The organism is Paenibacillus sp. FJAT-27812 (assembly GCF_001273905.1).
Classification (GTDB): Bacteria; Bacillota; Bacilli; order Paenibacillales; family Paenibacillaceae; genus Pristimantibacillus.
In genome coordinates this window covers 2,070,298-2,127,655 of the sequence record NZ_LIGH01000001.1, presented here as the reverse complement: position 1 = coordinate 2,127,655, position 57,358 = coordinate 2,070,298, and the positions used below count along the sequence as shown (strand labels likewise).

Annotated in this window: 59 protein-coding genes and 1 tRNA gene (1 of these 60 cut by a window edge); 19 read left to right on the top strand and 41 right to left on the bottom strand. The window is 47.3% G+C overall.

Translation table 11 applies throughout. The features are described 5' to 3' along the window. Positions 1-597, top strand: the 3' portion of a protein-coding gene (locus ADU23_RS09170) for a beta family protein (RefSeq protein WP_053373456.1). The gene continues 480 nt to the left of window position 1, outside the view; the window shows 597 of its 1,077 coding nt (coding positions 481-1,077); its start codon lies beyond the left edge, outside the window; its stop codon occupies positions 595-597. On the opposite strand, the gene ADU23_RS09165 is transcribed toward ADU23_RS09170, so the two are convergent. The 4 genes from ADU23_RS09165 to ADU23_RS09155 all read right to left on the bottom strand — a co-directional run bounded on the left by ADU23_RS09165 (position 566) and on the right by ADU23_RS09155 (position 3,869). Continuing rightward, positions 566-1,141 carry a sce7726 family protein gene (locus ADU23_RS09165; RefSeq protein ID WP_053373455.1) on the bottom strand — a complete coding sequence of 192 codons (576 nt, stop codon included), beginning with the start codon at positions 1,139-1,141 and terminating at the stop codon, positions 566-568. The genes ADU23_RS09170 and ADU23_RS09165 overlap by 32 nt on opposite strands. Before the next feature lie 170 nt (positions 1,142-1,311). Continuing rightward, entirely contained in the window at positions 1,312-1,791 is a 480-nt protein-coding gene (gene rlmH / locus ADU23_RS09160) for a 23S rRNA (pseudouridine(1915)-N(3))-methyltransferase RlmH (protein WP_053373454.1), read from the bottom strand. A gap of 169 nt (positions 1,792-1,960) precedes the next feature. Beyond that, the gene (locus ADU23_RS31780; RefSeq protein ID WP_063845975.1) at positions 1,961-2,128 is read right to left on the bottom strand and encodes a CxxH/CxxC protein; all 168 of its coding nucleotides are present in this window, start codon (positions 2,126-2,128) and stop codon (positions 1,961-1,963) included. Positions 2,129-2,504: 376 nt separating this feature from the next. After that, positions 2,505-3,869 carry a S1C family serine protease gene (locus ADU23_RS09155; protein ID WP_053373453.1) on the bottom strand — a complete coding sequence of 455 codons (1,365 nt, stop codon included), beginning with the start codon at positions 3,867-3,869 and terminating at the stop codon, positions 2,505-2,507. Between the two features lie 162 nt (positions 3,870-4,031). On the opposite strand from ADU23_RS09155, the gene ADU23_RS09150 reads away from it, so the two are divergent. Then, positions 4,032-4,253 carry a hypothetical protein gene (locus ADU23_RS09150; protein ID WP_053373452.1) on the top strand — a complete coding sequence of 74 codons (222 nt, stop codon included), beginning with the start codon at positions 4,032-4,034 and terminating at the stop codon, positions 4,251-4,253. Here the strand turns inward: ADU23_RS09150 and ADU23_RS09145 are convergent. The 14 genes from ADU23_RS09145 to ADU23_RS09080 all read right to left on the bottom strand — a co-directional run bounded on the left by ADU23_RS09145 (position 4,222) and on the right by ADU23_RS09080 (position 20,691). Then, entirely contained in the window at positions 4,222-5,028 is an 807-nt protein-coding gene (locus ADU23_RS09145; RefSeq protein ID WP_053373451.1) for an MBL fold metallo-hydrolase, read from the bottom strand. The two genes, ADU23_RS09150 and ADU23_RS09145, sit on opposite strands and share 32 nt — an antisense overlap. A gap of 33 nt (positions 5,029-5,061) precedes the next feature. Continuing rightward, on the bottom strand, positions 5,062-5,817 hold the full coding sequence (yycI, locus tag ADU23_RS09140) for a two-component system regulatory protein YycI (RefSeq protein ID WP_053373450.1): 756 nt from the start codon (positions 5,815-5,817) through the stop codon (positions 5,062-5,064). Positions 5,818-5,842: 25 nt separating this feature from the next. Then, positions 5,843-7,297 carry a YycH family regulatory protein gene (locus ADU23_RS09135; protein ID WP_053373449.1) on the bottom strand — a complete coding sequence of 485 codons (1,455 nt, stop codon included), beginning with the start codon at positions 7,295-7,297 and terminating at the stop codon, positions 5,843-5,845. Beyond that, positions 7,297-9,144, bottom strand: a complete 1,848-nt coding sequence (gene walK, locus ADU23_RS09130; RefSeq protein WP_053373448.1) for a cell wall metabolism sensor histidine kinase WalK — start codon at positions 9,142-9,144, stop codon at positions 7,297-7,299. Before walK ends, ADU23_RS09135 begins: the two co-directional genes overlap by 1 nt. Before the next feature lie 2 nt (positions 9,145-9,146). After that, positions 9,147-9,893 carry a response regulator YycF gene (yycF, locus tag ADU23_RS09125; protein ID WP_053373447.1) on the bottom strand — a complete coding sequence of 249 codons (747 nt, stop codon included), beginning with the start codon at positions 9,891-9,893 and terminating at the stop codon, positions 9,147-9,149. 193 nt (positions 9,894-10,086) lie between these two features. Further along, complete coding sequence (locus ADU23_RS09120; RefSeq protein WP_053373446.1) at positions 10,087-11,661, bottom strand: M23 family metallopeptidase; 1,575 nt, start codon at positions 11,659-11,661, stop codon at positions 10,087-10,089. Positions 11,662-11,802: 141 nt separating this feature from the next. Beyond that, on the bottom strand, positions 11,803-12,492 hold the full coding sequence (locus ADU23_RS09115; RefSeq protein ID WP_053373445.1) for a hypothetical protein: 690 nt from the start codon (positions 12,490-12,492) through the stop codon (positions 11,803-11,805). A 176-nt stretch (positions 12,493-12,668) separates the two neighbouring features. Next, on the bottom strand, positions 12,669-13,955 hold the full coding sequence (locus ADU23_RS09110; RefSeq protein WP_053373444.1) for an adenylosuccinate synthase: 1,287 nt from the start codon (positions 13,953-13,955) through the stop codon (positions 12,669-12,671). A 190-nt stretch (positions 13,956-14,145) separates the two neighbouring features. Further along, positions 14,146-15,507: a replicative DNA helicase gene (gene dnaB, locus ADU23_RS09105; protein ID WP_053373443.1), complete on the bottom strand. Its 1,362-nt coding sequence runs from the start codon at positions 15,505-15,507 to the stop codon at positions 14,146-14,148. A gap of 55 nt (positions 15,508-15,562) precedes the next feature. Further along, positions 15,563-16,006, bottom strand: coding sequence for a 50S ribosomal protein L9 (rplI, locus tag ADU23_RS09100; protein WP_053373442.1), 444 nt, complete (start codon positions 16,004-16,006; stop codon positions 15,563-15,565). After that, positions 16,003-17,964, bottom strand: coding sequence for a DHH family phosphoesterase (locus ADU23_RS09095; protein WP_053373441.1), 1,962 nt, complete (start codon positions 17,962-17,964; stop codon positions 16,003-16,005). Before ADU23_RS09095 ends, rplI begins: the two co-directional genes overlap by 4 nt. Positions 17,965-17,982: 18 nt before the next feature. After that, positions 17,983-18,888: a DUF2232 domain-containing protein gene (locus tag ADU23_RS09090; RefSeq protein WP_063845974.1), complete on the bottom strand. Its 906-nt coding sequence runs from the start codon at positions 18,886-18,888 to the stop codon at positions 17,983-17,985. A gap of 239 nt (positions 18,889-19,127) precedes the next feature. Further along, positions 19,128-19,559: a CBS domain-containing protein gene (locus ADU23_RS09085; protein WP_053373439.1), complete on the bottom strand. Its 432-nt coding sequence runs from the start codon at positions 19,557-19,559 to the stop codon at positions 19,128-19,130. A gap of 79 nt (positions 19,560-19,638) precedes the next feature. After that, a complete protein-coding gene (locus ADU23_RS09080; RefSeq protein WP_053373438.1) occupies positions 19,639-20,691 on the bottom strand; it encodes an LCP family protein in 1,053 nt (350 codons plus the stop codon). Positions 20,692-20,895: 204 nt separating this feature from the next. On the opposite strand from ADU23_RS09080, the gene ADU23_RS09075 reads away from it, so the two are divergent. The 3 genes from ADU23_RS09075 (at position 20,896) to ADU23_RS09065 (ending at position 23,400) form a co-directional block, all read left to right on the top strand. After that, the gene (locus tag ADU23_RS09075) at positions 20,896-21,252 is read left to right on the top strand and encodes a DUF4870 domain-containing protein (protein ID WP_053377548.1); all 357 of its coding nucleotides are present in this window, start codon (positions 20,896-20,898) and stop codon (positions 21,250-21,252) included. Positions 21,253-21,519: 267 nt separating this feature from the next. Beyond that, entirely contained in the window at positions 21,520-22,839 is a 1,320-nt protein-coding gene (locus ADU23_RS09070) for a hemolysin family protein (RefSeq protein WP_053373437.1), read from the top strand. A 108-nt stretch (positions 22,840-22,947) separates the two neighbouring features. Then, positions 22,948-23,400 (top strand): CBO0543 family protein, encoded by a 453-nt coding sequence (locus ADU23_RS09065; protein ID WP_053373436.1) that lies wholly within the window; start codon positions 22,948-22,950, stop codon positions 23,398-23,400. Here the strand turns inward: ADU23_RS09065 and ADU23_RS09060 are convergent. Beyond that, entirely contained in the window at positions 23,395-24,552 is a 1,158-nt protein-coding gene (locus ADU23_RS09060) for an AI-2E family transporter (protein ID WP_053373435.1), read from the bottom strand. The two genes, ADU23_RS09065 and ADU23_RS09060, sit on opposite strands and share 6 nt — an antisense overlap. Positions 24,553-24,718: 166 nt before the next feature. On the opposite strand from ADU23_RS09060, the gene ADU23_RS09055 reads away from it, so the two are divergent. From ADU23_RS09055 to ADU23_RS09040, 4 genes are all read left to right on the top strand, one after another. Continuing rightward, positions 24,719-25,387: a PspA/IM30 family protein gene (locus tag ADU23_RS09055; RefSeq protein ID WP_053373434.1), complete on the top strand. Its 669-nt coding sequence runs from the start codon at positions 24,719-24,721 to the stop codon at positions 25,385-25,387. A 119-nt stretch (positions 25,388-25,506) separates the two neighbouring features. Then, positions 25,507-25,908, top strand: coding sequence for a DUF350 domain-containing protein (locus tag ADU23_RS09050; RefSeq protein WP_053373433.1), 402 nt, complete (start codon positions 25,507-25,509; stop codon positions 25,906-25,908). Positions 25,909-25,930: 22 nt separating this feature from the next. Beyond that, complete coding sequence (locus ADU23_RS09045) at positions 25,931-26,437, top strand: DUF4178 domain-containing protein (RefSeq protein ID WP_053373432.1); 507 nt, start codon at positions 25,931-25,933, stop codon at positions 26,435-26,437. Between the two features lie 10 nt (positions 26,438-26,447). Continuing rightward, positions 26,448-27,233, top strand: a complete 786-nt coding sequence (locus ADU23_RS09040) for a DUF4247 domain-containing protein (RefSeq protein ID WP_053373431.1) — start codon at positions 26,448-26,450, stop codon at positions 27,231-27,233. Positions 27,234-27,316: 83 nt separating this feature from the next. Here the strand turns inward: ADU23_RS09040 and ADU23_RS09035 are convergent, their stop codons facing one another. From ADU23_RS09035 to rpsF, 4 genes are all read right to left on the bottom strand, one after another. Beyond that, a complete protein-coding gene (locus ADU23_RS09035; RefSeq protein ID WP_053373430.1) occupies positions 27,317-28,486 on the bottom strand; it encodes a cation:proton antiporter in 1,170 nt (389 codons plus the stop codon). Between the two features lie 139 nt (positions 28,487-28,625). Then, positions 28,626-28,910 carry a 30S ribosomal protein S18 gene (rpsR, locus tag ADU23_RS09030; protein WP_053373429.1) on the bottom strand — a complete coding sequence of 95 codons (285 nt, stop codon included), beginning with the start codon at positions 28,908-28,910 and terminating at the stop codon, positions 28,626-28,628. Positions 28,911-29,021: 111 nt separating this feature from the next. Beyond that, positions 29,022-29,549 (bottom strand): single-stranded DNA-binding protein, encoded by a 528-nt coding sequence (gene ssb / locus ADU23_RS09025; RefSeq protein WP_053373428.1) that lies wholly within the window; start codon positions 29,547-29,549, stop codon positions 29,022-29,024. A gap of 36 nt (positions 29,550-29,585) precedes the next feature. Further along, positions 29,586-29,870, bottom strand: coding sequence for a 30S ribosomal protein S6 (rpsF, locus tag ADU23_RS09020; RefSeq protein WP_053373427.1), 285 nt, complete (start codon positions 29,868-29,870; stop codon positions 29,586-29,588). A 272-nt stretch (positions 29,871-30,142) separates the two neighbouring features. Here rpsF and ADU23_RS09015 point away from each other — a divergent pair, with 272 nt between their 5' ends. Beyond that, positions 30,143-30,325: a YjzC family protein gene (locus ADU23_RS09015; RefSeq protein WP_053373426.1), complete on the top strand. Its 183-nt coding sequence runs from the start codon at positions 30,143-30,145 to the stop codon at positions 30,323-30,325. A gap of 497 nt (positions 30,326-30,822) precedes the next feature. Here ADU23_RS09015 and ADU23_RS09010 read toward each other — a convergent pair whose 3' ends face one another. The 5 genes from ADU23_RS09010 to ADU23_RS08990 form a co-directional block, all read right to left on the bottom strand. After that, positions 30,823-31,272, bottom strand: coding sequence for a helix-hairpin-helix domain-containing protein (locus ADU23_RS09010; protein WP_053373425.1), 450 nt, complete (start codon positions 31,270-31,272; stop codon positions 30,823-30,825). A gap of 75 nt (positions 31,273-31,347) precedes the next feature. Further along, positions 31,348-31,438 (bottom strand) — tRNA-Ser (locus ADU23_RS09005). Between the two features lie 84 nt (positions 31,439-31,522). Further along, complete coding sequence (locus ADU23_RS09000; protein WP_053373424.1) at positions 31,523-31,741, bottom strand: DUF951 domain-containing protein; 219 nt, start codon at positions 31,739-31,741, stop codon at positions 31,523-31,525. Beyond that, the gene (locus ADU23_RS08995; RefSeq protein WP_063845972.1) at positions 31,731-32,606 is read right to left on the bottom strand and encodes a mechanosensitive ion channel family protein; all 876 of its coding nucleotides are present in this window, start codon (positions 32,604-32,606) and stop codon (positions 31,731-31,733) included. Before ADU23_RS08995 ends, ADU23_RS09000 begins: the two co-directional genes overlap by 11 nt. Positions 32,607-32,638: 32 nt before the next feature. After that, the gene (locus ADU23_RS08990) at positions 32,639-32,893 is read right to left on the bottom strand and encodes a DUF3343 domain-containing protein (RefSeq protein WP_053377547.1); all 255 of its coding nucleotides are present in this window, start codon (positions 32,891-32,893) and stop codon (positions 32,639-32,641) included. A 119-nt stretch (positions 32,894-33,012) separates the two neighbouring features. On the opposite strand from ADU23_RS08990, the gene yyaC reads away from it, so the two are divergent. Further along, positions 33,013-33,621 (top strand): spore protease YyaC, encoded by a 609-nt coding sequence (gene yyaC / locus ADU23_RS08985; RefSeq protein WP_053373422.1) that lies wholly within the window; start codon positions 33,013-33,015, stop codon positions 33,619-33,621. A gap of 16 nt (positions 33,622-33,637) precedes the next feature. Here the strand turns inward: yyaC and ADU23_RS08980 are convergent, their stop codons facing one another. From ADU23_RS08980 to rpmH, 12 genes are all read right to left on the bottom strand, one after another. Further along, positions 33,638-34,120, bottom strand: a complete 483-nt coding sequence (locus ADU23_RS08980; protein ID WP_053373421.1) for a DUF4446 family protein — start codon at positions 34,118-34,120, stop codon at positions 33,638-33,640. Between the two features lie 27 nt (positions 34,121-34,147). After that, positions 34,148-35,317 carry an aminotransferase class V-fold PLP-dependent enzyme gene (locus ADU23_RS08975; RefSeq protein WP_082311282.1) on the bottom strand — a complete coding sequence of 390 codons (1,170 nt, stop codon included), beginning with the start codon at positions 35,315-35,317 and terminating at the stop codon, positions 34,148-34,150. A gap of 107 nt (positions 35,318-35,424) precedes the next feature. Next, positions 35,425-36,276, bottom strand: coding sequence for a ParB/RepB/Spo0J family partition protein (locus tag ADU23_RS08970; RefSeq protein ID WP_053373420.1), 852 nt, complete (start codon positions 36,274-36,276; stop codon positions 35,425-35,427). Continuing rightward, positions 36,257-37,030 (bottom strand): ParA family protein, encoded by a 774-nt coding sequence (locus ADU23_RS08965; RefSeq protein ID WP_053373419.1) that lies wholly within the window; start codon positions 37,028-37,030, stop codon positions 36,257-36,259. The genes ADU23_RS08970 and ADU23_RS08965 overlap by 20 nt, the downstream gene beginning before the upstream one ends. A 149-nt stretch (positions 37,031-37,179) precedes the next feature. Beyond that, the gene (noc, locus tag ADU23_RS08960) at positions 37,180-37,998 is read right to left on the bottom strand and encodes a nucleoid occlusion protein (protein ID WP_053373418.1); all 819 of its coding nucleotides are present in this window, start codon (positions 37,996-37,998) and stop codon (positions 37,180-37,182) included. Positions 37,999-38,587: 589 nt separating this feature from the next. Then, entirely contained in the window at positions 38,588-39,310 is a 723-nt protein-coding gene (gene rsmG, locus ADU23_RS08955) for a 16S rRNA (guanine(527)-N(7))-methyltransferase RsmG (RefSeq protein WP_053373417.1), read from the bottom strand. A 1-nt stretch (position 39,311) separates the two neighbouring features. Continuing rightward, positions 39,312-41,201, bottom strand: a complete 1,890-nt coding sequence (gene mnmG, locus ADU23_RS08950; protein ID WP_053373416.1) for a tRNA uridine-5-carboxymethylaminomethyl(34) synthesis enzyme MnmG — start codon at positions 41,199-41,201, stop codon at positions 39,312-39,314. A gap of 144 nt (positions 41,202-41,345) precedes the next feature. Next, positions 41,346-42,725: a tRNA uridine-5-carboxymethylaminomethyl(34) synthesis GTPase MnmE gene (gene mnmE / locus ADU23_RS08945; protein WP_053373415.1), complete on the bottom strand. Its 1,380-nt coding sequence runs from the start codon at positions 42,723-42,725 to the stop codon at positions 41,346-41,348. A gap of 96 nt (positions 42,726-42,821) precedes the next feature. Next, the gene (jag, locus tag ADU23_RS08940) at positions 42,822-43,445 is read right to left on the bottom strand and encodes an RNA-binding cell elongation regulator Jag/EloR (RefSeq protein ID WP_053373414.1); all 624 of its coding nucleotides are present in this window, start codon (positions 43,443-43,445) and stop codon (positions 42,822-42,824) included. After that, positions 43,442-44,224, bottom strand: coding sequence for a YidC/Oxa1 family membrane protein insertase (locus tag ADU23_RS08935; RefSeq protein WP_053373413.1), 783 nt, complete (start codon positions 44,222-44,224; stop codon positions 43,442-43,444). The genes jag and ADU23_RS08935 overlap by 4 nt, the downstream gene beginning before the upstream one ends. A gap of 242 nt (positions 44,225-44,466) precedes the next feature. Then, positions 44,467-44,847, bottom strand: coding sequence for a ribonuclease P protein component (rnpA, locus tag ADU23_RS08930; RefSeq protein ID WP_053373412.1), 381 nt, complete (start codon positions 44,845-44,847; stop codon positions 44,467-44,469). Positions 44,848-44,974: 127 nt separating this feature from the next. Continuing rightward, a complete protein-coding gene (gene rpmH, locus ADU23_RS32035) occupies positions 44,975-45,109 on the bottom strand; it encodes a 50S ribosomal protein L34 (protein ID WP_054025773.1) in 135 nt (44 codons plus the stop codon). Positions 45,110-45,752: 643 nt separating this feature from the next. Between rpmH and dnaA the strand changes: the two genes are divergently transcribed. From dnaA to gyrB, 6 genes are all read left to right on the top strand, one after another. Further along, entirely contained in the window at positions 45,753-47,108 is a 1,356-nt protein-coding gene (dnaA, locus tag ADU23_RS08925; protein ID WP_053373411.1) for a chromosomal replication initiator protein DnaA, read from the top strand. A 229-nt stretch (positions 47,109-47,337) separates the two neighbouring features. Beyond that, positions 47,338-48,480: a DNA polymerase III subunit beta gene (gene dnaN, locus ADU23_RS08920; RefSeq protein ID WP_053373410.1), complete on the top strand. Its 1,143-nt coding sequence runs from the start codon at positions 47,338-47,340 to the stop codon at positions 48,478-48,480. A 37-nt stretch (positions 48,481-48,517) separates the two neighbouring features. Next, positions 48,518-48,733 (top strand): S4 domain-containing protein YaaA, encoded by a 216-nt coding sequence (gene yaaA, locus ADU23_RS08915; protein WP_053373409.1) that lies wholly within the window; start codon positions 48,518-48,520, stop codon positions 48,731-48,733. Between the two features lie 28 nt (positions 48,734-48,761). Then, on the top strand, positions 48,762-49,871 hold the full coding sequence (gene recF, locus ADU23_RS08910; protein ID WP_053373408.1) for a DNA replication/repair protein RecF: 1,110 nt from the start codon (positions 48,762-48,764) through the stop codon (positions 49,869-49,871). 30 nt (positions 49,872-49,901) lie between these two features. Continuing rightward, entirely contained in the window at positions 49,902-50,153 is a 252-nt protein-coding gene (gene remB, locus ADU23_RS08905) for an extracellular matrix regulator RemB (RefSeq protein ID WP_012772007.1), read from the top strand. 46 nt (positions 50,154-50,199) lie between these two features. Beyond that, complete coding sequence (gene gyrB, locus ADU23_RS08900; protein ID WP_053373407.1) at positions 50,200-52,110, top strand: DNA topoisomerase (ATP-hydrolyzing) subunit B; 1,911 nt, start codon at positions 50,200-50,202, stop codon at positions 52,108-52,110. A 29-nt stretch (positions 52,111-52,139) separates the two neighbouring features. On the opposite strand, the gene ADU23_RS08895 is transcribed toward gyrB, so the two are convergent. Then, positions 52,140-52,913 carry a YheC/YheD family protein gene (locus ADU23_RS08895; protein ID WP_082311041.1) on the bottom strand — a complete coding sequence of 258 codons (774 nt, stop codon included), beginning with the start codon at positions 52,911-52,913 and terminating at the stop codon, positions 52,140-52,142. Between the two features lie 287 nt (positions 52,914-53,200). Between ADU23_RS08895 and gyrA the strand changes: the two genes are divergently transcribed. Both gyrA and ADU23_RS08885 read left to right on the top strand, forming a co-directional pair. Next, entirely contained in the window at positions 53,201-55,684 is a 2,484-nt protein-coding gene (gyrA, locus tag ADU23_RS08890; RefSeq protein ID WP_053373406.1) for a DNA gyrase subunit A, read from the top strand. A 104-nt stretch (positions 55,685-55,788) separates the two neighbouring features. Beyond that, on the top strand, positions 55,789-56,862 hold the full coding sequence (locus ADU23_RS08885) for an HD-GYP domain-containing protein (protein ID WP_053373405.1): 1,074 nt from the start codon (positions 55,789-55,791) through the stop codon (positions 56,860-56,862). Positions 56,863-57,358: the final 496 nt, after the last annotated feature.

Below are 57,358 nucleotides of genomic sequence, written 5' to 3'. Positions count from 1 at the left end.
AACCCGGAGCAAATTGATCTCGTTGTGGACCACGGCTATGTTGACCCGGCACTTCTAACGAGAACCACACTGTTTCTTACCGGATTAATTGACAATCTCCCATATTTGCATGCATGGAGGAACGTCATTTTGTGCGGAACAGGATTCCCTAAGAACTTATCCGATGTCAGTGCAAACTCTGTCGATCAAATTGACCGTACAGAATGGATAATATGGAAGAGGATTATGCGAGCAGGCACCGTAAACCGCAATCCGATTTTCGGGGACTACAGTATTTCTAACCCTGAGCCATTTGAGGGTGACCCTCGCTTCATTAACATGAGTGCGAATATCCGATACACTGCAGAAGATAAGTTCATTATTTTCAAAGGCCAGATCACCAGAAGATACGGAAGTGCTCAGTATCATCAGCTTGCCAGACAAGTTGTAAGTCATCCAGAGTATTCGGGTCGCAATTTCTCAGCAGGTGATCTTTACATCGACGATGTAGCCCAAAATAATGATGGCCCCGGGAACGCCACAAGTTGGCGCAAAGCCGGGACCAATCACCATCTAACGTACGTCGCTAATGAACTCTCCACCGTGACCTTGCCTTAAGTCTTTTCCGCACCTCGTCTTGAAGGTCACTAAGCTCGAGTTGCTCCGCAAGCGCACTCCATAATACTTGTCGAGGCTTGCTAAGTAGACCCTTATGCAAGCCTCTTTCTTTTAATACAGAAAGTGCTTCTTCTCTCCAAAGCAACTGTGCCAGCGCAATGGGATCAATACTTGGATTTTGATGAGGCATTCGATATGGAAAAAAGTGAACTATTCCATCAGCATCCATTTCCGCCTTTGTTATTCCCCACCATTCAGGGATAATATCCTCAATTCCCTCAATAAAACGAGAAGCTGTCAGAATAGTGACTGTATCAAAAACTCTATTATATGCATCGGTTTGTCTTGGTAATCGTTCCAAAGTGTCGCTCTCACTTTTGATTTCATAGCCATTAATTGCTCCATTTACAACAGCGACATCGATTCTTGCATCGCCTTGGCATAAGCCAAGTTCATCAAGAATCAAAGTATCGGGCTCATTTTTGTGCTCTTTTCGAAGAACCGAATGAAGAGAGGCACGTATATCAATATCCCGAGTCTTCATCGTCCTTCAACTCCTCAAATAAATACATTTCTTACATTTCAAACAACTAAACGCACATCACTATCTTAGCACATGGTACTAATTCTTGAACAGCAGAATAATTGTTTACTCTTTCTCCAAGGAACCCAATTTTCGTGTTCAACTAGATAATTTCAACTATAAATTTCGCCCTATTTATGATACGGTTCCCCCCGATTTATCTTCACAGCCCGATAAATCTGCTCCACCAGCACCAGACGCATTAGCTGGTGCGGCAAAGTCATGCGCCCAAAGCTCAGCTTCTGCTGGGCGCGCTTAAGCACGGCGGGAGCAAGACCATTGCTCCCGCCAATAACAAAAGCCACGTGGCTCCGCCCATACGTGGCTAACTTATCGAGCTGGCCAGCGAGATCCTCGCTTGACCAGAGCTCGCCTTCCAGCGCGAGCGCGACAACATGCGCTTCAGGCTTCAGCTGCGCCAGAAGCCTCTCGCCCTCTCGCTCGCGCACAATCGCTTCCTCCGCCGGACTCATCGTCTCCGGCGCCTTCTCATCGGGCACTTCCGTGAGCGTAAGCTTCACGTAAGGCCCTAATCGCTTGGCATATTCCGCTATGCCAAGCACCAAATACTTTTCCTTCAGCTTGCCTACGGCAGCTATTTGTATATGCATGCCTTACACGTCCCTTTATAAACTCTTGCATCTCTTTAAATTTCCGTTATGTCCCTTTATTACTTATATATCTATAAAATTTCCGTTACGTCCCTTTATTACTTATATCTCTAAAATTTCCGTTACGTCCCTTTATCTTCTTGCATCTCTCTAAAATCCCCGGTAACTCCTAAACCACCAAAAAAGTAGCCGGCTCATCACAGAAATCGCATTTGCGCGGAGGATCCCAATCGGCGAATTGCGTCTCCTTCAAATCCACTACATCCGGTGCATCTTCATATTCATCTACAAATCGGTCTAATGCCGTCTCCATATGCTCTTTACACACACAATACATACTCTGCACGCTTCCTATCCTAGTTGATTGAATTCCCGATCGTCTTTCCAGCTCTTACTCTTAACAGTCTGTCCAAAATATCTATACACAGCATATCAGAAAACGCCTCTCCATGTGAAGACGACAAATTCTGCACGGCCCCGCGCTTTGCTCTTTGTACTAACTTTACACTAGTCCCAACGGACTTTGCTCTTCGCACTAATTCTACACACTTTGCCATTCTCCCTAAAATCCAACAAAAAAACCGCGGCGCCAAAATGGTTTCCCATTCGACACCGCGGCTACTCTTGCTCTTTGCTCTTTGCTCTTTGCCTTTTACTCTCTACTCATTGCTCATACTCTTTACTTTTCACTCTTCAAGACTCAATCTCTAACCCTACTCCTCATCCTGCTTCTCACCAAGCTTAAAATGAGTCTTCTTCAATTCCCCGTCCCGGTAATAGCTGATCTCGATCTCATCGCCAATCTTCTTCTGGCTGTACAAATATTTGCGCAGCTCCATCGTGCTTCCGATCGATTGGCGGTCCAGCTTGACGATCACATCATTGAACAATAAGCCCGCATCCTTAGCCGGACCAACCGCTTCCAGCACGATGACGCCATCATAGACATCATCCGGCAGCTTAAGCGGCGCACCGCCCTCTTCTAGCACATCGCCATCGCCTGCTGCTCCGTCTTTGTCCGCCTCCGGCAGCACGCCTTCCTCGCCAGCGCTCTCTTGCGAGTCCTGGAAGCCCTTCTGCTCCCAATACTGCTCCAGATCCATCGTATAGACACCAAGATAAGGGCGCGGCACATAGCCCATTTTAATCAGGCTCTCGACGATTGGCATAGCCAGGTTAATCGGAATGGCGAACCCGATGCCTTCAACGCCGAGATCAGCAATTTTCATACTGTTGATTCCGACCACACGCCCGTTCAAATCAATTAACGGCCCGCCGCTATTGCCTTGGTTGATGGAAGCATCGATTTGAATGACCTCTTGCTCCCAGTCGTACACGCCATCCTGGTTGAGCGATACCGGTACAATTTGTTTGGTTTTGCTTACGCTGCCCGTCGTGACGGACTCCCCTAGCCCTAGCGGATTGCCGATTGCAATAATATATTCAGCGGGACGAAGCGTCGACGAATCGCCGATTTCCGCGACCACATCAATGCCTTTGGCATCGATCTCAAGCACGGCAAGATCCGTAATTTGATCCTTCCCGACAATGCGGGCATCGCGAGCCTCGCCGTTCATCAGTATAACCTTCACCTCTTTTGCTTGATCAATGACATGAAAATTCGTAACGATGATTGCTTTGCCATCCTTCTTGCTTATAATGACGCCAGAGCCTACACCCGCTTCGCGCAGCGTGCCTTTATCCTCCGAGTCCTCAGGCAGCGCTTTGCCATTGCCGATGCCAAGCGCAAACTTTTGCAAATTAATGACGCTTACGACGGCCGGCCTTACTTTTGCGGATGCCTGAATCGGACGCTCTAGCGGATCGACGGCCTGAACCCCGCCTGCTGTCGCGACAGATCCTCCGCCGCCGCCAATACCGCCGCCACCGCCGAACACAACACCGAACAACAGCGTTGCGGCAATCGCGCTTGTAATTGAGGATACGAATGCAATGCGGACATTGGACCACTTGCGCCCGCCGCTTTTATATGGAAAAGCAAAGTTGCCTTTTCTGCTCTCGCGAGCAGCGCGCTTGGATACTTTGGTTGAATAAAAATCGTCGTCGAATAAGCTCATTGCGATCGCTCCTCTCGATGCCTCTCGGACATCAAGACTATTTTTTTCAATCTAGGAATGTTTTCGGAAGAACTGACTAAAATAATAATAGATTCGGACGACGCGTACACGAAATAATGAATTTATTTTGTAGAACCGTCCCGCCAAAGGAGAGTTGCTAATATGAAAGCCAAAACCCCCGCAGCTTGGGAGCATGTGCAGCTTGCTGCAAAACTAGCAGATCTAAAGGATGACCACTATCGTACCGTTCTTACGTTAAGCGCAATGCTTGAGATTTTCATAGATAAGGGCATTATTACGAGAGAAGAGCTTAGCTCCAAAGCAGACTCGCTCGACGCGCAGCTGGAATCGCTTATTTCCGCTTCACTTCATCCCATGGCGTAGGTCTGTCATGGTATGTAGCACGCAGCGGATGTTCTTCCTTCTTATAAAATATTCCGTTATCCTCTAATATAGTATTCACGGTCAGCATGGCTAAATCCATTAAGTTATGATCAAGGCTCAAATGAGCCAAATAGACACGTTTCGTTCGGTCCGTCATGAGCTCAAGCAGCGCTTCGCCTGCTGCCACATTCGATAAATGACCCACATCGCTCAAAATACGGCGTTTCGTATTCCAAGGGTATCGGCCCATTCGAAGCATTTCCGTATCGTGGTTGGCTTCCAGCACGAGTACATCCGAATCGATAATCTGACGCTTGACCTTCTCGCTCACATACCCAAGATCGGTCGCAAGGCTAAGCTTCTCGCCATCCTCTACGAAGCTGTACCCTACCGGCTCCGCCGCATCATGCGAGATCGGATAGGATTGCACCATCATCGACCCGCAGGCGATCTCTTCGCATGTTTCCATAATGACACGTTTCTCTGCGGCTATCGTGCCGACATGTCTTTCCATTGCAGCCCATGTTGCCTCGTTGGCATATATGGGCAAGTCATACTTTCTCGCGAAAGCGCCAAGCCCTTTTATATGATCGGAATGCTCATGCGTGACAAACAGCGCGTCCAATTGATGGCCCGACACTCCCCGCTCACGCATTAGCTCATCCAGCTTCTTCGCGCTCATTCCCGCATCGACAATGACCATTTTCTCGTTCCCCTGTACAATTGTCGCATTGCCGGTCGAGCCGCTTCCCAGTACCGTAAATCGAAGTCCCATAATCGCTCTTTCCTGTCCTTTCTCCCGCTCCCGTTAACGTAAACCGTTCGCTGCCGCTTCCCCTTGCTCTTCATCCGTTGCAACCTCGCCGCTGATCGCGTGCACATAAAACAAATGCCCATTTTCGAGCATGACCCGCCAAGATGGCGCCGATACCTGCTTCTCCGAATCGAAGATCTGGCCTTTATAGCCAAGCTGGATATCCGAAATGACAGCTCCGTCCGGCAAATAAGTTTCAATCAAGCTCGCCATGACCTTCGCGGCCGGCAGCACCTGCTTCGCCTCGCCCGATCCGAGCAGCTCCACCCGGTCCTGCAAGAAGGAGGTTATTTTTTGATTGCTAATATATAGCGTCAGCTTCACATCGAACATCGGACGTCCTTCGACTACCCGGTATAAGACAAATTTGTCCACGCTGCTGTTCAGCAGATCGAATGCGTATTGATCAAGCTCGGGAATTTTGCTCCCTAATGTCTTTACTAACTGAGTCTTTGAATAAATAATCGTGCTGTCTACCGGCTCGTCCAGTATGACAGGCTCCGCGTTTTTGCGGCTGTCGGAGTGAAGCAAGTACGTCAAATCCGCTAGCTCCGGCGTTTCCAGCGGCAGATTGGCTTCCAGCGAAATACGCTTCTGCTGCATCAGCAGCACCTTATCCTGCGGCAGCTCTGCCGTATTCACGTTAATGTTCAGCTGCTCCCGGATATCCAGCCATAGCTGGTAGCCTAACAATACATTGAGCAGCAAAAACGAAATAATAAGTACGTTTTTCGCCCGGCCCCAATCCACTCGCCTTCACCCCCAACCGTCTTTACTATCGCAAACCAGCGTCTTTGCCCGTGAGCAGCTGAGTGGCGCCCCCGGCAGCCAAGCTGGCAGCACCCGCGCCGCCTGCGGCTGTAGTCGCCGAGTCTTCCTTCGTGCCGCCATCCGCACCCTGCTCGGTGGCATCAACCGACTTTGGCGGCTCATAGCCGCTAGGATAAGCCTCTACCAGCGCTTCCTCTGTGCCATCCTTGAGGCGAACCGCCCATACCGGAATGAACCGCAGCCGTTTGTCATCCACCGGCGCCGCTTGAAGCGCCGGGAACAAAGCCGTTACCTCATCGCGTTTCCTGTAATTTCCGAGCTTATTTTGCAGCTCATCGCCGCCAGGCAGCCACCGGACATTACGTGATTCCGATTGTGGGGCGAGTGTAATAAGCGATCTTGCATATTCCGTCACGACCCCTTGCTGCAAGGTCAGCTTCATATATCCATAGCGGAACGGCGGCATCTCAATGACCGGATACTGCTCGACGTACTGTTTAAAGCGAATATATTTGCCTTCCTCGCCCGGCATTGCATTCACAAACCGGTGAACGCCATCCCAGCCGCCATGCTGATTCACAAAGTCTACCGAGGCGTACACGTTGTCGCTGAGCAGATTCTCCGTAATTTGCGGCGCGCTTGGATCGGTATAGCTAATCCACTTGCCATTTTGCTCCACCTGCAAGCCCCGCTTGCCGTCGGTATAGATCTGCGAGCCGCTTCGGTCCTCGATCGCTCTCGTTGTGCTTGGATCAAAGAACACTCGCTGCATCAGATCCGGCGAATACGTTTCATACGGGAATACCATTTCCTTCGACTGAATCGGTACTGCCGGAAGATAGAGACCGTCCTCCGTCATCGTATACTTTGGCTGGAATTGCCCAAAGCCTACATAATCCTGCACGTCGCGGACCGTTAGATCCGCACGAACCGACTCATATACCATTTGATCGTCCGCACTAAAGAAGAAGGTCCGAACTTCCTCAGAGCCTGTTGTCTTAAAAATCCAAATCCGATCAATCGTCTCATTCAAAAACAGCAGATCGCCCTCCAGCTTAAGCAGCTTTTGCAGCAGCTCAACCGGAATCCCGTTATCGAACCGCAGCTCGATGCCGATATCGTTTTTCCGGATCTCCTCCCAGTTCAGCACGTCCGAAGGGTTCCGCTGGAAGCCCTTAAATTCTCTACCCTGAATCCGCTGATTAAGAATCATGTCATAGAACTGCGTGCCCGGGTAAATGACCGTATGCTTATTGCCGCCCAGATGAATAACGAGCTCCTCTGGAAAAATAACGCTCTCCACGCTCGTCGGCGGTCCCATCGGCTCCGCATTCACATAATCCTGGTCGCTTCTTACCGTCGCGCCAAGGCCCGGCATGCTGTAAGCGAGCAGATAGCTTTGCAGAAGGCTAAGCGCTACTAGCACAATGAGCGTTGTCGTCTTTATCTTTTCCTTCATCAAAGCTCACCCCCTTCTTGCAGCAGCGGGAGGGTGAATGTAACCGCAGTTCCCTCATTCAGCTCGGAAGAGAGGGAAATCGTACCGCCATGCGCCTTCACAATTTCCCGGGCAATCGAAAGCCCGAGTCCTGTGCCGCCCATATTGCGCGAACGAGCTTTATCCACCCGATAGAAGCGGTCAAAAATACGCGTTAAATCCTTTTTCGGAATACCGATCCCGGTATCCTTCACGCTGATTGCCAGCAATGCCGAATCGGCCGGCCTCTTCGCCGTTAACTCAATCGTGCCACCGTCCAGCGTATATTTGATCGCATTGGAAAATAGATTATCCAGCACTTGATCGATTTGATCGCGGTCGAGCCAAGCGGATTCAAGCCCTTCGTCGACCCGAACCTTTGCTTTAATCGACTTCTGTCTAAGCTGGAACGAAAACCGGTCAGCCACTTCGTCGAGCATATCGTGCACGTTAGTCTGGCGGCGCCGAAGCGGTGCTTGATTTGAATCGAGGCGCGACAAGTGCAGCAGATCGGTTACGAGCCTAATCATCCGCTCGGTTTCATTGCGAATGACGCCAACAAAGCGCTCTGACAGCTCCCGCTCTTCAAGCGCGCCGTCATTAAGCGCCTCGGCATAGCTCTTGATCGTCGTAAGCGGCGTCCGCAGCTCATGCGAGACGTTCGCAACGAACTGGCGGCGCGACTGCTCCAGCTTCTCTTGCTCGGTTACGTCCTGAAGCACCGCAATCGTACCGGTCGTTCCTTTGTCTCGGCGATGGATAGGCGTAAACGTTGCCCGCAGCAAACCCTCATTGCCCTCGCTAATCTCCTGCTCATCGAAATTGCGCTCAATAAGCAGCGTCTGGCCCCGGCCTTGCTGCAGCTCTTCCAATCTTTGCTCCGACAGGTCGAACAGCTCCGACAATGCAAAGCCTTCACAGGATCGTACGTCCAGCAGCTCAAGCGCCCGCCGGTTCCATACGATTACCTTGCCATTCTCGTCTGCCGCTACCACGCCATCGCTCATGTTGGAGAGAATTGAAGCGAGCTTCTCGTTTTCTTCTTCATTAACGGATAAAGCTTCCTTGAGCCGAATCGTCATATCGTTAAAGGCTTTGCTCAAGCTGCCGATCTCGTCATCGCCAAGCACCGGCACCTGAAGATCAAACTTTCCTTGCGCAACCGCCTCCGCTTGCTTCGTCAGCCCTTGAATCGGACTTGTAATCGTGTGGGCAAGCAATACGCCGAGCACCCCTGTAAGGCCAAGCGCAATCAGCGTGCCCGAGAAAAAGATTTGGTTGACCCGGTTCACTGTCTTATACAGCTCGTTCATGGACGCTACGACATACACGACGCCCACGACCTTGTTGTCGTTAATCGTTACCGGCTGCGCAATCATCTTCATGCGCGTATTGTCTTCATCTATAATTTCTTGCTCGTTATCGGTAATATTTTGGAGCGCCCGGCTTACGGCAAGCGATTTGTTCTTCTTCCCGATGTACGACTGATTGCCTTGAACGGAGGTCGCTACCACCTTGGCGTTTGAGTCCAGCACCTGTACCTCGGCGCCGCTAATACTAAACAAATTTTGAACGACGAGGCTAAGATCCTCCGTCGTGCTCTCCGCGGAATCGCCTTCCGTGTCGGGCTTAGCCGCTAAGCTGGGAGCCGCGAATTTGGACAAAATATCTGCCTGCTCCTTCAAATTGCTTGTGAAGCTATCAATCAACGAATTTTTGACGGTGCTTATAAAATAAACGCCGATGAGCTGCATCGCCACCAAGATGAGCAGCAAATAAATAATGACCAGCTTAACCTGAATCGTACGGAAGAAGCTCTTTCCCTTCATCCTTAACTGAGGCCCCCAGACTTGGAGTTGCGCATCATGTAGCCAAGACCCCGCCGGGTCATAATGTACTCGGGTCGGCTAGGATCATCCTCGATTTTCTCGCGCAGCCTGCGGATCGTCACGTCGACCGTTCGCACGTCCCCGAAATATTCGAATCCCCATACCGCCTGCAGCAAATGCTCGCGCGTCATTACCTTGCCGCTGTTGCGTGCCATGTAATAGACAAGCTCATACTCGCGATGGGTCAGATCCAGCGGCTCGCCGTCTTTATAAACCACATACATATCCGTATCAATAAATAAGTTAAACAGCTTAAAGCCCTGCTGCTCTTGCTCGGCCGGAGCCTCCGATGCGCCGTTATTGTCTTCGCCGGAGCCTGCGGGCTTCTGCTGCCTGCGCAGATGTGCCTTCACCCGTGCCAGCAGTTCCCTTGTGCTGAACGGCTTCGTCACATAATCATCCGCGCCTAGCTCAAGACCCAGCACCTTATCAATTTCCGTATCTTTCGCCGTTAGCATAATAATCGGCATTTGCAGCTTGGTTCTCACCTCGCGGCATACGTCCATGCCGTCCTTCACAGGAAGCATCAAGTCTAGCAAAATCAGATCCGGCAGCTCCTCAAATGCAAGCCGTACCGCTTCTCCGCCGTCAAAGGCGCAGATGACCTGATGGCCTTCCTTTTCCAAGTTAAACTTTATAATATCTGCTATCGGCTGCTCGTCATCGACCACTAATATTTTTCCGTGCATCGCTACACCCGCCCGTCGCTTGTCCTTTTTTGATTACCTTCTATTTTAGCACACGTTATCCATTAGTTCACAATGAAACTTCCCTCATGTTAGCAAGGTTTTTCCTGTAGTGCTCTAAGCCGCAGAAATAAAAAAAGAGAATCGCTTCGCAGTATGCGAAAGTGATTCTCTTGGATTGAAATGGGGTATGAAATTATAAGTACTTTAACGGATTTTGCAAAACGCCGTCCTTATGCACTTCAAAATGTAAATGAACGCCAGTCGAGTTGCCCGTGCTGCCCATAATGCCGATCGTATCGCCTTTTTCGACAATGTCGCCTACGCTCGTTTTGTAAGAGCTTAAGTGGCCGTAAACGGTTTTGTAGCCGTTCTTGTGGTTCACGATAATCGCCTTGCCTAGACCCGGCTTCGTGCCGACGAATTCAACTACGCCTGTGTCCGCTACATGAATGTTCTTGTTTCCTGTAAGATCGATGCCGTTATGCATCCGTCCCCAGCGTTTTCCGAACTTGCTGGTCAGTCTGGAGCCCGAAACAGGCATCGCAAAATTTCCTGAGCCTTCGCCCAAAATAACCTTAGTGCCTCGCTCAACGATTTTTGGCTTGGCTTCTTTGATGACTTCCTTCGTAAGCAGCTCTTCGGTTACGACATAACCGTTTTGCTTCACGATGCGATAAGTCATGCGCTTAGAGCCTGCTGAACCAAGCGAAATCGTATTCGATTCGCCAACGCGCATGCTTGCATTTTTCTTGATTTCAACCGGCGGCTCGATCGTTTCGACCTCTACTAAAGTCTCAACCGTCTTCACCGTAAGCTCCGGCTGGAGCACCGTCAAATCGAGAACGTCGCCAATTGTAATTTTATCGTCCTTAATCCATGCATTGTTCTTATAAATAACCTCTGGTGAAATATCAAACTTCTGCGCGATACAGCCGACGCAATCGCCTTCTTGTACCGTATATTTTGTCGGTTGGATGCTGCCTTGAACGAGCATCTTATAAATGGCTTCCGCTTCCATGATCTGCTCCGGATCGGTATCGATCGACTCCGTCATAACGGCCTCGATAAATTCGACCTCCGTTACCTCACGGCCAGGCACCTTGGATGCAGCCTTCGTATCCTTCGCCGGCACAGCCGCTTCCTTCGCGTCGAACGAGAGCGACTTAACTTCCTTTGAGCTCTTCTTTGCTGCGGCAAGCTCAGGCGCAAACTTGCTTTGTACACGAAGCAAGACCGCATCTGCCGTTTGCTGGTCTTTCACAATTCCGATTACTTTGCCGTCAACCTTCACTTCAACGCCAACCGCGTGAGAAGTGAACATTCCCTCCAGCTTGTCCAACGTAACGTCCGTTTCAGGCGTTCCTTTGAAGGCGCTATCGGCCTCATATGTAATCGTACCCGTATCAAGCACCATATTAATATCAGGGTTAGCTTTCTGCACTTCTTCGGTTTCTAACAATACTAGCTGCTCTACTGCTTCTGGATCGCTTACGGTCCCAACAGCTGTTCCATTCATATATACGTTATAAAATTCGACTGTGTTTGCTTGGACATATTGGATTCCGCTAAATCCGGCTACTGTGAGGAGTACGAGAGCCCCGCCCGCTAGCTGAACCGGCTTCTTGCGCCAAAATGGCGTCTTTGCCTTGCCGCTTGCGGATTGTTGCTGAGTCTTGCCATTCAAGTGTTGCGATCGGTCATGCCGAAAGTACTGGATCGCTTGATTCCATACCTTCTGAATCCGACCTTGGTCCCTGAAAACGGTCATGATTGTCTCCTTTTCGCGCTTATGCAACTTTTTTTCCGGTTTCCGACATTAAAAAAAGACGAATTATCCTGTCGGATCACTCGCCTAATACTTTAACATATGCCCAACAATTGGAGCAACCTTTACCCTATCTTAAAAAAATTAATATTTTTTCAGAATGTCCATCATCTGGCCGTATTCCGTCTTGTCGAGATGCTGTGCCATTATTTGTTGAATCGCTGTCAATTCTTGCTCTGTCAGGCCATTTTCGATATATTGAGATATTGTTTGCCATGATTCCTGCGGCAGTTTAGTCATCAATAATCCGAAGAGCGCCTCTTTGTCCGTATCGCTCATTTGTTCCTTTACCTCGGTCAAATCATCTGTCGTCATCGCCGTCTCGGTATCATCGGTGCCTGCGGTTCCCTCCTGTACCTCACCGCCGTTCGTCGCAGCGCCCCCACCTGCCTGCGTGCCGCCTCCAATGCCAATATCTGTTAGCGGCGGCTCTGTCACTTGGCCAAACGCATCTACCGACTCTGGAGGGTCGCTCTGCTCATTCGTATCCGCTTGCGTGTCCGGCGACTCTTCTTTAGCATCCGGTGTCGCTTCCTTAACAGGCGGTGTCTCTTCTTTCCCTGCCGTATCGGCCGTTATGAGCGGATCTGCTCCCCAAAGCTTCCCCCATACGCCTGTCATCGCCATCGGCGGCACTTCAAGCGGCAAATTAAACTGTTTCAGCAGCGTATCTACATAACTCGTTACAATATAACCCGTCGTCCATATCGACAAAAAGCTTAATATCAGCCCCGCCGCAACTAGTTTTCCGAGCCATCCGATCTTTTTCAACATCCTTACACCAACCCTCTCAATCAGCAGCCGGACCTTCCTTTTCTATAGGCTGCTATTTCCCATAATCTGTTACATACTATTATGGTCAAGTTTAGAGAGAGACATTCCCCCTGCGGGCTATATGACAAACAAAAAAAAGGATGACCCGACGGGCCATCCTTAGTTAAGTTCCTATTCTATTCGTAGATCGGACGAACGGGATTCGTTTGCTCGCGGTTGCGTCCTACCGAGAAAATCGCAATCGGAATGCCAGTAAGCTCGGATACGCGGTTCAAGTAGTTGCGTGTATTTACCGGAAGATCGTCAAGCGTTTTTGCGCCGGAAATATCCTCTGACCAGCCTGGGTGCTCCTCGTAGACCGCTTCGCACTCGGATACCATTTTCAGGCTTGCCGGGTAAGTTTCGATAACCTCGCCGCGCAATTTGTAGCCCGTGCAAATTTTAACCGTTTCAAGACCGGTCAAAACGTCAAGCGAGTTCAGGGATAGGCCCGTAATACCGCTGACGCGGCGCGCATGGCGGACAACGACTGTATCGAACCAGCCAACACGGCGCGGACGGCCCGTTACCGTACCGTATTCATGGCCTTTGTCGCGAATAAGCTGTCCGATTTCGTTATCCTGCTCCGTTGGGAACGGGCCGTCGCCTACGCGAGTCGTATATGCTTTGGCTACGCCGATAACTTGCTGGATCTTCGATGGACCAACGCCTGAACCGATACAAACGCCGCCTGCCGATGGGTTGGAAGATGTTACGTACGGATAAGTTCCTTGGTCGATATCAAGCATAACGCCTTGAGCGCCTTCGAATAGTACCTTCTGGCCCGCATCGATTGCATCGTTCAGCACAACCGAAGTGTCCGTTACATATGAACGCAATACTTCTGCGAAACCAAGATAGTCGCTTACGATTTTATCTGCATTAAGCGGCTCTCCGCCGTATACTTGCTCGATCAGTTGGTTTTTCTCAACGATAATGCTGCGGACTCTTGATTCGAATTCCTCAGCATCCATCAAATCGGCGATACGGATACCGTTGCGCGCTGCTTTGTCCATGTAGCAAGGGCCGATCCCTTTGCGTGTCGTGCCGATTTTGTTATCGCCTTTGCGATCCTCTTCAAGACCGTCAAGCACGAGGTGATAAGGCATGATGACATGCGCGCGATCGCTAATTTTCAAATTGTCCGTTGAGAAGCCATTGTCATGAATATAGTTGATTTCTTCGATCAGCGCTTCCGGATTAATAACCATTCCGTTACCGATGACGCAAGTTTTATTATGATTAAAAATACCCGATGGAATCATCGTCAATTTATATTTTTTGTTATCAATAAGGATCGTGTGTCCGGCATTGTTTCCTCCTTGGTAACGAGCGACGACGTCGGCTCCCTCTGCCAAGTAATCAGTGATTTTGCCTTTACCTTCGTCTCCCCACTGTGTACCAACAACAACAACCGTAGACATAATTATACCCCCGTCCGGTGTTTATAAACACCGAAAATTACCGTCAAAATGCTGTAGCACGAAATTCCCTTCAACAAAAGGCTTCGTGTTACCAGTCAAAAGACAGCATTAATAGTGTAGCAGTCCATCTTCGAGAAGTCAAACTAAAAAACGAACAATTGCATAGCTACCCCTGCAATTGTTCGGATATTCATGATGCTTGCATCGGATCCTGATGCGCGCGATCAATACTTACGAATTTATTATATTTTTTCAGAAAGACCAGCTCTACCGTGCCTACCGGCCCATTCCGTTGTTTGGCGATTATAATCTCGATAATGTCTTTTTTCTCGGACTCTTTATCGTAGTAATCATCCCGGTATAGGAACGATACGATATCGGCATCTTGCTCGATCGATCCCGATTCCCGAAGGTCAGACATCATCGGACGTTTATCCTGCCGCTGCTCAACGCCCCGGCTAAGCTGCGAGAGCGCGATAACCGGAACTTCAAGCTCACGCGCAATTTGCTTCAATGTACGCGATATTTCAGATACCTCTTGCTGCCTGTTCTCGCCCGCTTTGCCGCGGCCGGAAATAAGCTGCAAGTAATCGATTAGAATCATGCCAAGCCCTTTTTCCTTTTTCAATCGGCGGCATTTGGCGCGAATCTCGGCAACCGTAATACCTGGGGTATCATCAATAAAGATTTGCGCCTCGGATAGCGAGCCTATCGCCATCGTCAACTTCTCCCAGTCGTCGCCCTCAAGGTGGCCCGTCCGCATCCGCTGCGCATCAACATTCGCTTCTGCGCAGATCATACGTTGTACAAGCTGAGCGGCTGACATCTCGAGACTGAAGATCGCAACGGTCTCACGGGCACGGACACCTACGTTTTGAGCAATATTAAGCGCAAATGCCGTTTTTCCTACGGAAGGACGCGCAGCAACGATAATAAGGTCACTCCGCTGGAAGCCTGCCGTCATCCGATCCAAATCGGTAAAGCCCGACGGAATCCCGGTCGTGCCTCCCTTATCGGCGTACAACTGCTCGACCTTCTCGAACACTTCCATCAACACGTCGCGGATGGAAATAAATCCGCTGCCTGAGCGGCGGTTCGAAATTTCAAGAATCTTTTTCTCCGCGTCGCCGAGCAGAACGCCAACATCCTCCGAATTCGCGTAACCATCGGATACGATGTTGGTTGCTGTTCGGATCAAGCGCCGCAGCATCGATTTTTCTTCGACGATCTGCGCGTAATAATCAACGTTAGCCGCCGTCGGCACGGAGTTGGCCAGCTTCGCCAAATAACTGACTCCGCCTATTTCTTCAAGCAAATGCTGATCCTGCAAATGCGCGGTCAATGTTACGAGGTCAACCGGCTGGTTGTTCTCGGCAATCTCGACCATCGCTTCATAAATTTGTCGGTGAGGACCGCTGTAGAAGTCTTCGCTGCGCACCCGCTCCATCGCTGTAATAAGCGCTTCCGCTTGCAGCAATATCGCTCCGATGACAGCCTGTTCAGCCTCTAAGTTTTGCGGTGGAACACGGTCAAACATCAGCTCTGTACTCATGGGTCCCTCCTGTAAGCATAAGCTTGGGTTTGCTATGCAAACCTCCGCCTACTTTCTATTCCTCGGAAGCCTGAACGCTCAGCTTCGCTTTTACTTCAGGGTGAAGCTTAACAACAACCTGCGTAACGCCAAGCGTGCGGATCGGATCTTCCAGCTCGATTTTCCGTTTATCGATTTTAATGCCTTGCGCGGCCAGCGCCTCGCCGATTTGCTTGCTTGTAATAGCGCCGAACAATCTTCCGCCTTCGCCAGCTTTGGTTTTGATGACAACCGTCATCTCTTCCATCTTCTTGGCAAGCGTCTCAGCATCTTCTTTTTCTTTCTCCTTGCGCTTTTGCTCCGAAGCATTCTGAACCTCAAGCGTCTTCAGGTTGCCGTCGGAAGCCAGCTTCGCCAGCCCTTGCGGCAATAGAAAATTGCGCACATACCCTTCGGATAGCTCCTTCACTTGCCCTTTTTTCCCTTGTCCCTTAACATCCTTCAAAAAGATCACTTTCATTCAAATAACCCCTCTTCCGTTTCAATTTCGTCCAAAACCCGCTTCAGACGTTCGGCTACTTCAGCCACTGTTCCTTCAAGCTGAGCGGCAGCATTCGTCAAATGTCCGCCTCCGCCCATTCTCTCCATCACTACCTGCACGTTCATATGGCCCAGCGAACGAGCGCTTATGCCAATCAGCCCGTCAGGCCGCTCCCCAATGACGAAGGAAGCGAGTATATCTGTCATATTCAGCAGCGTGTCCGCCGATTGCGCGATGAGCAGCTGCGAATATTTTCGACCGCTTTCCGTTACAGCAATCGCCACATGCTCATAGAGCACCTCGGCATGCTTAATAATTTCCGCCTTGCGCACATACTCTTCGAGATCTTCCTTCAGCATGCGCTGAATCATCATCGAATCCGCCCCGTTTCGGCGGAGGAACGAAGCAGCCTCAAACGTACGGGCTCCCGTACGCAGCGAAAAGCTTTTTGTGTCTACCGTAATGCCGGCAAGCAGCGCTGTCGATTCCCTTACGTCAAGCACGACGCGATCATGAATGTATTGAAGCAGCTCGGTTACGAGCTCACAAGTGGATGAAGCATACGGCTCCATATACACGAGTATTGCATTGGCGATAAATTCCTCGCTGCGGCGGTGATGATCCACTACCACGATACGTTCCGTCTGCGTAAGGAGTTTCGGCTCCTTCACCATCGACACCTTATGCGTGTCGACGACTACCGCAAGCGACTGCGGCGTAATTAGCGCGGAGGCCTGCTCCGGCGATACGAACCGCTTCGACAGCTTCTCATCTTCCTTGATTAGCTCCATCATTTTCTGAATCGCCGGATTGACGCCTTCAAGCACGATGTAAGCCTCTTTGCCAAAAAGCTGTGCTGCCTTCATCACGCCGATCGCAGCGCCAATCGCATCCATATCGGGCATCTTATGCCCCATAATGACAACGTTGTGGCTCTCGCGTATGAGATCCCGCAGCGCATGGGCAACTACCCGCGCACGCACGCGCGTCCGCTTCTCTACCGCATTGGACTTGCCGCCGTAGAAGGACTGGCGGCTTCCGACCTTAACAGCCGCTTGATCGCCGCCTCTGCCGAGCGCGATATCAAGGCTCATATGCGCCCATTGGCCAAGCTCAATAATGTGCTCGGCGCCCGCCGCGAAACCTATGCTGAGCGTAACCGGTATTTTGTGATCGCCGGTAATCTCTCTAACCTCGTCAAGCACAATGAATCTGGATTGCTCCAGCTGCTTTAGCGTCTTCTGGTCCGTCACAAGCAGAAAGCGGTCGGACGTCAGCCTTTTCAAATAAATATGAAATTTTTGCGCCCATTCCGTTATTTCTGTCGTGACCTTGGAGAGCATGGAGCTGCGCTGATGATCATCGAGGCCTTGCGTCACTTCCTCAAGGTTATCGATCATAACAACGCCAAGAACAAGCTTCTCATCATCGTATTTCCGGCCAAGCTGCCAGCGCTCCGTAATGTTCTGAACGTACAAGATCCGTTCCTTTGGCTTAAAGATCAGCTGGTACACCGAGGAGCCAATGGTCGCTTCGATGATGCCTTCCCGCTCCTTCACCTGCTGCAAAGACGGAAACAGCTCCGCAAGCGGCACGCCGATTACGGTTTCCCGCTCCAAGATTCCTGCAATATAAGGATTATGCCATTCTACAGTTCGATCTTCGTTATATAAAATAATGCCGAAAGGAAGCTCGTTCACGACATCGTTGCCCGCCTTCTTAACTCGATAGGACAATGTGCCCAGATACGATTTAAGATCTTTGCGGAAAGCCCGCTCCGCCATTACGGTATAAAATAAAACTCCGCCAGTAAGCAGCAGCCCGAGCAGCCCAAGGAGCCACTCGAACCAGGCAAGCGCCACCGACATGAGCACCATTAATACGAAAGCCCATATCTGATGCATCCCGTGCCAACGTGTTACCAAAAACTTAGGCATTTCCAATCCGCTCCTGTGCTATGGTTTCGTAAACGACTTACGGATTGGAAAAGCGGTATCCAGAACCCCAATTAAGCTTAGCGGCGGGATCAAAAGCACCGGAATCGCAATAAGGACCGGCACCGCTTTATTCCATCCTCGCTGGTTCGCAAGGAAAAAGAAAAATCCGACAGCCTGAAACGCAAAAACAAAACTAAGCAGAGGAACCAAGTTCATCAAAGCGACTGCAAAAAAAGAATCGCTCGTCCGCGACGCAAACAGCTCCATCACATAAGTGAGCAAGTACAAAACAACGAGCAACCTTGGCAGACGCCAATCCTTGGCACGTGTAAACCTTGGAACCTCAGGCCCTCCGCTCCACTTAACTGCCCTGCGGGCGATGAACTGCGTAACGACGGTCAGTCCAAATGCGATCATAATAAAGGTAACCGGAATCGAATTGATCATCGTGTGGATCACGATATCCGTCAGCCCAGAATCCCATCCCGCAGGCATGACATTTTGCGCCAATAGATCCTCTACCGATGACCGTACAAACGAGCTTAATTCTTTAAGGAGCGAAATATCGAGGAACACCTCGAATATAAGCAGCTCCAGCATCAATTGAGCGAGAACCACGACGCCGACCGTCCGTACTACCCTTGAGGCAGGCGCTTGCTTCATATACAAGTGGCCCATCACAATGGACGGAATGAGAAAGAACAATCCAATAATAAGTGTAGCCGGTCCACCGATAAAAAACGCCAACACCCATACGGGAATCAAATGCAGCGCAAACGACTTGGGCGGCAAGGTCGTATAAAGCACGACATACGGCACCATAAGCAGCAGCATAGTAATGACGTTAAAGACCGGTACGAGAAGAGACAATAATAATAAGAGTGCCGCACAGCTCCACAGCACTGGTTTCAAGCCGGTTTTCAAACCGTTCACCTCTTGCTTATATAATCTGGTTTCTTACGAAACTTTTACAACTCATTATAGCATAAAAGCTCAACATATCACGTACATTCCCACTTGCTCGCTCTTAGGATGGACACCCGCTGTGCTGCTCATACAAAAACAAAAAGACGGAACAGCAACCCCATTCCGCCTTAACTTCTTATTATAATGCCCTGCGCGCTTTGAAAATAGTACCTCAAGACCACTCGCTTTGCCGACGTTTAATTATTATCCTGCAGCACGTTATGCTGCTCCATAATGATTTTTTGGCAGTAATCGATAATTTCGCTCCTGCGGACAATGCCGATAAAACGATTCCGGTCATCGACGACAGGAACAAAATTTTGCAGCTTTGCGAGTGAGATCAGATCATCCATATTCGCGTCGATGCGCACCGTTTTATTATTCATCCGCAGCGGTACATCCATAAGCTTCACTTTATTCGACTGCTCTAGCGTCAGGTCGGCATGATCCTTGATGTACCAGAGCAAGTCGCCTTCCGTAACCGTGCCGGCATAGCCGCCGTCATCATTAATAATGGGCACCGCCGTGTAGCGGTGGTATTCCATTCTCTCGAGCGTCTGCCTAAGTGTTGTATCCTGCGTTAAACATACGACATCCTGCTTCGGCAATAAAAAAAACGCAATATTCATCTACATAACAACTCCGTCCCGTTTGCTCTTTCCTTTGCTTCTTATGCCATAGGCAGCAGACGGACCGGAGCAAGCCGCATTACTGCTGCTTTGACGTAGTCTCGCTGCTGGAAAGCGTCCCTGTGTCTTTCGGTTTGTTCTCATTGTACTTATCCGGCAAAATAAGGCTGGACGCAGGCGTGTCTGCGTTTAGCCAGTTTTTAATCATCGCCTGTACCTTCGCCAAATCATCATCATCGGCAAAATAATACCATGCTCCGCCATTCTTCAAGCGATGTCCGCTGCCTAGCAGCGAATGGCTGTAGATTTTCCGCTCTTTCGCCTGCAGCATGCCTTGGCCTAAGTCGATAAGCTGCTGCGGACGCATGTCCGTACTAAAATTGTCGCCCATAATATCCATGAGCTGCGGAATCTTGGACCATTGATTCAATTGCTTGGCTTTATCCATAAGAAGGCCTAAAAAAATCTGATGACGCTCCGTACGATTAATGTCCCCGCCAGCGTCCTCCCGGTATCGGACATAGTTAAGCGTATCTTTACCGTTATAGCTCTCTTGGCCAGCTTTGATAACAAATTTCTCATGATCGGGATCATCGTTGACCATATCCTCTTCGATAGGAAGAGCGATTCCGCCGAGCGTGTCAATGACATTGCGGAAGCCTTCAAAGTTAATAGAGGCGTAATAATTAATAGGCGCGTCTAAAAACTTTTCTACCGTATTCATGGCCATTCCTGCTCCGCCGAAAGCGAAAGCATGCGTAATTTTATCTTCTTTGCCCTTCCCGACGATCTCCACATACGTATCGCGCGGTATGGAGACCATTAACAGCTCGCCGTCGTTCGGACGAACAACCGTATATATCATCGTATCCGAGCGTCCGATTTCTTTGCCGCGTTGGTCAACGCCAAGCAGCAATACGGAGAACGGGTTCTGCTTCTTATCTATTGTACTAACCGGAATGGGTTCCCGTCCATCGATCGGTTTATAAGATTGTTCTAATTGTTTTTCGACATGACCTTGCAGGAACCAGTCAAATCCAAGCGAGGCCAATGCCCCACGGTTGAAAAAACCGGCAACGATAAGGATAACGACTGCGGCAGACGCCGTATATAACCATTTGCGTTTATTCATAAATAATGAATTCTCCTATCCTTTATATACTTTTATAAATTGCCTTCTCAGTTTAGACGATAAAATGTCGAAACAGGTTACAAAACTTTTACAACGAAATGTTACCAAATTTTGATATTATTTTATTAAACCAAAAAGGTCTATTGACTTTCGATGACGAATACAATCATTGCAAGTATATGTCAAATAGAAAGGGTGAATATTGTGAACTTACCTCCTTCCATTCAGCCGGACAAATCATCAACTGGTCTGGACCCTAAGGTAGCAGGCTTGCTTTGTTATCTGGGAGGCTTTGTTACCGGTATTATATTTCTTATCCTCGAGAAACAAAGCCGCTTCGTCAGACTGCATGCCGTGCAATCCATCGTCGTATCCGTAGCGCTCATCGTTCTCAACATTTTGTTAGGCTTCATTCCTATCCTCGGCGCCATTGTCGGTTTTCTGCTTACGATTGTCGGCTTCGTCTTGTGGATCGGACTCATGCTGCTTACCCTGCAAGGAAGACTTGGCAAGCTGCCCATTATTGGCGACTGGTCGGAGCAGCAGGCGAATAAATTTTAATCTTTTTCTGCTCAAAAATGGGACGGCCTGCCGCCGTTCTTTTTTGTTCAACGTACAAGTTCATATGAACTATTCATTAAACCGTACTTATGATCTCGTAAACGCGAGAGATTGGCTAATAATGAACTATTGCCCCCTTAAAATCGGTTTTATTGCCCTATTGCAGCCTTTTATCCGTCATTCAGCGGTTTGATGAATTGGCTGAAAGTTCGTACTATTAAGTGACTGCTAACAAAATTCGATTAAAAAGGATTGTGAACATTAATTATGGGTATAGGACTTAATCTATTTTTGGTTGCTTTACTGGTTGTGTTAACCGCTTTTTTCGTAGCTACAGAATTTGCTATCATCAGACTACGATCCAGCCGCGTTGACCAATTAGTCGTTGAAGGGAAGAAAAACGCGCTTGCCGTTCAACGAGTAATAAGTAACTTGGATGGTTACCTGTCCGCCTGTCAACTCGGCATTACCATTACAGCACTCGGTCTTGGTTGGCTAGGTGAGCCTACAGTAGAGAAGATCCTTCTCCCTCTATTTAATCAATGGGAATTAAACAATGAGCTTAGTCATATTTTATCGTTTCTTATCGCATTCGTCGTTGTTACCTTTATCCATGTCGTCATTGGTGAGCTTGCGCCAAAGAGCTTAGCGATTCAAAAAGCGGAGCAAGTCAGCTTTGCGGTAGTTAGGCCTATCATCTTCTTCTACAAAGTTATGTACCCTTTCATCTGGGTGTTGAACGGCTCTGCCAACGCTTTAGTTCGCATGTTTGGCTTAAAGCCCGCAACGGAGCATGAGGAAGCTCACTCCGAGGAAGAAATTCAGATCATTCTTAGCGACAGCTTAGAAAGCGGCAAAATCAATAATACGGAATACGGCTATGTAAACCGAATCTTTGCTTTTGATGAAATATTAGCCAAAGAAATTATGGTTCCGCGTACCGATATGTCCGTCCTATATAAGAACAATACGCTTCAAGAGAACATGGCGATCATCCGCAAGGAGCAATATACGCGTTTCCCGGTTGCCGGTGACAGCAAAGACAATATTATTGGGATGATCAATACGAAGCAGCTGTTTCTTCAATATCAAGTAAACAAAGAAATTGATTTTCAAACGCTTATTCAGCCCGTTATGTCTGTTTCTGAGGCGCTGCCCGTTAAGACGCTCCTGACCAGAATGCAGCAAGAACGCGTCCACTTTGCGATCGTTGTTGATGAGTATGGCGGTACATCCGGACTTGTCACCATTGAGGATATATTGGAGGAAATTGTCGGTGACATCAGAGACGAGTTTGATGCCGATGAGCGCAAGGATATTGAAATGCTGTCCGATACCTCATACCTGCTGGACGGCAAGGTTTCCCTCACCGAGCTTGGTGACCTAATCGGTACGGAGCTTGAGCATGAGGAAGTCGATACGGTGGGCGGATGGTTGTATAGTGAGATGGAGGATGCCAAGCCGGGCAAGCAATTCGGCTTCCACAACCTAACCTTCACGATTCGCGAAGTCAGCAAGCATCGCATCAATAAGGTTGAGTTAACGATCGCTCCAAATGATAAAATACTCAAGCCTGAGGTTGTATAACGAACAAAAAAGACGGTGTCTGATGACATCGTCTTTTTTGTTGCCAGGCGTATGGTGATATCGGTTAAGGGAACGCTATTTAAAAAAAGTTCAAGGGAGGAATTTCTGATGTGGGTGAATATCATCTTCGGATTCATCATTCCTTGGCTCGTTGCCTTATACCTCGTTCGAAAAAGCCCTAAGACCTCGCTGTTGATTTATCCCGTCGGTGCTCTTGTATCGATGGCTATTAACTCGCTTGGCTTTCAAATGCGATTTTGGGACTTCACGCCCCTCATTCCTAATGATGAATCCGTCTCCGCGCTGCCGCTCGATCTTGGGCTGTATCCGATCATTGCTTGTTTCATGATATGGACCATTATGCTGCATCGGAATAAGACAGCGCTTATTCTTTTCCTTTTCGTTCTGTTCACGACGCTGCTCGAATATGTGGGGCTGTTGATTGGCAAAGTAACGTATGGAAATGGATGGAATATAGGTTTTACATTCCTCTCTTACCTCCTAGCTCTAGGATTCGTTTATATTTACTTTAGAATCCTCGAGCGATTCCGTTTATTATAAGGTCTTCTCTAAGCCCTCTTCTTCCTTGTAGATCGACGAGCGGTTCTTGAACCATTCGAACAAATGAATAATCACTACCTTCAATACGGCGTATCCCGGCACCGCCAGCACGATCCCAGCCAGACCGAACAGGTTACCCGCCGTCAAAATAACAAAAATAATGGTGATCGGGTGGATCTGTAAGCTTTTGCCCATAATTTGCGGCGAGATAAATTTGCCTTCAATAAACTGGACAATCGTCCAGATGACGATCATTTTCAGCAGCATGACAGGTGAAGTAACAAGTGCGACAATCAAGGCCGGCGATATCGCGATTGCCGGTCCTAAATATGGAATGACGCTTGTGCAGGCTGCAACCAAAGCAAGGACAAGCGAGTATTCAAGCCCTATGACCAAATACCCCACGTACAACAATAGCCCGATGCAGAAGCTGACAATAATTTGTCCCCTAATATAGCTGCTGATCTGACCGTTCATCTCGGCCATAATCCGTTTCGTCTGCGGCTGCAGCTTATTAGGCAGGAACGATACGATCGCTTGCGGCAGCTGTTTTCCATCCTTTAACAGATAGAATAAAATAAACGGCAGCGTTAAAACCGCGAGAAGAACCTCCTTGAATGCCCCTACAAAAGAACCTAAGCTCGATAAGGTTTTGTTCAGAAGCGAAGTGGCTTGCTCTGTAATATTTCCTGTCAGCTTCGCAGGATTCAAATTAAACCATTCCTGGATTTGAAGAAAGCTGCTGCTGCCCATAAAATCCTCAAAGTTCTCCCGCAGCTGCTCCCCGTATTTCGGGAAGTTGTGTACGAAGCTTACGGCTTGGCCATTTAATATCGGAATAACCGTAACCAATAAGATCGTAATCAGCCCTATGCCCAGCAGGAAGAGCCCGATGATGGAGAATACCCGCTTGACACCCTTTCGCTCCAAATAATCGACGATCGGATTCAATAAATAATAGCCGATTCCCGCCAAGATGACTGGCAGCAGAATCGTTTTGATGAGAACCGTTAATGGCGTAAAAATGTAGGAGATTTTTGTGAAAACCATAATATTGAGCCCGACGAGCAGCAATACAAGCAGGAACAACACAAATTTATTGTTTAAAATAAACTTTTTGAACCGCTCGGTTCCTGTTCTGGCATTTTCCATGATGACGTACCCCTCTTTCTTCTCTTTCAGGTCATTATTTTCATTAATTGTAGCATTACGGCAAACGAAATTGCGAATGGCACCCATTCCGCAATTTGCTTGCAACTATTTTCATCGGCTTCGCGTATCATTACTTATGTGAATCAAAATCCTAGGAGGGATTCCATTGTCTATATTTAAACGACTGCGTGACCTTACGTTATCAAATGTTTACTCACTTATCGAGAAAGCCGAAGATCCGATTAAGCTCACAGATCAATATATACGCGACATGCAAGAAGATCTATCCGATGCAGAGAAAGCGGTAGCCGCGCAAATCGCCATCGAGAAGAAATTCAAACAGCTTTATGAAGAGCAAGCGCAGCTTGTGGAGAAGCGCGGCGAGCAAGCGCATCTTGCGGCACAATCCCAAAACATCGATCTCGCCAGGCGCGCTCTAGAAGAGAAGAAATCAGCTGAACAGAAGGCTGCTGAATACCAAGCTAATTTTAATCAAAACAAATTGCTTGCGGATAACCTTCGAGGCAAGCTGGATGAAATGCGCAAGCAGCTAACTGAGCTCAAGAACAAGCGCGAAACGCTTGTTGCCCGTTATAATGCCGCCAAAGCTCAGACGGAAATCAATAAAGCGATGTCAGGCTTCGGTACGGATTCTGCGGCTGCCGGCATGAAGCGTATGGAAGAGAAAATGCTGCAAATGGAAGCCCAAGCCGAAGCGGGCAACGAGATTAATGCCAAAGGCAAATCGCTTGATGATGAGTTCGAGAAGCTAGGCAAAGACAAAGCGGTTGAGGACGAACTGGCCGCTCTAATGAAGCAATACGAGAAGCAATAAGTTCTTCCAATTAACTAACAATTATTGTATAGTATGACCGCTGGTGTTACAAATCGGACTGCCGGTTTTAACGGAAGCGGTCATTTTTTTCTAAACTTGAAACTTTGGAGGAATTAACCATGTCTTGGATTGATCTCATTCGGATTCCGATTTGGACGGGTGCAGGCGCAATTTTATTAGTCATTATTATGTTTCTTGATTCTCGCTTTACGAAGTACAACGATTTGCAGGAAATAAAAAACGGCAATACCGCAGTCACGACCCGTTTCGTGCTGAAGCTGTTTGCGCAAGCGTATATTTTATCCCAGTCGATCAGCAAATCAAGCGAAATGTGGGAAGCGCTCGTCATCTCACTCGTCTCCTTTGTCCTCCTGCTCGTGCTGGAGTGGATTGTCGAGAAAGTCGTCATTGCGATAAGCGGCATGAAGCTGGAGCAAGGCATTCATGAGGGCAAGGTCGGATACGCATTGTTCGCAGGCTCGCTCCATGTGGCTGGTGCGTTAATCATCGGATCTATTTAACTTTTTAGAAGGAGAATACAAGATGAGCTTGTTCAAAAGAATCAAAAACCTGATTACGCCGGCAGAGCCTCCTATCATTGAGAAAAGCATCATGACATTATCGCCTGGCGATGTGTGCGAGGTCTCCTTAGTTACCTATAACATAACAGGCAGAACTCATAATCGAGCCCGCAATGCGATTGTTCTCACGCTTCAAGATGGGATATCGATTCGTTATTTGACCATTGAAGAACGGGAAAGAACCGTTTATGCGCTGTATGACTCGATTGATGGACGGCTGGATTCCATTGACGAGGTGCCTACCATTTTGGAGCTGGATGACCGTACTTATCATATGGAGGAGCAATTCTCAGGATTCATCATAGCAAGCGGCAAAACGCCTTACATGCAGGGAGGCGAACAGCATGTCTGGCAATACCAGTCGGACGATATGAAGCTTTTGCGAATCGAATGGCAAGACGGACGCTTCATGCTCTATGAAGGAGAAAGCGTTCTGCCTGCCGATGTACGCGTGCTGAGCGGCGGATAGGAGGAATACGATGAACAAATGGTGGCATCAGTCGATTAAGTACCTGCTTCTCTTTAGCTTTATCATTCCTCTTCTCACAGCTTGCGCCGTTTCGGACACGGTTAAGGAGCAATATCCGTTAGAATCGGTCAATGGCTCAGGCAATCAGACCTCATACGTGTATCGCGCCGAGAATCGTCCTGTTCCTGATGTCGCTGCGGATTTTATCGATCAGCGTAATCCGAAGCAGCAGAGCGACGTGAGCACGGAGCGGATGTTTCTCGTTTACTCCGATGAGATCATTCATTTGCAGCAAGCTCCGGACGCGCCGGAAGATACGCTTATCGAGATTGATTCAACGGAATATGTTCGGCAAAATTACAGCTCAAGCTTTCTCCAAGCTTATTTAATAGCTAGCGTACTCGATGATATTTTCGACAAGGGCAAATACGGCAGCGGCAAGTACCGCGGTTATTCCTCCAAAGATAAATACAAGCCGAGTACAACCTACAGAATGCCAACGGTAGAGGATAAGAAAGTTGCCCCGCCCGCAACGGTTAACCGTACAGGTTCCATCTTCAAACGCTCGAAGGATGCTGGCGCATCAACGACGGGAACGACAAGCAGCGGCTCCCAAAAGGGCTCAGGCACGGATGATAATAAGCAGAAAAACTCTATTACGACTAAGCCTCCTGCCAAGGGCAAGATCGTAAAGGATAAGAAACAAAAAAGCAGCTCAAACAAGGTTTACACGAAGCCGCGAACGTCGAAGCCCTCCCTAAAATTTGGCAAAAGTCGAATCACTCGGCGGCGTTAAGCCTTATTGCAAAAGAGAGCCGTATCCCATTGTGGATACGGCTCTCTTTTTTTGGTGATTGCTGAATCTTGAAATGAAACAGCTTATTTTGCGAGCACTTTTGGGCTCTCCACCTTCAGTTTTTGAGGAAAAACGAGCTTCAGCACAGGTGGCGTAACAAGCGTAGTTACGATAACGACCATAACGACTGACGTGAAGTATTGCGGCAAGAGCATTCCTGATTCCAAACCGGTTGCTGCAATAATAAGCGCTACCTCACCTCGTGATATCATCCCTGCCCCTATTGCAAGCGACGAGTGGTTATTGAACCCCGTCAGCCTAGCGCCTAACCCGCCGCCAATCAGCTTCGTCAATATAGCAACAAGCGATAACAGAATAATAAAGACAATCTGGCTGCCTACGCCTTCAAACGTAATGTTCAAGCCAATGCTTACGAAAAACACCGGCACAAATAGCGTATAGGCAATCGGCTCCACCTTCGACTCCACGTCATGCTTAAACGACGTTTGCGAAATCGCGATTCCCGCTGCAAAAGCGCCAATAATGCCGGCAACGCCCATGCTCTCGGCAAAATATGAAAAGGCAAAGCAGGCAATTAAGGCGGCGCTCATCGCTGCCTCCGTAATTTTGAAGCGAGCGAACCATTTCATGAAATGCGGTATCACCCATATGCTGACGGCGATTACGATCACAAAAAATAATGCCTTCTTCCCGATCAATAGCGGGATGGAGACGTTATCGGTTGTTCCAAGCAGGCTCATCATAACGGCCAGCAGTACAACAACGACTACATCATCTACCACTGCAGCGCCAAGTATCGTCGTGCCCTCTTTCGAGCTGAGCTGATTCATCTCCTTCAGCGTTTGAACCGAAATGCTTACGGAGGTCGCACACAGCAATAAGCCTAAGAACAGCGCCTCCGAGCTGGACAATCCAAGCGCGGCAGCTACCCCATATCCTCCGACAAACGGCAGAATGATTCCCCCTACCGCAACGGCAAAGGCTGCCTTCCAGTTTTCACGAAGCTGCTCCAAATCCGTTTCCAAGCCCGCGATAAACATAAGCAAAAGCACGCCGATTTCTGCAAAATGGCCAATAAAATCATCAGGCTGAACCCAGCCTAATACCGCGGGACCTATGATGATACCCGCCAGCAGCTTGCCTAATACAGCGGGCTGACCTAGCCGAACAGACAAATGTCCAGCCAGTTTTGTAGCTATAATGATGAGTGCTAAATATAAAATGAATTGCATTCGCATACACTCCTTTGTGTTCCCATTGGGTTAGCATGCAACAAAAAAAGGCCCGTATGCATACGGACCCCCGGTAAAATAACAAAAGGAGCCCTTGGTGACAGGCTCCTCCGTTTTTCATGCATATTCACTTATCGACCTATTCAGTCGTGTAAGGAAGCAATGCGATTTGACGTGAACGTTTAACTGCGATTGTAAGCAAGCGTTGGTATTTCGCGCTTGTTCCAGTCACACGACGTGGCAAGATTTTGCCGCGCTCGCTGATAAACTTTTTCAGCAAATCTACATCTTTATAGTCAATTTTAGTGATTTTGTTTACAGTGAAGAAACACACTTTCCGACGTTTGTTGCGTCCGCCTTTACGTCCGCTGAACTTACGTTCTGGACGCTCGTCGCCACCGTTATCTCTTTGCTTGAAAGCCATGATGGATATCCTCCTTATCGTTGAAAATTTTACAATTACACAACTGCTTTATATCGCAATAAAGGTTGTGCAACCGTTCCATTGATACGCGAAGTAGAAACTACTTCGTTATCAAAATGGCAAATCATCCTCTGATATATCAATCGGGCGTCCGTCATCCTGGAACGGATCACGGCTGTCGTTACGTGAGTTATTACCAGATGGCCGGTTACCACCGCTTTGGGAAGCGTTGCTGCCGCCGAAAGATCCGCCGCCGCTGCTTGTACCGCCGCTGTAGCTGCTGCCGCCTTCTTCTCGCGAGCCTCCGCCACCTTCACGATTGGATTCCAAGAACCGAACATTATCAGCGATAATTTCCGTTACGTAGACACGCTTGCCTTCGTTGTTCTCGTAATTCCGCACTTGAATGCGACCTTCAACCGCTGTTAAGCGGCCTTTGCGCAAGTAGTTGGCGCAAGTCTCTGCCAGTTGACGCCACGTTACAACCGGAATGAAATCCGCTTCACGCTCGCCTTGACCACCGCTCGTAAACGGACGATCTACCGCTAGCGTAAATTGTGTAACTGCAACGCCTGCAGGCGTATAGCGAAGCTCTGGGTCTCTCGTCAATCTACCAATTAGTATAACACGATTCAACATCGTTTCTGACCTCCCAATCGAACAATCCAGCGTGGATTAAGCGACGTCTCTGACGATCAACGAACGGATAACTTCATCCGTAATCTTCATGATGCGGTCAAGTTCATTCACAACTTCAGTCGTTGCGTTGAAATGTACCAGTACAAAGTAACCATCACGAAGCTTATTGATCTCATACGCAAGACGACGTTTTCCGCTCACATCTTGCTTTGTGACCTCTCCGCCGTTGGAGATAATGCCATGGAATTTGTCAACGATCGCTTGCAAGGCTTCTTGCTCAACGTCTGGACGAACGATGTACATTACTTCATATTTGCGCATATTGTTTCACCTCCTCTTGGACTAACGGCCCCATAAATGGAGCAAGGAACGAGCTTCTGCTCGCATCTCTATATTATATCAAATCTAATCGCCTATGACAAGCGCAAATAACAGAAGGACGAGCTTGGAACATACATACCTATGGGGAAATGAACTTGCAGCCGTTATCTGCTACTTATGCAAATCGACATCGCGGCAAATACTACGGCAGCGGACTTAATCTTAAGGCAAGCTAAGCATCCGCTCTAACTATACGCTGGAGGGTGATCATAATGGGTGAAGGTACAATGTTTTCGCCAGGGGATAAAGCTCCAAATGACGGCATGTACATCGAAAACGGAGTGAACTCGTTTCATATGGGCATTCAAAATCCGAAAAAAGTGCATCTAAACAAAGGCGAACGCTTCCCGGACACAACAAACCACGAGCGTAAATGGAAACGAATGGGCCATTAGTTTTTGCAGCGCATCGTGAATAGCCACGTTTAGTTTGGGACAATATAAGCTCGACGGTGTAAGAGAGGTGTGGTTCCGTTGAACCATTTTGGCAAGCGTAAACGACTGTACCCGTTATCAGGCGGATCAGCTTTCGTTGCGCCATAAATATAAGCCGCGATTAGGGTAAAACCTAAACGCTCTTATATTTAGACAAAGCCTTAAGAGGATTTCATCCACTCAGGGTAGAAGCGGAGGGTTGTGCCAAAGACACTTGTCTGTAACACACATGCGCATTCGAGCATCGATACGTTAAACCGTTCAAGCGGATACGTATTATTGTGCTCAAAAGGATTTAAAGAAGCGATTGCTGATTTTCTCCGATTGACGAATGAAAGCTCCAAGGTTTCACAGGCTTGCAGTGCGAATTGATCGACTCAACCATCAATCACCGTCAAGAAGAGGGCTCGCGAGAGTCCTCTTCTTTATATTTATCCACATGTTAATAACAATTTATGTTAAGCCTTGCTTGGCCGGTCAGCTGGATAACCAAACTGTTTTCTGTACGTTTTCCGCTCCGCCGTAAAGTCCCACCACTGCTTATCGCTTCCTGGATTGCCTGCATGATGCACAGCAAGCCGCATAACGTCTTCTACGCACGGATCCATCCAAACGCCATGCAGCTTCTCCAGACGCTCTACAAGCTGCGCTCCGCTCTCTCCAGCTGCCTTAATTTCATCCAATGAATAAAAACCGAGCTCCACTAGATTATGGGCAAGGCTTGGACCAATTGAAGGAACCGCCTGAAACTTAGCGAGCGCATGCAACAGATCCGCCCGTTCTTTTGGCACATTTAGCGTCGTACTTAACTCGCTTGCTGTGAAGCCCGCTATATCTATCAGCTTGATCTTTGCTTGGCGTAACCGCTTACGTTCATCATCTGTTAATGGCAGCTTTGGCGTACTCAAAGGGCCGACCTCCCTAGTTAAAGATGAATATAAAAAAAACGATCCGTCGACCGAATCGTTTGACTGTTCATATAATGGCGGAGAAGGTGGGATTCGAACCCACGCACGGTTTGACCCGCCTAGCTGATTTCGAGTCAGCCCCCTTGGGCCTCTTGGGTACCTCTCCGCATGTAAAAATTATTGTATCACACGGCTTGTCATCGCGCAAGTACTTGTCCAAAATTATTCCAGTATTTCTTTTCGGCTTCGGTTAAGATTCGGCTAAACCTTCATCCGATGCTTTAGAACGAAGCACCTTTTTCATGTTTTTCTCAAACTTCGCTCTTGGTATAAGAACACTATGCTTGCAGCCTACGCACTTAATGCGGATGTCCATCCCCATACGAATGATCTCCATCTCATTAGAGCCGCATGGATGCTGTTTCTTCATTTGAACGACATCGCCCAGCTCAAACTGCTTACGTTCCATCTTTTACGCCTCCCTTTTCATTGCGATGATAAGTAACCATTCGAGGATATGGAATTTCGATTCCGCTGGCATCCAATGCTTTTTTAATCTCCATATTAAGCTTACGCGCTACGACGGGATGCGTATTCGGCCGGCATTCTGCAATAACGCGAAGCGTTATTCCCGTAGGTGAAATCGCTTGAATGCCAAGCACCTCTGGCGCATTGATCAGATTGTCATCCTTCATCGTTATCATCGTATACCGAATGACTTCAAGAGCACGGTCGACCTCTTCCTCATATGCAACCGAAATATCAACTACGGCAACCGTATTATTAATCGAGAAATTCGTAACCTCGTTAATCATACCATTTGGGACAATATGAACTTCCCCCGTCCAGCTTTGGATTCGCGTCGTGCGAAGACCGATCACCTCAACCGTTCCTTTAAATTGTCCGGTTTGGATGACATCGCCGACTGCAAATTGATCCTCCAGCACAATGAAAAATCCTGTAATAATATCCTTCACCAAGCTTTGAGCGCCAAAACCGATGGCTAGCCCAAGCACTCCTGCGCCTGCGAGCAGCGGGCCCAGATTGATGCCGAACTCAGACAAGATTAGCATGACCGTAATGAAATAGACAACATAAGATACGACATTTTTCATAAGCTTGCCTACTGTTGTCATACGCCTTGTATGATTTGGCGGCCGCTTGCTCTCACGCTCAAGCACGACACGGTCAATCGTTTTATGTATCACCCATACAGCGAAACGCCCTACGACCAAAAACAACACAACCCGAAGCGCCGAACTGCCGAATGCCTGCCATACATCATTGTCTGTCAACCATTTAACAGCTGTGTTGTATCTTTCTGTGACGGACATCTCCATTCCTCCTCATCCGCGTCAATGCTCGTTTATATCTCTAGTTGTTCATACCCGGATTGTACTGGTTTGAATATGCCTCTAATTTCTACACTTTCCTGCTCGATGACTTCCTTCACCGCCGTTAAATCCTCTTCCGGAAAATGAATCGACAACGCGCAGCCTGCCGTTATTTCCTTTGGCGTTGGACAGATATCGATTTCTATATCAGCATATTCGAGCAGCATCTCTGCGCGAAGCGCCTGCTGAGTCGAATCAAATGCAATTAACACGAGCAAGACCTCCATTACGTTTGCACCGCAAACTTCCTTCGCAGGCTTAACCTTAAATATCAAAACTATCTGACGTATAAAATGGTTGTCCCATCCATATACTAGTAACATATCGGTATTATCGGAGGGATTCTATGAAGCTTCCATTTATGAAAGAGACGCCTTTAAAGGTACCTTACACTACTGCAAACGTCATTGGCATGCTGGTTAATCGCCTTACGAACTTGCTTGAGGAAATGGCGGAAAACCGTCCGATTGTCGTCGTCTGCGTAGGAACGGATCGCTCCACCGGTGACTCATTAGGCCCGTTAATTGGAACGTCGCTAGCAAAATACCGCAGCCAGCATTTCACCTTATTCGGCACCTTGGAAAACCCTGTTCATGCCATGAATCTGGATGATACGCTCCTAGAAATCAACCGCCGTTTCCATAAACCATTCGTTATCGGAATTGACGCTTGTCTCGGTCAAGTATCCAGCGTTGGCAGCATTCAAGTAGGAGTTGGTCCCGTTCGCCCTGGTGCTGGCGTCAATAAGGATCTCCCTCCGGTCGGAGATATTCATCTTACCGGCATCGTTAACGTCGGCGGGTTTATGGAGTATTTCGTTCTGCAAAACACTCGTCTTCACCTCGTTATGAAGATGTCCGAAATTATTGCAATCAGCTTATTTACAGCCATCGCAAACTATGCGCATCTCTCCACCGGCGTTCTTGAGCAAACGGCCGCCGCTGACAATATTTAAAACTGTCTTTGATGATTTATTTTGCTTCCAAAATCGCTTTGCGCTCTTCCGGTGTAAGCGGGTATGCGGATTCTCCTTTTTCAAGCGGCTTCGCATACACATACGTATTGTCCCTGCTGTGAATGCCAGTAAAAACAGCACCGTCTTTCTCTTCATTAACGATAGCGATCGAGAAGCTAAGATCACTGCCCTGCTCGGCAAAAGCGTTGTATCGAATGACGCCCACTTTACCTTTTTGATTGGGGAGAGACGTTTGTACAACAGCTAGCTGATCCTTCAATTGTTGGTTCGCCTGCTTCTGCTCAGCCAGCCCTTCCTTCAACTCAACGATGACATCTTCCATATTCGTCAAACCTGTATTCCCCATGACCGCTGTATATTGCTTTCTAAGCTTTTTCAGCCGCCCGCCAATGACCGCTATCCAAATAAATAAAATGATGACAAACAAAGCTAATACTACCGTAACAGCATTCATCGGATTTGATGTCCAGTCTTCCATCGTTGTTGTTCCGCCCCCAATTCATTGCTAAACCCCATATTGCTGTGCTATTTCCTTAATAGCATCCGTTAACGCATCTATCTCCGCTTCCGTAGTAAAAACACCTACACTTGCACGTATCGCGCCTGTTGCTGACGTTCCTGCACTTGCATGTGCGAGTGGCGTACAATGAAAGCCTGCTCGCACGGCAATTCGGTAATGCTGATCCAAAATGAACGAAAGCTCTGATGGATCAACCTTTTCCATATTAAAAGCTACAATTCCGGTGCGCTGCTCGCCTAGTTCTGGACCGAGCAGCTTGACTCCCTCCACTGGCAAAAGACCTTGAATAAGCCTCTGCGTCAGAGCCCATTCCTTAGTATGGATGTTCTCTACCGTCTCATTCAGCACATACTGAACGCCCGTTTTCAGGCCTGCTAAGCCAGGCGTGTTTTGCGTGCCTGCCTCGTATCGATCCGGCCTCACTTGAGGCTGCTCAAGCGCCTCAGATTGGCTTCCTGTCCCGCCATGCAGCAATGGCACCAATTCCAGCTCCGGATCGATGTACAGCCCTCCTGTGCCTTGAGGTCCTAGCAATCCTTTGTGTCCTGGGAACGCCAGCATATGAATACCCATCGCCTTCACGTCAACCGGAATTATACCCGCGCTTTGGGCTGCATCAACAAGAAGCTTAATGCCGTGTTTTCTTGTTAGCTCTGCAATATCAGCCACCGGCATAATCGTCCCTAATAAATTCGAGCTGTGATTCACAACGGCGAGCGTCGTATGCGGACGAATCGCTTTGGCAATGTCATCTATATTTAGATTTCCACGTTCATCGGATTCTACGTAGGTTACCTCAATGCCAATTGTTTGCTCCAAATAATATAGCGGCCTTCTGACCGAATTATGCTCAACTGAAGTCGCAATCACGTGATCGCCAGGTTTAAGAAAACCTTTAATCGCCATATTTAGTGCCATCGTCGTATTGGAAGCAAATGCAATATCATTTGGGTTTTTTATATTAAACAGCTTTGCTAGCTGCTTGCGCGTTTCAAACAATATTCGGCTTGCTCGTACAGCCATAGCGTGGCTGCCTCTCCCAGGGTTAGCAGCGTCATTCAGCATAGCATTTACGACAGCTTCCGTTACTGACGGTGGTTTAGGCCAAGAGGTTGCTGCGTGGTCCAAATATATAACCGATTGTTCATTGTTAATCACAATTTTCACGCCTTTCCAAGCTAACTAGTCACAACAATGGCATACCTTAGTTTAATCTTTCAAAAGCAAGATTACAACTTAGGTATGCCATTGTTTTGTACCGCTTATGCCATGTACTGAAGCAGCTCTAGCAATCTCTCTAAATCCTGTTTGCTATAATACTGAAGCTCTATTTTACCTTTATCTTTTTGCTGTTTAATTTTAACCGTTGTCTTAAAACGTTCCCGCAATGACTCCTCTAGATGGTCAATATATGGATCGCGTTTTTTCTGATTCGGCTTCGCTTTGTCTTCAGGCTGCTTCGTATCCAGCTTCTGAATCGCCTCTTCCAGCTCACGTACGCTCCACTCTAGGGAAACGGTAAGGTCCGCTAGTTCCTTCTGAACCTTATCATCCTTAATGCCAACCAATGCTCTAGCATGCCCCATGGAAATTGTTCCACGTGAAACATTGTCCTTGATTTCTGATGGCAAGGAAAGCAGGCGTACAAAGTTTGCGATATGGGAGCGAGACTTTCCGACCTTCATGGACAGCTCTTCCTGCGTAAGCTTAAACTTATCAATAAGAGCTTGATAAGCAATAGCTACCTCAATCGCATTCAAATCTTCCCGTTGAAGATTCTCGATTAAGGCAATTTCCATAACCTGTTGATCGGTAAATGATCTTACTACAGCAGGTATAGTTGGATTGCCACAAAACTGAGAAGCCCGGAAGCGTCTCTCCCCTGCAATAATCTCATAGCCCTTTAATACGGTACGAACGATAATAGGTTGTATAATGCCATGCTGTTTTATCGATTCCGCTAGTTCTTTAATGGAATCCTCATCAAATGTTTTCCTTGGCTGATACGGATTGGGTCTTAATTGAGATAATGAAATTTCAATCACTTTATCATCGTCATTCACAGAAAGCGATGGGATAAGCGCATCCAGCCCTCTACCTAGCCGCTTGCTCATACATAATCACTTCCTTTGCGAGTTCAAGATAAACTTCCGCACCTTTTGACCGAGGATCATATGTGATAATAGCTTGACCATGTGATGGCGCCTCACTTAAGCGAACATTGCGCGGAATAATCGTTTGGTAAACCTTTTGCTGAAAATATTTTTTGACCTCTTCAATAACTTGAATACCAAGATTCGTTCTTGCATCGAGCATCGTAAGAAGAACGCCTTCTATTTGAAGGGATGTATTCAAATGCTTTTGAACGAGTCGAACCGTGTTTAATAGCTGACTCAATCCTTCAAGCGCGTAATATTCACATTGAATAGGAATAAGGACTGAATCCGCAGCGGTAAGAGAGTTGATTGTCAAAATACCGAGTGACGGCGGACAGTCGATCAGAACATAATCGAAATCATCCTTAACCAAATGCAGTGACTTCTTCAATCGCAGCTCACGAGATATCGTGGGTACGAGCTCAATTTCAGCTCCGGCCAATTGGATTGTTGCAGGAATGATTTTTAAGCCAGGAACTCTCGTTTCGAACATCGCATCTTTAGGATGGACATCATTAATAAGGACATCATAAATACAATTCGTTACATCGCCCTTGTTGATACCGAGTCCACTCGTTGTATTCCCCTGTGGATCAATATCAACTAGCAGCACTTTTTTTCCAAGCGATGCTAAACAGGCTGCTAAATTGACAGACGTTGTCGTTTTTCCGACACCGCCCTTCTGGTTGGCTATAGCAATAATTTTCGACAAAACCGGCTCACCTCTATGTGTACAACTTTTATGTGCGATTATCTTGTTGCCCGAACAAAAATAAAACTTTAGCTAGAAATGGCATCGCCGCCCTCAGTGAGGACGGCACAAAATAAGTATAAGATTATTGCAATTATAGCATTCTATGACTATCGTTTGGGGATCTGAATGACAATTTCATAATGATCGTCATGATCCTTCTCGTTTGTCTTTATTTGCAAGCCAGACCCAGAAACCATTTCAATCGATTGTCTAATTGTATTAAGCGCCAATCGCACATCCTTCGTAAAGGAAATACGCTTTGCTTTTTTCAATTTCGTCGATTCCTTAAGGAAAGCGATTCTAACTTCCGTCTGCTTAACATTAAGATCTTTTGCCATGATCTCTTCCAAAACCTTAAGCTGCAATTCCTCATTATCCAGCGACAGCAACGCTCTAGCATGACGCTCGGTAATTTTACGTTCCATTAATGCCATCTTGATCGTATCATTCAGCATTAACAAACGCAATTTGTTTGCAATCGTGGACTGGCTTTTGCCGAGGCGTTGAGCTAAGCTCTCTTGCGTTAGCTGATGAAGCTCAATCAACTTCTGATAGGCAATAGCTTCTTCAATAGCCGACAGGTTTTCCCGTTGAAGATTTTCGATTAATGCAATAGATGCCGTCTGTGAATCATTAAATTCACGAACGATGCCGGGAATGGTATCATACCCAAGCTTAGTAACGGCACGCCAACGACGCTCCCCCGCAATAATTTCATATCTTCCGTTACGCATTCGAACAACGATAGGCTGAATAACACCATGCGTTTTTATCGTTTGGCATAACTCTTCTATTCGTTCGTCATCAAAAATCGTACGCGGCTGAAAAGGACTCGCATCGATTTCATGAATCGGTATTTGCCGAACTTCTTCTTGCGGTATGCGCTGCTCGGACAGGCCGAACAATCGAGAAAATTGTTCTTTCATATCGATAATTACCACCCGATCATGAGATAAACCTTGTTTTTAATCACTTCAAATGAAACCATTTTCTCCATCTTGCATTGGAAACAATGAGTTTCATATAAAATTCCAGCATATTCAAATAATGAATACTAAACATGCTATTATTCTATTAAAAAGCAATTACAAGGTTTTTGCAATAAATACGCTTCAGCAGTAAGATTGGTTCATTGCCAATTGGATTATTTTCGGTCACTAGAACCTATCTCAGGTAATAATCGTCAACTGCACGGCGAACATCCATAACAATATTCATTCGGTAATGATAGGAGAGGCATCATTTTAAATATAATCAGGTATAGCATATAACCCTTATACGATGCTTATATTCACCCGCATGACGAGGAATGAGCTGCCCTGTGACAGCCTCAATCGCTCTCATTTTACTAACGGATCATCCTGTCTCTTCATCTTACCTTATAATTCGACTATGATTGAACGATCTCCTGCTTGACACTTCTTATGAACAAATAATTGTTGTATAAATATGGCGATAAATAGTTTGTGATGTATGTGTTTAATCTATTGTTTCACGTGGAACAATTTAAGTATTTTAAATCAGCGGTTGTTTAAGTGGAGTGCCCGCTTTTCTTGGATATTTCCGAGGAGTGCCCTCCAGCTTCTCAATCAACACGATATGCCGCTCGGATTGCTCATTTGGAAGTGACAATTGATGCTGTGATTTAATTTTGGACTTTAGCTCTTTCAAACTAAAAGCTGCTTCCCTTACCTCATCGTCGGATTGAGATCCCTTCATCGCAGCGAACAAGCCACCCCTTCTTACGAAAGGCAAACAAAATTCGTTTAGCACATTTAATCGAGCAACTGCTCTTGCCGTTACCAAATCGTAGCTGTCACGATGCTCCGGCATTTGAGCAATATCTTCTGCTCGGCCATGCAAGCAAAGCACTTGATCCAAACCAAGCTGCTCTTTGAGATGAGTAAGAAACTGAATTCTTTTGTTTAAAGAGTCCACAATCATGACCTTTAAGTGAGGAAAACAGATTTTCAAAGGAATGCTCGGAAAACCCGCTCCTGATCCAATATCAGCTAGCTTGCGTACGCCGCTCATATCGGTATAGAAGGAAAGCGATACGGAGTCGTAAAAATGTTTTTCGTACACAGCGTCTCTTTCCGTTATGCCAGTCAGGTTCATCTTTTCGTTCCACTCGACAAGCAATCGATAATATAGCTCGAACTGGTCAAGCTGAACCGGCGAGAGCGGAATTCCGCTCTCCTCCATCCGTTTCGTAAACCATTTTAATGTTTCATCCATATTATGAACCTCTCGCTGCCGTTACACGGTTATAATGCTCCAAGTAAACAAGAAGAATCGAAATGTCAGCCGGCGTTACTCCCGCAATCCGGGAAGCCTGCCCAATGGAAAGCGGACGAATAACGCTCAGCTTTTGCTTCGCTTCCGAAGCAAGGCTGCGCACGTCGGCATAATCGATATCATCCGGAATCCGTTTTTTCTCCATTTTGTTCAAACGCTCAACCTGTACAAGCTGCTTCTCGATATAACCTGCATACTTGATTTGAATTTCGACCTGTTCTTTCATCTCCTCCGACATTTCCGGTACGGAAGGAACAACCGTTTCAAGCATCGCATACGTAACCTCAGGTCGGCGAAGCAGCGACAAAGCATCTGTTCCATGCTCCATAGGCGCAGTGCCCGCAGCTGTCAGCATGGCATTTACTTGATCAGGTTTCACTTTTGTTCCGCGCAAACGTTCGATGTCGATTTCAACCAATTCTTTTTTGCGCAAAAACTTATTGTAACGCTCTTCCGATATTAGACCGATCTCATAACCTGTTGGCGTCAAACGCAAATCCGCATTGTCATGACGAAGCAGCAAACGATATTCTGCTCTCGAAGTAAGCAAGCGATAAGGATCATTTGTGCCTTTCGTAACGAGATCATCGATCATAACGCCGATATACCCTTCAGAACGTCCGATGATAATCGGTTCTTTGCCTTGCACTTTACGAGCTGCATTAATGCCGGCCATAACACCTTGGCCCGCCGCTTCCTCATAACCGGAGGTTCCGTTAATTTGTCCCGCTGTGAATAAGCTATCGATCACTTTTGTCTCCAACGATGGCCACAGCTGTGTAGGCACCACAGCATCGTACTCAATCGCGTAACCGTTTCGCATCATCTCAACTTTTTCCAAACCTGGTATTGATCGTAAAATGCCAAGCTGCACGTCCTCAGGCATACTCGTCGACAGCCCCTGTACATAATACTCGGAAGTATTTTTGCCTTCAGGCTCAAGGAAAATCTGATGTTTAGGCTTATCTGCAAAACGAACGATTTTATCCTCAATAGATGGGCAGTAACGTGGACCTGTTCCCTCAATTGCACCTGAGAACATTGGAGCACGATGAAGGTTGTCGTTAATAATTTTGTGCGTTGCTTCAGATGTATACGTCAACCAGCAAGGAAGCTGTTCATTCGTAGAAGATTCTGTTTCATGGGAGAAAAATTTCGGCTTGTCATCGCCTGGCTGAATTTCTGTTTTGGAGAAATCAATTGTATCTTTATGGACGCGCGGAGGCGTACCCGTTTTGAATCGAACAAGCTCCAGGCCATTCTCCTTCAAGCTTGCGGATAAGCGGACCGATGGCTGTTGATTGTTAGGACCGCTCTCATACATCAGCTCGCCCATAATAATTTTACCGCGCAAATACGTGCCTGTTGTAACAACCGTTGTACGCGCACGATACTCCGCACCCGTTTTGGTTACGATGCCTAAACATTTGCCATCTTCAACAATAAGCTCCTCCGCCATTCCTTGGCGAAGCGTCAAATGAGGCGTTTCCTCAATTGTTTTCTTCATTAGATGCTGATAGTCAAATTTGTCGGCCTGCGCACGCAGCGCATGCACCGCCGGCCCTTTACCCGTGTTGAGCATTCTCATTTGGATAAAGGTTTTATCGATGTTACGTCCCATTTCTCCGCCAAGTGCATCGATTTCACGCACAACATGCCCTTTTGCAGGCCCGCCGATCGATGGATTACATGGCATAAAAGCAACCATGTCCAAATTTATTGTAAGCAGCAGCGTCTCACAGCCCATTCGTGCCGCAGCAAGTGCAGCCTCACAGCCCGCATGGCCTGCTCCAATGACGATAACGTCATATTCACCAGCTATATATCTCATTGTCTTTTACCCTCCTAAAGGTTTCTGAAAGAAACCTACTTCGTAAGCATAAGCTAAGCTCCCATGCAGCACGGTCACCGCTTCTAAATTCATAAAGCTGCTCTATAAGCATAATCCAGATTTGCCGAAATAGCCTACTTCCATCTATTTCCCTAAGCAAAACTGCGAGAATATTTGGTCAATCAACGAATCGCCGGCTTCATCGCCGAGTATTTCGCCAAGCGATTCCCACGCTGAACGCGCATCGATCTGAATGAGATCAATGGGGATTCCGGCATCCGATGCTTCGATAGCATCGACCAGCGATTGTTTTGCCCGCTTCAATAACGCAATATGTCGTACGTTGCTGACATATGTCAAATCGCCAGACTCAAGCTGTCCCTCAAAAAACATTTCGCTTATCGTCTTCTCTAGTCGATCGAGGCCATCTTCCTCAAGAACCGACATCCTTACGATTGAATCGGCAGGAATCGACTCCTCCACCACCTCAATTTCTAATTGATGCGGCAAGTCAGTCTTATTGATGATCGCAATGACAGGTCGATCCTTCATTTGCAGCAGCAGCTCACGATCTTCCGGCTGCAGCGGTTCATTATTATTGAGCACGAACAAAATGAGATCCGCTTCTTCCAGTGCGCTTCGCGAACGCTCTACACCTATACGCTCGACTACATCATTCGTTTCCCTAATGCCGGCGGTATCGAGCAGGCGCAGCGGTATACCGTTCAATGCGACAAATTGCTCAATAACATCACGGGTCGTTCCCGGAATATCCGTAACGATCGCTTTATTCTCTTGCGTCAGCACATTCATTAGAGAGGACTTTCCGACGTTTGGCCTTCCCACAATAGCTGTCACAATGCCTTCTCTTAATATTTTGCCTTCATTCGCTGTTTTTAACAGTCGATCTATTTCATCAATAGCAGAATCGCATTGGTCACGAATAAACGAGCTCGTCATTTCCTCTACGTCATGCTCGGGATAATCAATATTCACTTCGATATGGGCAAGCAGCTCAATAACCGTCTGCCTTAAAGCTTTAATCCGCTTAGACAGGACACCTTCCGACTGCTTCCTGGCAACGGAAAAAGCACGATCCGATTTGGATCGAATCAAATCAATAACAGCCTCTGCCTGCATCAAGTCGATCCGGCCATTCAGGAACGCACGCTTTGTAAATTCACCTGGCTCCGCCGTCCGGTAGCCGTTCAGCTGCAAAACGACGTCAAGCACCTTTTTGACGGCAATGACACCGCCATGTGCATTTATCTCAACAACATCCTCCGCGGTAAAAGAACGAGGTCCCCGCATAAGCGTAACCAGCACCTCTTCTACCTCTTCACCCGTTACAGGATCAATGATATGTCCGTAATGCAGCGTATGTGTTTCTGCATCATTTAAACTTATTTTCGAACGAAAAACAGATGCGATTCCGGCAATTGCTTCCGGTCCGCTTACTCTTATAATGGCGATGCCGCCTTCTCCGACCGCTGTCGAAATGGCTGCTATCGTATCGTGTACCATTGCTGTCAGCACCTCTCAAATGGAAAAACAGCAATGACCATTATGAGCCATTGCTGTGGATAGCGTATAGTTTCTTATACAATTTGGTTTTGCTTCTTACTGTCTGAGTGCAATGACGACTCGCCGGTTCGGCTCGTCGCCTTTACTGAACGTCTTCACCTTAGGGTGGTTTTGCAACTGCGAATGGATAACCTTCCGCTCATGCGGCGACATCGGCTCCAGAACAACTTCCTTCCTGGTGCGAATAACACGTCCTGCTAAACGATCGGATAAATCCGCTAACGTTTTGCGGCGGCGCTCCCGAAAATCCTCTGCATCAAGCACGATACGCAAATGACTGTCAGAGTAACGATTAGCCACAATATTAACCAAGTACTGTAATGCATCCAACGTTTGTCCGCGACGTCCAATCAGCATACCAAGGTCTCCGCTGCCAGATACGGCAAGGTGGGTACCTTCTCTTGTTTGCTTTCGATCGATGTTTACTTGCAGCCCCATCGTACCAGCTACTTCACGGAGAAATTGCTCCGCTTCCAGCATAGGATCGGGAATAAGCTCAAGCTCGACTTTCGCTTCCTTTGCGCCAAACAATCCAAAAAAACCTTTAGTGGGCTGTTCAAGCACAACTTGTTTAACGCGGTCTTCAGTTACTTGCAATTGTGATAAACCGTTACGTACAGCATCCTCTATCGTCTTTCCTGATGCAACGATTTTCTTCATTTCGCAGGGGCCTCCTTACCCTTGTCAGATGAACGAACGTACAGGAAGTAGTTTTGAACAATCGTGTAAACGTTACTGTAAACCCAGTAAAGAGGAAGAGCCGCTGGGAATGAAAGTGCCATTACAAAAATAAGCACTGGGAAAATCGCCAGCATCATGCCCATGCCAGGCATCGTTTGTGTTTGTTGCTTCTGCATCATCTTGGACTGAATGAAAGTCGTCGCGGCAGCAAGGATAGGAAGTATGTAATACGGATCCTTCTCCCCGAGCTGCAGCCACAAGAAAGTATGCTCACGGATATCCGGGTTTTTGTAGATGGAATTGTACAGCGCGATAAAGATAGGCATCTGAACTATCAGCGGCAAACAGCCCGCCATCGGATTAACCTTGTGCGTCTGGAACAGCTTCATCGTTTCTTCTTGCTGCTTTTGCGGGTTATCCTTGTGTTTCTTCTTAATTTCAGCCATTTGAGGCTGCAATGCTTGCATCGCTTTCGAGCTGCGATATTGCTTCAGCGTTAAAGGTAAAATCAACGTTCTTACAATAATCGTAAGGAGCAATATAGCAAGTCCGTAGGATTCGCCAAACCAGCCTGCGAACGTATCAAGCGTCAAGGCAAAATAGTAGACGACATTTTTCTCCCAGAAGTTCCCCTTCAATAAATCGGCGGTCTCCGTCGTCTGGGTTGTTGGAGCGCCGCATCCCGCCAGCACACCCATTAGCAGAACAAGGCCAAGCACTAAAATCCATTTCTTGTTTTTAGTCCAAAACAACAACATTAAAACTCCTCTCTGAGAGCCATTACATCAAGCGGTAACGGCTATGACCGTACCCTTGCGGCAAAGCATTTGTTTCGTGACAAAATATAGGCATTGTATAACTTATACAGTCTTATATTTTCATTCTAGACTATACCATAATTTATGGGACAAAGAAACAACGAGACTGTCCATGCATCCGCTTTCTTCACTCATGCCGCAAAGCGTATTTTGGGTACGCAAAGCAAGCCTGCAGAAATAAGTTAATCTGCCTGCTTCACTTTCGTGCTGCTCGCGTTGCTTGCGCTCTTCAGCAATCCGGCTTTCTTCAATACATGAAGTACGCTCTTCTCCATTTCCTTCATCTTCATTTCCGTAGCTGGCTTTCTTACTATTAGGATGAAGTCGGTTTTGGGGACGATCCGGTTCGCTTGATGACGCACGATTTCCTTTATCATTCGGCGCATGCGATTGCGTACAACCGCATTGCCTATCTTTTTGCTAGCAGACACACCCAAGCGAAAAGGTTCCGCCGTTGGCTGCTTTGACCAATAGACGACGAATTGCCCATTCGCAAACGATTTGCCGCCTCGATAAATTCGGCTAAAGTCTTCACGGTTGCGAAGACGCAATTTTCTATGCACGACTGATGGCCACCGTTCTCTCGTAGATCTTCTAAGTATCGCCAGCAAGTAAGCAGGCTAAGCAGCCTGCACCCTACTCCTCAACATCATAAGCAAAAAAAAAAGACCACCGGACGTGGTCTTCTGCTTATGCGCTCAGTACTTTTCTTCCTCTTTGACGACGCGCTGCCAAAACTTTACGTCCGTTCTTCGTGCTCATCCGTTTGCGGAATCCATGCACTTTCGCGCGTTTGCTTACATTAGGTCTAAATGTAGGTCTCATCGTTCTGCACCTCCTATACTGCGTGTTTCCAATCAAGCGTAAACGGCTCTCGCCGCCTAAAATTGACGGAGCAGCATCGTTTCGCGGTGAAATATAAGCAGCTTCATAAGTATACGACTTACAGAGCCTTATATTTAAAAAAACGCTTTTTTTATTAAACCACGTTGGCTGTCAAAAGTCAATGACCTCCTCTTCGCCCCCTGTTGTTGATAAAAAATTCAGAACTGCGCTCTGTGGATAAACGCATGAAACGCCCCCATTTATCAAAAACTAATAACATGTGCACAATCCACAGGCACCCAAACCGAACTTTGTCGAAATCTTAACAAGATATAAACAATATGTAGTGGTGTAGATAACTTTTATGCACAAGCAGTTGAGAATGTGGATAAAATATGCGAATTCGTTGAAATATAAGGCATCTTTTGCTATGATAATTATGTTTTCACTGTGGATTAGCTCAATATTGCCTCAGTTTTATCAACAGCCTGTGGATAACATTGTGAACAAACTCATCCCCTATTTATAACTCATTCGCAAATTCTTCTGTATAATGTGGATGCTTTCGTTATAATACCCTGATTTTCGACATTTTTTCTTGTAACTGCGCCATTCGTGGCGATTGGATAAGGAGTGACAGTCTGTGGACAGCCATACCTATGATTTATGGCAGCAAGTGTTGTCGATCATCCAGACTAAATTAAGCAAGCCGAGCTTTGACACCTGGTTCAAAGCGACGAAGGCTTCTTTTGTCGATGATTCCATGCTTGAAGTAACAGCGCCGACAACATTTGCGGCCGAATGGCTGGAGGGCCGTTATACGAAGTTAATCAGAACGACACTGTTCGAGTTTTTGGGCAGACAGGTAGATGTTCGCTTCTCTATTGAAGAGCCGAAGGGTGCGGAGCCCGCTTATATGTTCCCGCCGAGAACGGTGAATTCCCCTGTCATGAACGAAGAAGCAACGCCAACTCATATGCTTAACCCGAAATATACGTTTGATACATTCGTAATCGGAGCCAACAACCGTTTTGCGCATGCTGCATCGCTCGCTGTTGCGGAAGCGCCGGCCAAAGCTTATAATCCATTGTTTTTGTATGGGGGCGTCGGGCTGGGAAAAACCCACTTGATGCACGCAATCGGCCACTACATCATGGATCACAACCCGAATACAAGGGTTCTATATATTTCGTCCGAGAAATTTACGAACGAATTTATCAACGCCATTCGCGATAACCGCGGTGAGAGCTTCCGTACGAAGTACCGTAATATCGACGTTCTGCTCATTGATGATATTCAGTTTCTAGCCGGAAAAGAGCAGACGCAGGAGGAATTTTTCCACACCTTTAATGCGCTGCACGAGGAACGAAAGCAAATCGTCATCTCAAGTGACCGTCCGCCTAAGGAAATTCCGACGCTGGAAGAGCGGCTCCGCTCCCGCTTTGAATGGGGACTTATTACGGACATTCAGCCGCCGGACCTGGAGACGCGGATCGCTATTTTGCGTAAGAAAGCTCGGGCCGAAAATTTAGATATTCCGAACGAAGCGATGATCTATATCGCCAATCAAATCGATACGAACATTCGTGAATTGGAAGGCGCCCTTATTAGGGTAGTCGCCTATTCCTCCTTAATAAACGCTGACATTACGTCGCATTTGGCGGCCGAAGCGCTCAAGGATATCATTCCCTCCAGCCGGCCTAGAATGATTACGATGCATGATATTCAGACAAAAGTCGGGGAGTTCTACGGACTGCGGCTTGAGGAGTTCAAAGCGCGGAAACGGACGAAGGCCGTAGCCTATCCGCGGCAAATCGCTATGTATTTATCGCGGGAGCTGACTGACTTCTCGCTGCCTAAGATCGGTGAGGCATTCGGAGGCCGTGACCATACGACCGTCATCCATGCCCATGAGAAAATTACGCAGCAGCTCAAGATCGATCAGGACCTGTACAAAATCATTCAAAATCTGACCGAAAAAATCAAAAATCATATGTGAACAACTAAGCAAGCCTATGCACACGCTATGCACATGTGGATAGGCTTGCTTTATCGGTCTTCCACGGGGTTATCCACATATTCAGGGCCCCTACTACTACGACTACTAAAAATCTTTAAAAAAACATCATCAAACAAGCGTAAACGGCTATCGCCTTTAGAACCAAAAAAATATTCGTTCGTGCGAACTCATACTTGGATGAATTTATAAGAACGCTAGGAGTGAAACCATGAAATTAACAATCTCGAAAAATGAACTTAACGATGCTATCCAGCAAGTAGCGAAGGCTGCATCCTCCCGCCCTGCCATACCGATCCTTGGCGGTATCAAAATCGAAGTCACTCATCTTGGGGTAACACTTACCGCAAGCGATACCGATATATCGATTCAGAGCTTTATCCCTGTGGAGAGAGATCAATTCGTTATTGCACATGTGGATAAACCCGGAAGTGTCGTTTTGCCAGCAAAGTTTTTTGTGGAAATCGTAAAAAAGCTTCCTTCCGAGCAAGTCGTTATCGAAGTGAGCAATACTTACCAAACGATCATTCGCTCCGGTTCAACTGAAATCCAAATGGTGGGCCTTGATCCTGAGGAATTTCCGGTTCTGCCGTCTATTGAACAAAATGAAGTGCTTCAAATGCCTGGCGATTTATTAAAAGCGATGATTCGGCAAACCGTTCTCGCAGCTTCGGCAAGCGAACAAACGCCAATTTTGACAGGTGTATTATGGAACTTGCTTGAAGGCGAGCTGAAATTTGTCGCAACCGACCGCCATCGTCTGGCAAGCCGCACCGCACAAGTCGACACGGATTCACAATTCAAATTCAGCAATGTCGTTATTTCAGCCAAAACGCTTATCGAGCTGTCGAAGCTTGTTCCTGAGCAAAATGCGCTTGTCGACATCGTTGTAGCAGACAACCAAGTTCTATTTAAGCTTGGAAACGTGTTGTTCTATACGCGTATTCTTGACGGAACCTATCCCGATACTTCTAAGATTATTCCGCAAACGTTCAAAACAGAACTTGTCCTTGATACAAAAAATGTGATGGATGCGATAGACCGTGCCTACCTGATGTCACGTGAGGAAAAAACGAATATCGTTCGCCTTATGACGCTTGAGGACGGAACCATCGAAATTTCATCCAGCTCAACGGAGCTCGGCCGTGTTACCGAACAGCTTGAAGCGAAGGAATTTAACGGAGAACCGCTTAGAATCGCGTTCAACTCCAAATATATGCTAGATGTGCTTAAGGTTATTGACAGCGAGCAGCTGTTCATCGGCTTTACAGGCGCTATGAGCCCGATTATTATTCGTCCTATGGATCATGCGTACAGCATGTACGTCATTTTGCCTTACAGAACGACAGGCTAACGAAGCATCCAAGCGAAGAAAGGAATGACCTATTTCGATGAAAGAAATCGGCATTAAGACAGAATATATAACGCTCGGCCAGTTTTTGAAGCTATCGGATTGCATTTCAACCGGCGGTCATGCGAAGTTTTTCCTTCAGGAAAACACAGTCGTTATCAACGGGGAACCGGATAATCGCCGAGGCAGAAAATTGTATGCTGGGGATAAAGTAGAGGTTGAAGGCTGCGGCGCATTTACAGTAGGTAAAGCGTAACGCACCAACGGACCGGGAGGTCAAAACATTGTTTTTAACGAGCATACAGCTGCAAAATTATCGGAACTATAGTGAGCTCGACCTGCAAACGCCAAATAAGGTCAACGTATTTCTTGGGCCTAACGCCCAGGGCAAAACCAATCTGCTCGAAGCGATATTCGTGCTTGCGCTGACCAAGTCGCATCGCACTTCGAAGGATAAGGAGCTTATTGGCTGGCAGGCCGATTCCGCTCGGATCGCAGGCGAGGTAGATAAGAAGTATGGATCGATGAAGCTGGACCTGCTATTTTCCGCACAAGGAAAGAAAGCGAAAATAAACGGACTAGAGCAGCGCAAGCTCAGTGACTTCATCGGTTCGGTCAATGTCGTCATGTTCGCGCCAGAGGATCTCGAAATTGTAAAAGGCACGCCGGGTATACGAAGACGGTTTCTCGATATGGAAATCGGACAAGTACAGCCCGGCTATTTGTATACGCTCCAGCAGTATGGAAAAGTGCTGCAGCAGCGCAACAACTTTTTGAAGGCAGCCTATCCCGGCGGGGCAAATCAGACGATGCTGGATGTGTGGAATATGCAGCTGGCGGAGCATGGTGTTAAAATCATGAAAAAAAGGAAACACTTCATACATAAATTACAAACGTTCGCGGAACAAATTCATGCAGGCATAACGAACGGTGCAGAGCAGCTCACAATTGAGTACCGCCCTTCATTTGACACGGATGCTCAGCAAGATGAAACTGTTTTATTTGATCAATTTATGATAAAGTTAACACAGGTGAGAGATCAGGAGATTCGCAGAGGCGTTACGCTTGTTGGACCGCATCGCGATGATTTGGCGTTTTTTATAAACGGCAAGGAAGCGCAAATATTCGGCTCGCAAGGGCAGCAGCGAACGACGGCCCTATCTTTAAAATTGGCAGAAATAGAGCTCATTAACGAGGAAATCGGCGAATACCCGCTTTTGCTGCTTGACGATGTGCTGTCGGAGCTTGATCAGAATCGTCAAACCCAGCTTATTGAGACATTTCAAAGCAAAGTACAAACCTTTATTACAACGACCGGCCTTGAAAGCGTGAATGTGAGCAGGCTTCAAGACGCCGGCATCTACCATGTGCATGACGGCCGAGTGACACGTTAAATTGCGAGCAGGAGAGGTGAGAAAGAGGGCATGTACATCCATTTGGGCGGCGAGAAAATAATTCGGGCTGCGGAGCTGGTGGCCATTTTTGATATTTCTATCGAGCAGTCCTCTAAACTATCCAAGCAATTCGTTGCGGGAGCACGTAAGCGTAAGGACGTTGAGACGATAGGCGAGGAAGAGCCAAAATCGATCGTTGTAACGAAGCAGAAAATATATTATTCGCCTATTTCATCCTCTACGCTGAAGAAGCGAGCCCATCATTTTGCGGCAAACGGCTAGAGCGAAGGCGATCAGGAAGAGCAGTTGAGAGGAGCAGTGAAGTTGCATGTCTTTGGAGCAGCATACGTATGACGAGAGTCAGATACAGGTTCTGGAAGGATTAGAGGCAGTACGCAAACGTCCGGGGATGTATATTGGCTCCACTAGTGGAAAAGGTCTTCACCATCTCGTATGGGAGGTTGTCGATAACAGTATTGACGAGGCTTTGGCCGGTTATTGCTCGAGAATCGAAGTTATCGTGCATGAGAATAACAGCGTAACCGTTATTGATAATGGACGCGGTATTCCCGTAGGCGAGAATGCAAAGCTGAAAAAATCGACGCTAGAAGTCGTTATGACTGTTTTGCATGCGGGTGGTAAGTTCGGCGGAGAAGGCTATAAAGTTTCCGGCGGCTTGCACGGGGTCGGCGTATCGGTCGTAAACGCATTGTCCGAGCTCGTCATTGTTCAAGTAAAACGCGATGGCAACATCTATCAGCAAGAGTACCGCAAGGGTGCTCCGCAATATGACATCAAAATTGTTGGCGAAACATCGGAGACTGGAACGCAGGTTACGTTTACGCCGGACAGCGAGATTTTCACAGAAACGACAGTATACGACTATGAGACGCTGCAATCGCGTATTCGCGAGCTGGCGTTTTTGAATAAAGGCATCGAGATCGTACTTTCCGATGAACGTACAGGTGTGTCGAATACGTTTATGTACGAAGGCGGCATTATCGAGTTCGTTAAATATTTGAACCGAACGCGCGAACCGCTTCATGAGCTGCCGATCTACGTTGAAGGATCGAAGGACCATATTCATGTTGAGGTCGCTTTGCAATATAACGACAGCTATACCGAGAACATTTATTCGTTTGCTAACAATATCAATACCCATGAGGGCGGAACGCATGAATCTGGCTTTAAGAGCGCTCTGACGCGGATCATTAACGACTATGCCCGCAAAACGAACCTTATCAAGGACAACGATTCCAACTTCTCCGGGGATGATGTGCGCGAAGGCTTGACGGCGATTATTTCTGTCAAAATTCCTGAGCCGCAGTTCGAGGGACAAACGAAAACAAAGCTTGGCAACAGTGAAGTCCGCGGGATCGTAGAATCCTTTTTCGCCGAGAAGCTGCAGGAGTTCCTTGAGGAAAATCCGGCGGTTTCGCGCAAAATTGTAGAAAAAGGCTTGCAGGCTGCACGTGCCCGTGAGGCTGCGCGCAAAGCGCGTGAGCTGACTCGTCGCAAAAGCGCGCTTGAAGTCGGATCTCTGCCAGGTAAGCTTGCCGATTGCTCCTCCAAGGACGCATCGATCAGTGAGCTTTACATCGTAGAGGGTGACTCTGCCGGCGGTTCCGCGAAGCAAGGCCGCGATCGCCATTTCCAGGCGATTTTGCCACTGCGCGGTAAGATTTTGAACGTAGAGAAAGCGCGTCTTGATCGGATTCTTGGCAATGCGGAGATTCGGGCGATCATAACGGCGCTCGGTACCGGCATTAGCGATGACTTTGATCTCTCGAAAGCGCGTTACCACAAAATCATTATTATGACCGATGCCGACGTCGATGGCGCGCATATCCGTACGCTTATGCTGACGTTCTTCTATCGCTACATGCGCCAAATTATTGATGCAGGCTATATTTATATCGCACAGCCGCCGCTATTTAAAATCGAGCGCAATAAAGTAATCCGCTATGCGCAGACCGAAAAGGAACGCGATAGAATCATTGCAGAGTTCGGCGAAGGCGTTAAAGTAAACGTTCAGCGCTATAAAGGACTTGGAGAGATGAATGCGACTCAGCTATGGGAGACAACGATGGACCCGGAAAGCCGTACGATGCTGCAGGTAACGATCGAAGATGCGATTGAAGCCGACGTTGTATTCGATACGCTCATGGGAGATAATGTTGAGCCTCGTCGTGATTTCATTCAAAAATACGCTAGATACGTAACAAATCTAGACTTTTAACGACATCAACTGCAAGAAGCAGGCGCCCATTACGGACGTCTGCTTCTTTTTTTTACGCGGCCATACGCTACAGCATAGCGGTATACTTTTTGAAACACGCTTTGGTCGGGCAGTTTCCGGAAAATATAAAGATCAGGACATGTATTGACTTCCAAAATCCAAGGATGCAGCTTCGTGTCGATAGCGATATCTACCCCCAGCTCTTTAAGGTTCGGATAGGCCTCTTGCAGATTGTTCGCAACTGTAATGCTTAATTTTCTTAACCGGTTGTTAAAAGCTTCAAGCTCAGAGGGAGAAGCATGCTCGGCCATAAGCCTCTCAAGTGCCATCGGCGTACCGCCGCTATGGTAATTGGTTACGATTTTTCCGGGATGGGCAAGTCGTCCGATGATGCCGGTCACTTCCCAATCATTGCGCAAGTTTTTTTGGACCATGACGCGTATATCGAAGCGGCGCCTTTGATGCTTGAGCAGATGTATCCCTTTTTGAACCAGATATTTACGGTTCTTCTTTTGCCTAACGAGCCGAAGATAAAGATGCCCAAACGTGGGGGAGAACATGACTTTTTTACCCAGCTGGTAGCGATAGCCTAGAGCAGGAGTGTTTGTTCTTTCCACGCGTATGACACCATTGCCTTTTGTCCCGCTAACCGGCTTGACGTAGACCATGCCATATTCGCTTAGCATCGAATGCAGGCTCTCGCGAGTGAACAGCTTCGCTGGAGGCATATATTGGCGCAAATAATCCGATCTGAGCATAATTTTTGATTTAGCCCATTTACTCGTAACGCGTTGAATGCTCAACGATTTTTCTCCTCTCCCAGTGCTTCTTTAGCTGTAATGGATTTCAAATGATGCAGGAGACAGACTTAGAATTGAATGGTATAATGAAAGTTGGGTCTGTTTATTTTATGGCGGTTTTACGTATATGGAGAGCGGTAATTCACCTATTTTTGACGCCAAATGAAACAAGTTTTGCGGGAATTCCAAAAGCATGAGCAAAAAAGGTTTATATGCTCGCTTTTTGAGAAAGTAATATAAGGGTTATGTTGATTTAAGAGTAGCTATAGATAGCGTCAGGGAGGTAAATCATGGCGGAAGAACAACGTATATCTATAAGAGATCGGGATATTGGTACGGAAATGCGTGATTCCTTTATGGATTACGCAATGAGTATCATTGTAAGCCGTGCTCTTCCCGATGTTAGGGATGGTCTAAAGCCTGTGCATCGACGCATTTTGTTTGCGATGTCTGAGCTAGGCATGTCGCCGGACAAGCCGCATAAGAAGTCCGCGAGAATCGTGGGAGAAGTAATCGGTAAGTACCATCCGCATGGTGATTCCGCGGTATATGAATCGATGGTACGGATGGCGCAGGATTTCTCCATGCGTTATATGCTCGTTGATGGACACGGTAACTTCGGTTCTATCGATGGTGACTTTGCAGCAGCCATGCGTTATACGGAAGCCCGGCTTTCGAAAATCGCAATGGAACTGCTTCGTGACATCAATAAGGACACGATTGATTTTGCACCCAACTATGATGGTGAAGAATCAGAACCGGTAGTATTGCCGGCAAGGTATCCGAACCTGCTCGTAAACGGGGTTACGGGGATTGCCGTTGGTATGGCTACCAATATTCCACCTCATAACTTGAACGAGGTAATTGACGGGGTTCAGGCTCTAATTGTTAACCCTGATATTACGCCGGTCGAGCTGATGGAATATATTAAAGGCCCTGATTTCCCTACAGCCGGTTTTGTAATGGGCCGCCAGGGAATTCGACAAGCCTATTTGACAGGCCGCGGGTCAGTAACGATGCGGGCACGGGCAACTATTGAGGAGAATAACGGCAAAGCGCGCATTATTGTGCATGAATTGCCTTATCAAGTCATCAAGGCTCGTTTGGTTGAAAAAATAGCTGAGCTTGTTCGCGAGAAGAAAATCGAAGGCATAACCGATTTGCGCGATGAATCTGACCGCAACGGTATGCGTGTTGTCATAGAGCTTCGCCGAGATGTAAACCCAAGCATCGTGCTTAATAACTTATACAAGCATACGCAGCTGCAATCCAACTTTGGTATCAATATGCTGGCGCTCGTAAATGGTGAGCCTAAGACGCTTAACATTCGCGACATGCTCTATCATTATTTGCAGCATCAAATCGAGGTTATTCGTCGCCGCACGGAATTTGAGCTGAAGAAGGCTGAAGCTCGTGCACATATTCTCGAAGGCCTGCGCATCGCGCTTGACCATTTGGACGAGGTAATCGCATTAATTCGCGGTTCCCAAACGGCTGATCAAGCACGTGAAGGGTTGATTACAAGGTTCTCGCTCAGCCATGAGCAAGCACAAGCGATTTTGGATATGCGCTTGCAGCGTTTGACTGGGTTGGAAAGAGACAAAATCGAAGCAGAATACGCAGAGCTTATGCGTAAAATTGCTGAATATAAGGCGATTCTAGCCGATGAGCAGCTTGTGCTTGATATTATCAGCACTGAGCTTAATGAATTGAAAGAGCGTTTCGGCGATGAGCGCCGTACGGAGCTAATGGCGAGTGATGAAGAAATTCTCGATGAGGATCTCATTCCACGTGAGGATGTCATCATCTCCATTACGCATACGGGCTACATCAAGCGTTTGCCGGTCGGCACATACCGCAGCCAGAAGCGCGGTGGTAAAGGCGTAGTCGGCATGGGCACAAAGGATGACGATTTTGTCGAGCATCTATTTGTATCCAATACGCATCACTACTTATTGTTCTTCACGAACAAAGGTAAAGTGTACAAGCTGAAAGCCTATGAGATTCCCGATCTTAACCGGACTGCTCGCGGAACGCCGATCATCAACCTCATTCAAATCGAACAAGGTGAGACGATCAATGCGGTAATCCCGGTTCAAGAGTTTGATTCGGAGCACTTCTTGTTCTTTGCTACAAGACAAGGGGTTGTGAAGAAGACTCCGCTTGATGACTATGTCAACATTCGGAAAGTCGGACTAATCGCGATCTCGCTCCGTGAGGACGATGACTTGATCGGCGTGAAGCTGACTGACGGCAACCAGGAGATCATTATGGGTACGGCGCAAGGGATGTCCATCCGTTACTCCGAGCAGGATGTTCGTTCGATGGGACGTTCCGCTACCGGCGTAAAAGGTATCGCGCTTGATGACGACGATACCGTAATTGATATGGACGTCATCGTACCGGATAAGGATATTCTTATCGTTACCTCCAAAGGTTACGGCAAACGGACACCAGTGGCCGATTACCGGATTCAGAACCGTGGCGGTAAAGGGATTAAGACACTTAACGTAACGGATAAGAATGGACCAATCGTATCGCTTAAGGTCGTTGAGAACGATGAAGACCTTATGATTATGACGGCATCCGGAACGATGATCCGCACCAGTATGGAAGGCATATCGACAATGGGCCGGAATACACAAGGTGTAAAACTCATTAATACGCGTGAGGATGATACGGTAGCGACCGTTACCCGTGTTGCTCGCAGCGAAGAAAATGAAGTGTCCGATGAGAACGAAGAGCAAGAAGGCGGCGAAACGTCAATAGAGTAAATTCGGCGAACGCAGCTGATGCCGCAGCAATGCGGCTCAGCATGCGTTTCGTTGCTAATATAAGGTACAGGCATACTATTCAAGCACAGAGGGAGAGGACTCTCGTGGCAGCGGTAACGTTATCACATCTTAAGCTAGGCGACAAAATTATTGAAGATGTCCTCACCCCGCTTGGCGGTACTCTATTTCATAAGGGGAAGATCGTTACAGCCAAAGAAATAGACATACTGCAAGCATTCCTTATCACAAGTGTTGAAATCGAATCGAACCAAGCATCGGGCAAAACTCGAGAAGATGATGATGAGGATGCTGAACAAGAGGCAGCGCCCGTTTTTGTCGGAACTCTTCTTCATGAAGAGTATGACAAAATGGTCAATGTGCTGCGTCAAGTATTTAACTCTTTTGTAGCGGGTCAAGCGATGCCTGTTATGGATATCCGCAAGCAGCTCGAAAAGATGCTGGAGCATATTAAAAGCTATAACTTGCTGACATTTGTGCCGCGTCATTTTATGGAGAAGGATTATTTGCTTCATAATAGCATTACTTCTGCTCTAACTTCCTACCTGATTGCACAATGGACCGGCTTTCCTCAAAAGGATTGGATGCAAGTAGCATTTGCAGGTTTATTGCACGATATCGGCAATGTAAAGATCGACAGATCGATTTTGACGAAGCCGAATCCGTTATCGGCGGAAGAGAAAGAAGAAATGATGCGTCATACGGTTCTTGGTTATCAATTGCTTAAAAACGTACCTGCACTTAATGAAGGCGTGAAGATGGCTGCGCTGCAGCATCACGAGAAGGTAGACGGAACCGGTTATCCGCTTGGCATTGATGCGACAAAAATCCATCCGTATGCCAAAATTGTAGCGATCGCCGATATTTTTCACGCGATGACTTTGAATAAGGCGTATAGGAAGGCAGCATCTCCTTATCTTGTTTTGGAGCAAATTCAAAGCGATGCATTTGGCAAGCTGGATCCTAGTTACGTTCGAACCTTTGTAGAGAAGGCGACTCAGTTCCATAATGGAACGATCGTAAGGCTCAGCGATGAACGGATTGGCGAGATTGTATTCTCGGATCGCAATCATCCAACACGGCCATGGGTGTCCATGGACGGAACAATCGTAAACCTTATCGTCGAGCGACATCTACATATAAAAGAAGTGCTCAGATAGATCACCCTTTCTGAGAATGGCAGCAAGCACAGGATCACTGTAGAGAAGCTCAATTATCTCTAACAGTGTGAACCGCGCTTGCTGTTTTATATTGCAGAGAGTAATTCCCTTTATAGAAGAATGCAGCTCCGAAGCAGCGTGAGTATGAATAATGTTGAGCTATATATGAGGGTAAATATAGGCGCTACAAGGGCTAAAATGCTAAAGTGAAAATTTTTTCACTAAATATGAAAATAATACTTGCATTGGTATAGGCGCCTGTGATATATTATCTAAGTCGCCAACGAGACAAACGGCCGACACGAAAGAAAAGATTGTTCTTTGAAAACTGAACAACGAGTAATGACTGCCCTTATGATTCTAACGAATCGTAAGAAAAAGCGATGAAAAGTAATGAGCATTTCAAACACCAATTTGGAGAGTTTGATCCTGGCTCAGGACGAACGCTGGCGGCGTGCCTAATACATGCAAGTCGAGCGGATCTTGTCCTTCGGGA

Excerpts from the sequence above, each read along its gene's own strand:
- rpsR (WP_053373429.1), bottom strand. The coding sequence starts at position 28,910 with ATGGCTTTCAAGCAAAGAGATAACGGTGGCGACGAGCGTCCAGAACGT.
- ADU23_RS09080 (WP_053373438.1), bottom strand. The coding sequence starts at position 20,691 with ATGAATAAACGCAAATGGTTATATACGGCGTCTGCCGCAGTCGTTATC.
- ADU23_RS08980 (WP_053373421.1), bottom strand. The coding sequence starts at position 34,120 with ATGGAAGACTGGACATCAAATCCGATGAATGCTGTTACGGTAGTATTA.
- ADU23_RS09110 (WP_053373444.1), bottom strand. The coding sequence starts at position 13,955 with ATGTCTACGGTTGTTGTTGTTGGTACACAGTGGGGAGACGAAGGTAAA.
- ADU23_RS09065 (WP_053373436.1), top strand. The coding sequence starts at position 22,948 with ATGTGGGTGAATATCATCTTCGGATTCATCATTCCTTGGCTCGTTGCC.
- rpsF (WP_053373427.1), bottom strand. The coding sequence starts at position 29,870 with ATGCGCAAATATGAAGTAATGTACATCGTTCGTCCAGACGTTGAGCAA.
- ADU23_RS09115 (WP_053373445.1), bottom strand. The coding sequence starts at position 12,492 with ATGTTGAAAAAGATCGGATGGCTCGGAAAACTAGTTGCGGCGGGGCTG.
- ADU23_RS09000 (WP_053373424.1), bottom strand. The coding sequence starts at position 31,741 with ATGGAACGTAAGCAGTTTGAGCTGGGCGATGTCGTTCAAATGAAGAAA.
- ADU23_RS09050 (WP_053373433.1), top strand. The coding sequence starts at position 25,507 with ATGTCTTGGATTGATCTCATTCGGATTCCGATTTGGACGGGTGCAGGC.
- ADU23_RS09040 (WP_053373431.1), top strand. The coding sequence starts at position 26,448 with ATGAACAAATGGTGGCATCAGTCGATTAAGTACCTGCTTCTCTTTAGC.
- ADU23_RS09085 (WP_053373439.1), bottom strand. The coding sequence starts at position 19,559 with ATGAATATTGCGTTTTTTTTATTGCCGAAGCAGGATGTCGTATGTTTA.
- ADU23_RS31780 (WP_063845975.1), bottom strand. The coding sequence starts at position 2,128 with ATGTATTGTGTGTGTAAAGAGCATATGGAGACGGCATTAGACCGATTT.
- ADU23_RS09150 (WP_053373452.1), top strand. The coding sequence starts at position 4,032 with ATGAAAGCCAAAACCCCCGCAGCTTGGGAGCATGTGCAGCTTGCTGCA.
- mnmG (WP_053373416.1), bottom strand. The coding sequence starts at position 41,201 with ATGAGATATATAGCTGGTGAATATGACGTTATCGTCATTGGAGCAGGC.
- ADU23_RS09165 (WP_053373455.1), bottom strand. The coding sequence starts at position 1,141 with ATGAAGACTCGGGATATTGATATACGTGCCTCTCTTCATTCGGTTCTT.
- rplI (WP_053373442.1), bottom strand. The coding sequence starts at position 16,006 with ATGAAAGTGATCTTTTTGAAGGATGTTAAGGGACAAGGGAAAAAAGGG.
- walK (WP_053373448.1), bottom strand. The coding sequence starts at position 9,144 with ATGAAGGGAAAGAGCTTCTTCCGTACGATTCAGGTTAAGCTGGTCATT.
- dnaB (WP_053373443.1), bottom strand. The coding sequence starts at position 15,507 with ATGAGTACAGAGCTGATGTTTGACCGTGTTCCACCGCAAAACTTAGAG.
- ADU23_RS09120 (WP_053373446.1), bottom strand. The coding sequence starts at position 11,661 with ATGACCGTTTTCAGGGACCAAGGTCGGATTCAGAAGGTATGGAATCAA.
- ADU23_RS08990 (WP_053377547.1), bottom strand. The coding sequence starts at position 32,893 with ATGGAGGTCTTGCTCGTGTTAATTGCATTTGATTCGACTCAGCAGGCG.
- ADU23_RS09070 (WP_053373437.1), top strand. The coding sequence starts at position 21,520 with ATGGGTATAGGACTTAATCTATTTTTGGTTGCTTTACTGGTTGTGTTA.
- rpmH (WP_054025773.1), bottom strand. The coding sequence starts at position 45,109 with ATGAGACCTACATTTAGACCTAATGTAAGCAAACGCGCGAAAGTGCAT.
- rlmH (WP_053373454.1), bottom strand. The coding sequence starts at position 1,791 with ATGCATATACAAATAGCTGCCGTAGGCAAGCTGAAGGAAAAGTATTTG.
- yycF (WP_053373447.1), bottom strand. The coding sequence starts at position 9,893 with ATGCACGGAAAAATATTAGTGGTCGATGACGAGCAGCCGATAGCAGAT.
- ADU23_RS09135 (WP_053373449.1), bottom strand. The coding sequence starts at position 7,297 with ATGAAGGAAAAGATAAAGACGACAACGCTCATTGTGCTAGTAGCGCTT.
- ADU23_RS08935 (WP_053373413.1), bottom strand. The coding sequence starts at position 44,224 with ATGTTGTTGTTTTGGACTAAAAACAAGAAATGGATTTTAGTGCTTGGC.
- ADU23_RS09035 (WP_053373430.1), bottom strand. The coding sequence starts at position 28,486 with ATGCAATTCATTTTATATTTAGCACTCATCATTATAGCTACAAAACTG.
- yyaC (WP_053373422.1), top strand. The coding sequence starts at position 33,013 with ATGAAGCTTCCATTTATGAAAGAGACGCCTTTAAAGGTACCTTACACT.
- ssb (WP_053373428.1), bottom strand. The coding sequence starts at position 29,549 with ATGTTGAATCGTGTTATACTAATTGGTAGATTGACGAGAGACCCAGAG.
- remB (WP_012772007.1), top strand. The coding sequence starts at position 49,902 with ATGTACATCCATTTGGGCGGCGAGAAAATAATTCGGGCTGCGGAGCTG.
- mnmE (WP_053373415.1), bottom strand. The coding sequence starts at position 42,725 with ATGGTACACGATACGATAGCAGCCATTTCGACAGCGGTCGGAGAAGGC.
- ADU23_RS09095 (WP_053373441.1), bottom strand. The coding sequence starts at position 17,964 with ATGCCTAAGTTTTTGGTAACACGTTGGCACGGGATGCATCAGATATGG.
- noc (WP_053373418.1), bottom strand. The coding sequence starts at position 37,998 with ATGAAAGAACAATTTTCTCGATTGTTCGGCCTGTCCGAGCAGCGCATA.
- rsmG (WP_053373417.1), bottom strand. The coding sequence starts at position 39,310 with ATGGATGAAACATTAAAATGGTTTACGAAACGGATGGAGGAGAGCGGA.
- ADU23_RS08995 (WP_063845972.1), bottom strand. The coding sequence starts at position 32,606 with ATGTCCGTCACAGAAAGATACAACACAGCTGTTAAATGGTTGACAGAC.
- gyrB (WP_053373407.1), top strand. The coding sequence starts at position 50,200 with ATGTCTTTGGAGCAGCATACGTATGACGAGAGTCAGATACAGGTTCTG.
- dnaN (WP_053373410.1), top strand. The coding sequence starts at position 47,338 with ATGAAATTAACAATCTCGAAAAATGAACTTAACGATGCTATCCAGCAA.
- ADU23_RS09015 (WP_053373426.1), top strand. The coding sequence starts at position 30,143 with ATGGGTGAAGGTACAATGTTTTCGCCAGGGGATAAAGCTCCAAATGAC.
- yaaA (WP_053373409.1), top strand. The coding sequence starts at position 48,518 with ATGAAAGAAATCGGCATTAAGACAGAATATATAACGCTCGGCCAGTTT.
- ADU23_RS08970 (WP_053373420.1), bottom strand. The coding sequence starts at position 36,276 with ATGAGCAAGCGGCTAGGTAGAGGGCTGGATGCGCTTATCCCATCGCTT.
- gyrA (WP_053373406.1), top strand. The coding sequence starts at position 53,201 with ATGGCGGAAGAACAACGTATATCTATAAGAGATCGGGATATTGGTACG.
- ADU23_RS09045 (WP_053373432.1), top strand. The coding sequence starts at position 25,931 with ATGAGCTTGTTCAAAAGAATCAAAAACCTGATTACGCCGGCAGAGCCT.
- ADU23_RS09155 (WP_053373453.1), bottom strand. The coding sequence starts at position 3,869 with ATGAGCTTATTCGACGACGATTTTTATTCAACCAAAGTATCCAAGCGC.
- ADU23_RS09060 (WP_053373435.1), bottom strand. The coding sequence starts at position 24,552 with ATGGAAAATGCCAGAACAGGAACCGAGCGGTTCAAAAAGTTTATTTTA.
- ADU23_RS09145 (WP_053373451.1), bottom strand. The coding sequence starts at position 5,028 with ATGGGACTTCGATTTACGGTACTGGGAAGCGGCTCGACCGGCAATGCG.
- jag (WP_053373414.1), bottom strand. The coding sequence starts at position 43,445 with ATGAAGAAAATCGTTGCATCAGGAAAGACGATAGAGGATGCTGTACGT.